Here is a 54,881-nt window from a genome sequence, read left to right as displayed (position 1 = left end):
AAGTAATTAGGCCTTTGTCGCCCCTCGGAAATACTATGACTACAAAATTAAATACAGATCTTCGCCCTATCGCTCAAGGTTTATATGACCCTAGTAATGAGCATGACGCTTGCGGCGTAGGATTCGTTGCACATATTAAAGGTAAGAAATCTCATGAGATCGTTTCTCAGGGTTTACAGATTCTTGAGAATCTAGATCACCGGGGAGCGGTAGGTGCCGATCCTCTAATGGGTGATGGTGCCGGTATCTTGATTCAGATTCCAGATACTTTGTATCGCGAAGAAATGGCAAAGCAAGGCGTGACCTTGCCACCCTTAGGTGAGTATGGCGTTGGCATGATTTTCTTGCCGAAAGAGCATGCTTCACGTTTAGCTTGCGAACAAGAATTAGAGCGCACTGTTCGTCTAGAAGGTCAGGTAGTCTTAGGTTGGAGAGATGTTCCGGTAGATGTGAAATTACCGATGTCACCAACAGTGCAAATGACCGAGCCATTTATCCGTCAAATTTTTATTGGCCGTGGCCGCGACATCATGACAACCGATGCGCTCGAGCGTAAGTTGTATGTGATTCGTAAAACAGCAAGTCATGCAATTCAAGATTTGCATTTGAAGCACGGTAAAGAATATTTCGTTGCATCAATGTCCGCTAGAACCATTGTTTACAAGGGTTTGCTGTTGGCGAATCAAGTCGGTGCTTATTACCAAGACTTGCAAGACAAGCGCACTGTATCCGCGCTTGCTTTAGTGCATCAACGTTTCTCTACTAATACTTTCCCTGCATGGGAATTAGCGCATCCGTATCGCATGATTGCGCACAATGGTGAGATCAACACTGTTAAAGGTAACGTCAATTGGGTCAATGCACGTGAGGGCGCGATTAGCTCCCCAGTGCTTGGCGATGATTTGCAAAAACTCTGGCCATTGATTTACCCAGGTCAGTCAGACACTGCGTGCTTTGATAACTGCTTGGAGTTGCTGGTGATGTCTGGCTACCCATTAGCTCAAGCCATGATGATGATGATTCCTGAGGCATGGGAACAGCATGCATTGATGGATGACAATCGTCGTGCCTTCTACGAATATCACGCGGCAATGATGGAGCCATGGGATGGACCTGCGGCGATGGCATTTACTGATGGTCGTCAAATTGGCGCAACCTTGGACCGCAATGGTTTGCGTCCAGCACGTTATTACGTAACCGACGATGACTTGGTCATCATGGGCTCTGAAGCAGGTGTGTTGCCGATTCCTGAAAGCAAGATCGTTCAAAAATGGCGTTTGCAGCCAGGCAAGATGTTTATGATCGACATGGAGCAAGGTCGCATCATTGATGACGTTGAACTGAAGAATGCCGTTTCTAAAGCCAAGCCATATAAGAGCTGGATCGATGCGGTTCGTGTGAAGTTAGATGAAGTCGATGCCAGCAAGGCAGACTTAATTGACGAGAAAACGACTATTCGTCCAGCAGCTAAATTATTAGACCGTCAACAGGCATTTGGTTATACGCAAGAAGACATTAAATTCTTGATGGCTCCAATGGCCATGAATGGTGAAGAAGCTATTGGTTCAATGGGTAATGACAGCCCATTGGCTGTTCTTTCCAATAAGGACAAGCCTCTCTATAACTACTTTAAGCAATTATTTGCACAGGTGACTAATCCTCCAATCGACTCTATTCGCGAGAATATGGTGATGTCTTTAGTTTCTTTTATTGGGCCCAAGCCTAATCTATTAGATACCAATAACATTAACCCGCCAATGCGTTTAGAAGTTAGTCAGCCAATTTTGGATTTTGATGACATCACCAAGATTCGCCACATTGGTCACTACACTAACGGCAAGTTCCGCTCTTACGAATTGGATATTTGCTATCCAGCGTCATGGGGCAAAGCTGGTATTGAAGCTCGCTTAGCTTCTTTGTGTGCTGAAGCTGCAGATGCCGTACGTTCTGGCTACAACATTTTGATCGTGAGCGATCGTCAGGTTGACGAGAAGCATGTCGCCATTCCGGCTTTGTTGGCAACTTCTGCTATCCATCAGCATTTGGTGCAAAAAGGTTTGCGCACCAGCGTTGGCTTAGTAGTTGAAACTGGCAGTGCACGTGAGACTCATCACTTTGCACTCTTGGCTGGTTATGGTGCAGAAGCCATTCATCCATACCTCGCTATGGAAACGTTGGCTGAAATGGCTAAAGGATTGTCTGGAGATTTATCTGCTGAAAAAGCAGTGAAGAACTTTGTAAAAGCTGTAGGCAAGGGTCTGCAAAAGGTCATGTCCAAAATGGGCATCTCCACTTACATGTCCTACACCGGTTCACAGATTTTTGAAGCGATTGGTTTAAATCACGACATCATTGATCAGTACTTCAAAGGCACCCCATCAAATGTGGGTGGTATCGGGGTATTTGAGGTGGCTGAAGAAGCTTTACGTATGCATACAGCTGCATTTGGTAACGATCCAGTTTTAACCAATATGCTTGATGCTGGTGGCGAATATGCTTTCCGTATTCGTGGCGAGAATCATATGTGGACCCCAGACACGATTGCTAAGTTGCAACACTCCACACGCATTGGTGCTGAGAAGGGCTATCAGACTTATAAAGAGTACGCCAACATCATCAATGATCAAACCAAGCGTCAAATGACTTTGCGTGGTTTGTTTGAATTCAAGCTCGATCCAGCAAAAGCGATTCCATTGGATGAAGTGGAATCTGCAAAAGAAATCGTTAAACGTTTTGCAACTGGCGCGATGTCTTTGGGCTCGATTTCTACAGAGGCCCATGCCACTTTAGCAATCGCCATGAACCGTATTGGCGGTAAGTCTAATACTGGTGAGGGTGGCGAAGATCCAAATCGTTATGTGAACGAGCTCAAGGGCATTCCAATTAAGAAGGGCGAGACTTTAGCTAGCATCTTGGGTAGCGATGTGGTTGAAGCCAATATTCCATTGTTGGATGGCGACTCATTGCGCTCCAAAATTAAGCAGGTTGCTTCTGGTCGTTTTGGTGTGACTACTGAGTATTTACGCTCTGCAGATCAGATTCAGATAAAAATGGCCCAAGGCGCTAAGCCTGGTGAAGGTGGTCAGTTGCCTGGTGGAAAAGTATCTGATTACATCGGTAAGTTACGTTTCTCTGTGCCGGGTGTTGGTTTGATTTCTCCTCCTCCGCACCATGATATTTATTCGATTGAGGATATTGCTCAATTGATTCATGACTTGAAGAATGTTAATCCAAAGGCTGACGTTTCTGTGAAGTTGGTATCTGAGGTCGGTGTTGGAACTATTGCTGCTGGTGTGGCAAAAGCTAAGGCAGACCACGTTGTGATCGCTGGTCATGATGGCGGTACTGGTGCATCTCCATTGTCTTCAATCAAGCACGCCGGCTCCCCATGGGAGCTCGGCTTGGCTGAAACCCAGCAAACATTGGTTCTCAATGGTTTGCGCAGCCGTATTCGTGTTCAGGCTGATGGTCAGATGAAAACAGGCCGTGACGTAGTGATTGGCGCTTTGTTAGGTGCAGACGAGTTTGGTTTTGCGACAGCGCCATTGGTGGTTGAGGGTTGCATCATGATGCGTAAGTGTCATTTGAATACCTGCCCAGTTGGTGTTGCAACTCAAGATCCGGAACTGCGTAAGAAATTCTCCGGCAAACCTGAGCATGTGGTGAATTTCTTCTTCTTTATCGCTGAAGAAGCTCGCGAGATCATGGCGCAACTTGGCATTCGTAAGTTTGATGACTTAATTGGTCGCGTTGATTTGTTGGATACCCGTAAAGGTATTGAAAACTGGAAAGTGCATGGCTTGGATTTCAGCAAGATATTTGCTGAACCACAAGTAGCAAGCGAAGTCCCACGTTACCAAGTGTTAACTCAAGATCATGGCCTAGCTAGTGCGCTTGACAATATCTTGATCGAGAAGAGTGAGCCTGCATTAGAGCGTGGCGAGAAGGTTTCCTTCATTGTTCCGGTGAAGAACGTGAACCGTACCGTTGGCGCAATGCTTTCAGGAGAGGTTGCCCAGCGTTATGGTCATGCAGGTTTACCGGATGACACGATTCATATTCAATTGAATGGCACGGCTGGTCAAAGCTTTGCAGCCTTTTTAGCGCGTGGCATCACATTGGATTTAGTGGGTGATGGCAATGACTACGTTGGTAAAGGTTTATCAGGGGGGCGTGTGATTGTTCGTGCTCCTCATGAGTTCCGTGGAGATACCGCTAAGAACATCATCGTTGGCAATACCGTTCTTTACGGCGCAATTGCAGGTGAAGCCTTCTTTAATGGTGTAGCTGGTGAGCGTTTCGCAGTCCGTAACTCTGGTGCTACAACAGTTGTTGAAGGCACTGGTGACCACGGTTGTGAGTACATGACTGGTGGAACGGTGGTTGTATTGGGCGCGACAGGCCGTAACTTTGCTGCAGGTATGAGTGGTGGCATTGCTTACGTTTACGACGAGGATGGATTGTTCGATAAGCGTTGCAATACCAGCATGGCAACGCTAGAAAAAGTGCTGCCTTCTGCTGAGCAAATTGCCAAGATGCCGAAGTCTGAATGGCATGCCCCTATCGATGTCAAAGATGGCGGTGAGCGTTTGACGGACGAGCAAATTTTGAAGGGCTTGATTGAACTTCATTTCCGTCACACTGGCTCTGAGCGAGCTAAGGCAATCTTGGCTGATTGGGAAAATACCCGCAGTCGCTTTGTGAAGGTTCTTCCAACTGAGTACAAGCGTGCTCTAGGTGAATTGTGGGAAAAGGCTCAGAACAAAACTGTTGCGGCATAAGCCACTTAATTAATAAAGACATTAAGAAAAGATACTAAGGATTCGATATGGGTAAGGTCACTGGATTTATGGAGTTTGAGCGCGTCGGCGAGACGTACGAAGCGCCGGTTAAACGCCTCCATCATTACAAAGAGTTTGTGGCGGCATTAACTGATGAAGAGGCGAAGATTCAAGGCGCACGTTGTATGGATTGCGGTATCCCGTTTTGTAATAACGGCTGCCCAGTTAATAACATCATTCCTGATTTCAATGACTTGGTATTTCATAATGATTGGAAGAACGCATTAGATGTTTTGCAATCAACCAATAACTTCCCAGAATTTACTGGCCGTATTTGCCCAGCGCCTTGCGAAGCTGCTTGTACTTTAGGGATCAATAGCACTGCGGTTGGTATCAAATCTATTGAGCACGCCATTATTGATAAAGGCTGGGAAAATGGTTGGGTTAAGCCGCAACCTTCTAAAACGAAGACTGGTAAAAAAATCGCAGTTGTTGGTGGTGGCCCAGCGGGTATGGCGGCTGCACAGCAATTGGCGCGCGTTGGTCACGACGTAACTGTATTTGAAAAGAATGATCGTGTTGGGGGCTTACTGCGTTACGGTATTCCTGATTTCAAGATGGAAAAGTGGTTGATTGATCGTCGTGTTGAGCAGATGCAAGCTGAAGGCGTTAAATTTGAGACCGGTGTTTTCGTTGGTAAAGAGGCGATTGGTGCCGAAGTAAAAAATTACTCCAATAAGACAGTTTCTCCAGAGCAGTTGATGAAAGACTTTGATGCGGTAGTGATCACCGGTGGTGCAGAGCAGCCACGTGATTTACCGGTTCCAGGTCGTGAGTTGGCTGGCGTGCACTATGCGTTGGAATTCCTGATTCCGCAAAATAAAGAAAATGCTGGCGATTTCAAAAATGAAATTCGTGCAACTGATAAGCACGTAGTGGTTATTGGCGGTGGTGACACGGGTTCAGATTGCGTTGGAACATCAAATCGTCACGGCGCAACCAAGATTACTCAGTTTGAATTGCTCCCTCAGCCTCCAGAAGTTGAGAACACCCCGTTAGTTTGGCCATATTGGCCAACAAAATTACGTACATCCTCTTCGCATGAAGAAGGTTGTGATCGTGACTGGTCTGTTGGAACCAAGCGTTTTGAGGGCAAAAACGGCAAAGTTGAGAAATTGATTGGTGTTCGTCTGGAGTGGAAAGACGGCAAGATGGCAGAAGTACCAAACTCAGAATTCGAAATTAAGGCAGATTTAGTGCTCTTGGCCATGGGTTTTGTATCTCCAGTTCAGCAGGTATTGAATGCGTTTGGCGTTGAGAAAGATGCTCGCGGCAATGCAAAAGCAACTGTTGATGGTCAAAATGCCTATCAAACGAACGTTCCCAAGGTATTTGCTGCTGGTGACATGCGTCGCGGACAGTCTTTGGTAGTTTGGGCAATTCGTGAGGGTCGTCAGTGCGCCCAAGCAGTAGACCAGTATTTAATGGGGTCATCTGTTTTACCCCGATAATATCGGGGATATGAACAGTGACCAGCCAAACTCTTTGGATGTAAACAAGCAAGCTGCAGGAGAAGTTGTCGTCTCTATTAAAGACGTCAACTTTTCCTATGCTCCAGGTGAGCGGCAGATTCTGTCTGGACTCAATATGGAGTTTCGACGTGGCCAGGTAGTGGCTGTCATGGGTGGTTCCGGCTGTGGCAAGACCACTATCCTTCGTTTGATCGGCGGGCAATTTAATGCTCAATCAGGTCAAGTTCTATTTGAAGGTCAAGACATTGGCAAGATGAATGGCGCCGAGTTGATGGCTGCCCGTCGTCGCATGGGAATGCTTTTTCAGTTCGGAGCATTGTTCACTGACCTGAGTGTTTTTGAAAACGTTGCCTTTCCTCTGCGCGAACATACAAATCTCAGTGAAGAGCTATTGCACTCCTTGGTGCTCATGAAATTGAATGCAGTTGGTTTGCGCGGCGCAAGAGACTTAATGCCTTCACAAATTTCTGGTGGTATGGCAAGGCGTGTTGCCCTCGCTAGAGCAATTGCTTTAGATCCACCCCTCATCATTTATGACGAGCCATTTGCTGGTCTGGATCCTATCTCTCTTGGCATTACAGCGCGCTTAATTCGTGATCTGAATAATGCCTTGGGAGCCACGAGTTTATTGGTGACGCACGATGTTGAAGAGACTTTTGCCATTGCTGATTACGTATATTTCATTGCGAATGGTCGCATTGGCGCAGAAGGCACCCCCGATGAGTTGAGTCGCTCAACCGATCCTTTTGTCAGACAATTTTTGGACGCAGCTCCTGATGGCCCTGTGCCTTTCCACTATCCAGGCATAAGCTTGGAAGAGGATTTTGGAGTGAGTGCCTCATGACCACTTTTCTGAACCTGTTTGGTGATCTTGGCTTCTTTGTACGTCGCAACTTAAGTAGTCTGGGTTTGGCTGCTCGTATGTTTGCGGCAGTGATCGCACGCTCTGGATTATTACTCAAAAGACCTCGTTTAGTGATTGATCAAATTTTATTTGTTGGTAATCATTCTTTTGTGATCATTGCAGTCTCAGGGTTATTTGTTGGATTCGTTTTAGGTTTGCAGGGTTACTACACCTTAAATCGTTATGGTTCGGAGCAAGCGCTTGGGCTATTGGTTGCCCTCTCTTTAACTCGTGAGTTGGGTCCTGTCATTACCGCTTTATTGTTTGCCGGTAGGGCTGGCACTTCCTTAACTGCGGAGATTGGCCTCATGAAGGCTGGTGAACAATTAACTGCCATGGAAATGATGGCAGTCGATCCCTTGGGCCGCGTGATTGCGCCACGGCTTTGGGCCGGCATTATTTCTATGCCAATCTTGGCAACGATTTTTACGACGGTCGGCGTTCTGGGGGGCTACCTAGTTGGCGTGCCTTTGATTGGGGTCGACTCAGGCGCCTTCTGGTCGCAGATGCAAGGCGGAGTTGATCTGTTTTCGGATATTGGCAATGGCTTAATTAAAAGCATGGTGTTTGGTGTAGCTGTCACCTTTATTGCCCTATATCAGGGCTATGAATCTAAGCCCACACCTGAAGGTGTTTCGCAAGCCACTACTCGTACGGTGGTTATCTCTTCTTTATCGGTTTTAGCATTGGATTTCTTGCTAACCGCGATGATGTTCTCAAATTAGAAAGAATAAACTGGGGCTCTTATGAGAAAAAGTGCAATTGATGTCTGGGTGGGAATTTTTGTTGGCATTGGTTTGCTGGCTGCTCTATTTCTTGCACTGAAGGTTGGCAATATGAATGCAGTGTCATTTGCGCCAACATACAAAATTTCTGCACGCTTTGACAATATCGGCGGCCTCAAGCCTCGTGCACCAGTGAAAAGTGCCGGTGTGGTGGTTGGCAGAATTGCCAATATTTCCTTCGATGACAAAACTTATCAAGCAACGGTGGTGATGACTATTGAAGACTCCTATAAGTTTCCGAAGGACTCTTCCGCCAAGATTTTGACATCCGGTTTATTGGGCGAGCAATACATTGGTCTTGAGGCGGGCGGGTCAGATGATATGTTGACCAATGGCGAAAAGATTGCGCAGACACAATCAGCTATTGTTTTAGAAAATTTGATTAGCCAGTTCCTTTACAACAAAGCAGCAGATAGCGGCCAAGAAAAGGGCGCAGCAAAATGATGTTGCTCTTTATGCGCAAAGCCAAGATGGCAATCTTGCTTGGTTTGATGGCCTCTTTAATTGGCTGCGCATCCATTCCTGCTGGCGTAGAGCGCTCTCCCCAGGATCCTTGGGAGCCATTCAATCGCTCAGTTTTTGAATTTAATGAAGGCTTGGATGCTTATCTACTCAAGCCGGTAGTTGCAGGCTATCGCTTTGTGCTACCCGAATTCGTGCGTGATGGAGTTTATAACTTCTTTAGTAATTACAACGACATCTACACCGCCCTATTTAACTTGTTACAGGGTAAGCCAGACTATGCCTTTAATGACTTCATGCGAGTAGTGGTAAATACAACTATGGGATTAGGCGGACTCTTGGATTTGGCTACTCCTGGAGGTCTTGAGAAGCACAAAGAAGATTGGGGTCAAACCTTAGGTGTTTGGGGCGTGCCCTCAGGCCCTTATGTAGTTCTTCCGTTCTTTGGCCCAAGTAATGTGCGCGATACTTTTGGCACGGTAGCCGACTTAGAGTCAGACTATCTATTTAAGTATGTGAAGGATGTGGGCCTGCGAAATAGCATTACTGGCTTACGTGTAGTGAACGCACGTAATACCTATTACGAGGCCGGTGATTTGTTGGATGGCGCTGCAATTGATAAGTACAGCTTCTTACGAGATGCTTATATACAAAGACGTGCCTATCAGATTAACGAGGGCAAAGACGACGAGGAGCCTAGGATGCCTCCTTACGAGAACGGATATCAGTAAGTCTGAGTAGCACAATCAAATCGCATTGATGTATAGATAACGAAATAGAACCTATGAAAATTCAAAAAATACTTACTCAATATTTAGTGACAAGCTTGCTTTTAGTTTCTGGTGCGCTTTTTGCACAAGCTCCTGATCAAACAACTCCCCCGGATGTCTTAATTAAGATGGTCGTTACTGACGTAATGACAACGGTCAAGTCTGATCCCGACATTCAAAAGGGCAATATCCCCAAGATCGTAGATTTAGTTGAGAAGAAAATTGTTCCGTATACCGACATGCGTCGCACTACAGAAATGGCGATGGGTCCTAACTGGAAAAAGGCAACGCCTGAGCAACAGGCTCAACTGACTTCCGAGTTTAAGAATCTGCTGATTCGCACTTACTCAGGCGCTTTGAGCCAGCTACGTGACCAAACTGTGCAATTCAAGGCTTTGCGTGCCGCGCCTGACGATAAAGAGGTGGTTGTTAAAACTGTAGTGCTTGGTCGTGGTGATCCAGTGCCTTTAGATTACCGCCTTGAGAAAACTGCCGGTGGTTGGAAGGTCTATGACATGAATATTATGGGCGTTTGGTTGGTTGAGGCTTACCGCAATCAGTTTTCTAACCAAATCAGTCAAAACGGCATTGAAGGCTTGGTGAAGTTTTTGCAAGATCGCAATAAGCAATTAGCCACAGCTAAACCAGCCAATTAATTGATAAGCATAGACATCATGCCCTTTCTTTTGCCAAAAAAAGTGACGCAAGAAAATGCATTGCAGTTGCAAAAAGAAGGCCTATTAAATAGTCCAAACTTACGCTCGATTGATTGCTCCGAATTGAAAGATTTTGATTCCACCGTACTCACCGTTTTATTGGCATGGCAAAAAAAGCTTATGGCTGATGGACAATCCATTTCAGTAGAGCATGCACCAGCAAAGCTCAAGGTTTTGGCAGGTGTTTATGGTGTTTCTACATTGCTGGGCTTGTAATGACGATGCATCCTGCAATTTCTATCCAAAATATATCCAAGCAATACGGAGCACTTCAGGCTTTAGATAATGTTTCATTGAGCATTGAGCCAGGGGAATTTTTCGGTTTATTGGGGCCCAATGGTGCCGGCAAAACTACCTTGATTTCTATATTGGCTGGCCTGGTGAGGCCCACTCATGGTCATGCAGCCATTATGGGCGCTGATGTTCAGAAGGGGTTTCGTGAGGCACGCCGGATGCTGGGAGTGGTTCCTCAAGAGCTGGTCTTTGATCCCTTCTTTACCGTTCGTGAAACTTTACGTTTTCAATCTGGTTATTTCGGGATTAAAAATAACGATGCGTGGATTGATGAGATTATGGCTAATCTTGATCTCACCTCCAAAGCGGATAGCAATATGCGCTCCTTGTCTGGCGGAATGAAGCGTCGAGTGCTTGTCGCACAGGCTTTAGTTCATAGGCCGCCTGTCATTATTTTGGATGAACCGACTGCTGGCGTGGATGTTGAGTTACGTCAATCCTTATGGCAATTTATTAGTCGGTTGAATCAAGATGGTCATACGATTGTTCTGACTACTCATTACCTGGAAGAGGCGGAAGCTTTGTGTCAGCGTATTGCCATGCTGAAACAAGGCAAGATTGTGGCTCTAGATACCACTGCCAATTTATTAAGTCGTTACGGATCTGTCAAAAAAGATGGTGAAGGTAAAACGGACTTAGAAGAAGTCTTCGTGAACATCATGTCGGGGAGTGCGCAATGAAACATGGCCTCAATCGACCTGCTCTAGAGTACGGCAGTGGTTTTCCTACCCTTTTGTTTAAAGAGGTAAAGCGCTTTTATAAAGTAGCTTTCCAGACGGTGGCAGCACCGGTACTTACAGCTGTGCTCTACCTGATGATCTTTGGCCATGTTCTTGAGGGCAGAGAGGTCTACGGACGTTTAAGTTACACAGCCTTTTTAATTCCTGGTCTTGTGATGATGAGTGTTTTGCAAAATGCTTTTGCAAATACTTCATCTTCTTTGATTCAATCTAAGGTCACTGGTAACTTAGTGTTTGTTTTGTTGGCTCCCCTAAGCCATTTTGAGTTTTACTCTGCTTATATTTTGGCTGCAGTATTTCGGGGAATTGTTGTGGGACTGGGCGTTCTATTAATTACCATCTGGTTCGCAACACCCACTTTGGAATACCCATTATGGATTTTGACGTTTGCTTTCTTGGGTGCGGCAATTTTGGGAAGTCTTGGCTTGATAGCGGGTATCTGGGCTGATAAATATGACCAGTTAGCCGCTTTTCAGAACTTCATCATCATGCCCGCAACGATGCTGTCAGGTGTCTTTTACTCCATTCATTCCTTACCGCCAGCGTGGCAAGCAGTGTCACATTTCAATCCGTTCTTTTACATGATTGATGGTTTCCGTTACGGCTTTTTTGGGGTTTCAGATAACTCCCCTTGGAGCAGCTTAGTAATTGTGTTCTGTTTTTTTGTGGTGGTGTCGGTCATTGCTTTACGCCTATTACAAAAGGGCTATAAGCTTCGTTATTAATTGTTGAAAACTCGAGTTTGATTAGGAAAAGAAATGCTACCCACCCCAGAACAGATTGAAGGCTATATCAAGCAAGGGCTAGCCTGCACCCATATTCAGGTTGAAGGTGATGGCCAGCACTTTTTTGCAACCATCGTGAGCCCTCAGTTTGAAGGTAAGCGTTTGGTGCAACGCCACCAATTGGTATATGGTGCAATGGGTGATCGCATGAAGGCGGAAGTCCATGCCTTATCAATCAAAGCATTTACACCTGAAGAATTTGCACAAAATTCAGCAGTATAAAAATTACATCATTACGTATTACAAATTAATAAATCAGTTTTTACTGGAATCGTTTCATGGATAAATTACGAATGGTTGGCGGCACTCCTCTCAATGGAGAGGTAGTCATTGCTGGCGCTAAAAATGCTGCATTGCCCATTCTGTGCGCTTGTCTATTGACTGATCAACCAGTTGTATTGCGCAATGTTCCTGATTTGCAAGATGTGCGTACTATGCTCAAGCTTTTGCAAGAGATTGGTGTAATGGTTGATTTCCCAAGTGCTGGTGATCGTAGTCACATGGTGTTGAATGCAGCGGTTATTAAAAGTTCAGAAGCGACTTATGAGATGGTGAAAACTATGCGCGCCTCCATCTTGGTACTTGGCCCACTTTTGGCCAGAATGCATAGCGCAAAGGTTTCATTGCCGGGTGGTTGCGCAATTGGCGCACGTCCCGTAGATCAGCACATCAAAGGCTTGAAGGCGATGGGCGCGAGTATCAAGATTAAGAGTGGCTACATTCAGGCTGAAACCAAGCCACAGTCAGATCGCCTAAAGGGCGCCTCCATCTTGACTGACATGATTACCGTAACCGGTACTGAGAATTTGTTAATGGCTGCCACTTTGGCATCGGGTACAACCATCTTAGAAAATGCTGCACGCGAGCCTGAGGTTGGTGACTTGGCGGAATTGCTTGTGAAGATGGGCGCGAAGATTTCAGGCATTGGTAGTGATCGGCTAGTGATTGAGGGAGCAGAAAAACTTCATGGTGCTGAGCATTCGGTTATTCCGGATCGTATTGAAGCGGGCACATTCTTATGTGCGGTTGCTGCCACTGGTGGGGAAATTACAGTCAAGCACTGCCGCCCAGACACTTTGGATGCTGTGATTGTTAAGTTAAAAGAGGTCGGCCTGGAAATGGAGATTGGCTCTGACTGGATTAAGGCTTCCATGCAGGGTCGTCCTAAAGCAGTCAACTTCCGTACTTCTGAATACCCCGCTTTCCCGACAGATATGCAAGCGCAACTGATGACGGTCAATGCAATTGCATCGGGCAACTCAACGATTACAGAAACGATTTTTGAAAATCGCTTTATGCATGTTCAAGAGCTCAATCGTTTGGGTGCGGACATTGCTATTGAAGGTAATACTGCTATTGCGCAGGGAGTAGAAAAGCTCTCCGGTGCGATTGTGATGGCTACGGATTTGCGGGCCTCAGCTAGTTTGGTGATTGCTGGATTAGCTGCCCAAGGCGAAACCCAGGTAGACCGGATTTACCACTTAGATCGTGGCTATGACCGCATGGAGCAGAAGTTAACCCTCTTAGGTGCCAATATTGAGCGCGTGAAGTAAGGCTGATGGATAATTAGTCCATGAAATTGACTTTAGCCCTCTCCAAAGGGCGCATCTTCGAAGAAACTGCAGAGATCTTGTCCAAGGTTGGCATAGTGCCGCTGGAGGATCCTGAGAAGTCACGCAAACTCATTATTGAGACATCTAATCCAGATGTTCGTCTCATTATTGTTCGTGCCTCAGATGTGCCTACTTATGTGCAATTTGGTGGTGCTGATTTTGGAGTTGCTGGTTTGGATGTATTGATGGAAAAAGGGAGTGATGGTTTGTACGTTCCTTACGACTTAGATATTGCCAAGTGCCGCATGTCTGTCGCGGTCCGCGAAGGTTTTGATTACGCTGCTGCTGTAAAGCAAGGTTCCCGCTTAAAAGTGGCCACGAAGTACGTCAATTGCGCGCGCGAACACTTTGCCAATAAAGGTGTGCACATTGATACGATTCAACTGTATGGCTCAATGGAGCTCGCACCTTTGGTGGGCTTGGCAGATGCGATTGTGGATCTAGTCTCTACTGGCAATACGCTCAAAGCGAATGGCTTAGTTGAAGTTGAGCCGATTGCCGATATTAGCGCGCGCCTAGTCGTCAATCAAGCTTCATACAAGCGCAAGCGAGCTCAGCTACAACCTATTTTTGAGCTACTGAAGTAATAGTAGCTAGAAGAGAAGTCTTCCCTCATGCCTTCAAACATTAACGTAAAACGCCTCAATAGCAAGGATGCAGGCTTCAGAGAAATTCTGTTGTCGAGCTTGTCCTTGCCGTCTGTTGATGATGAGGCGATAGATGCTGCAGTAGTGAAGATTTTGGCAACTGTTAAAGACAAGGGTGATGAAGCGGTTCTAGGCTTTACAAAACAGTTTGATCGCTTGAGTGTGGCCAGCGTTTCTGATTTAGAGATTCCTCGCAAAGATTTGGAGCTGGCTTATCAGTCTTTATCTGCTGAACAAAAAAATGCTCTCGATATTGCTGCCCAAAGAGTGCGCGCTTATCACGAGAAGCAAAAGATTGAAGCAGGTTGCCACTCTTGGGAGTACGAAGAGAAAGATGGAACACGTCTCGGTCAAAAAGTAACTCCATTAGATCGTGTTGGTATTTATGTGCCAGGCGGTAAGGCAGCTTATCCATCATCCGTGCTGATGAACGCTATTCCCGCAAAGGTGGCGGGTGTTGCCGAAGTGATTATGGTGGTGCCTACTCCTGATGGTGCGCGCAATCCTTTAGTTTTGGCGGCAGCTTATCTTGCTGGTGTAGATCGTGTCTTTACGATCGGTGGTGCTCAGGCAGTTGGCGCTTTAGCCTACGGCACTAAAACTATTCCGTCGGTTGATAAGATTGTTGGACCTGGCAATGCCTATGTGGCTGCAGCCAAGCGCAGAGTCTTTGGTACTGTTGGCATCGATATGATCGCTGGCCCATCAGAAATCTTGGTTCTTTGTGATGGATCTACTCCTCCGGATTGGGTTGCAATGGATCTGTTTTCTCAGGCTGAGCATGATGAGCAGGCTCAATCGATCCTGCTCTGTCCAGATGCTCAATATATTGAGCAAGTGCAAGCAAGCATCAACAAGCTCCTCCCAGAAATGCCAAGAGCAAAAGTGATTGAAGCTTCACTCACAAATCGCGCTTTGTTAATTCAGGTAAAAGATATGTCTGAGGCCTGTGAGATTGCTAATGCAATTGCCGCTGAGCACTTAGAGATTTGCGCTGCTGATCCACGTCAGTGGGCTGACCAAATTCGTCATGCGGGCGCCATCTTTATGGGTAACTACACCAGCGAATCCTTAGGCGATTACTGCGCCGGACCTAATCACGTTTTACCGACTGCACGCACGGCACGCTTTTCTTCACCATTGGGTGTGTATGACTTTATCAAGCGCTCGAGCATGATTGAAGTTAGTGAAGCTGGAGCTCAGACCTTAGGTGCTGTTGCTAGTACGCTAGCTCACGGTGAGGGCTTACAAGCCCATGCACGTGCAGCTGAAATGCGCCTGAATAAGTAAGCGCGCAATAAGCCTGCGCTTACTTCTTAAAAAATCTAACTCAGAATTTCTTTTAAAGCAGCGACAAGTTCATTGCTTTGTTCGTCTGTGCCAATCGTAATGCGCAAGAACTCTTCGATGCGTGGTGATTTGAAGTGACGCACGATGATGCCGCGATCCCGTAATGCTTGATATAGCTTGGCACCAGCATGTTTCGGATGGCGACTGAAAATAAAGTTTGCAGTCGAAGGCAGGGTTGCAAATCCCAATGCATCGAGTTGCTCAATTAACTTTGTACGAGTTTGAATCACTTTGGCTGAAGTTGCTTCCAGATGCGCTTGGTCCTCAATGGCTGCAACCGCACCAGCTTGAGCAAGGCGTCCCAAGGGGTAGGAGTTAAAACTATTTTTGACTCGTTCTAAGCCCTCAATTAATGCTGGATGACCAACCGCAAAGCCGACGCGCAGACCAGCTAGAGCACGTGATTTTGAAAGCGTGTGTACTACTAACAAATTTTCTGGACAGTTGGCGCCACGCAATAGCGGAATACAAGATTCAGTCCCGTAATCTACATAGGCTTCATCAATAACAACTACTGAATCTTTGTTGCGCAAGACTAGCGCTTCAATTTCTGAGCGAGGAATTGATCTACCCGTTGGGGCATTGGGGTTTGGGAAAATAATTCCGCCGTTAGGAGTTTGGTAATCAGCAGTTTTTATCTCAAAATTTTCGTTCAGGGGAACTATTTGGGCATTAATTCCAAAGAGCTTGCAGTAGACGGGATAGAAGCTATAGGTTATATCTGGAAAGTGCACTGGCTTATTTTGCTTGAGTAAACCAGCAAAGACGTGCGCCAACACTTCATCAGAGCCATTGCCTACAAAAACTTGATTTGCGTCTAAGTCATGTAATTTAGCGATAGCTTGTTTTAGGGCTGCGCCTTCCGGATCGGGATAGAGGCGTAAATCGGCAGTATTTTGACCTTCAATAGCAGCAAGCGCTTTGGGCGATGGGCCATAGGGGCTCTCATTGGTATTGAGTTTTACCAGCCGCTGCATTTGCGGTTGCTCCCCTGGAACATAAGGGGTTAGGGTTTGAACAACAGGGCTCCAAAAACGGCTCATGAGGGTTCTCAGGTCAAAAATCGGGATAAAAGTGCAGTGATATCGGTATTTAAATCTCTTCTAGGAATGATATTATGAGGCTTCAATCAACACTTCGCCTCGCGGCGCAATGAAGCATGCGGCAAGCCGACGTCACCCGAAACACTTCGGAAACCAAAATTCAGATTTCCATCAATTTAGATGGAACCGGTAAGGCTGAGCTAGCCTCCGGGGTTCCTTTTCTAGATCACATGCTCGATCAGATTGCCCGTCACGGCATGATTGACCTCAAAGTGGTTGCAAATGGCGACACCCATATTGATGACCACCACACTGTTGAGGATGTGGGAATCACGCTAGGGCAGGCCTTCGCCAAGGCAGTGGGTGATAAAGCGGGTATTACTCGTTACGGTCACTCCTATGTGCCGCTTGATGAGACCCTTTCTCGTGTAGTGATTGATTTTTCTGGCCGCCCAGGTTTGGAATTTAATGTTCCATTTACGCGTGCACGTGTAGGCGACTTTGATGTGGATCTCAGTATTGAGTTCTTCCGTGGTTTTGTGAACCACGCTGGAGTCACTTTGCACATCGATAATTTGCGCGGTATTAATGCGCATCATCAGATTGAAACTGTGTTCAAGGCTTTTGGTCGCGCTTTGCGTATGGCTTTAGAGCTTGATCCACGTGCTTCAGGCGCCATTCCTTCAACTAAAGGAAGTCTGTAATCTAGACTCCCCACGGTTGCTCAGAAGACAACAGTAGATAACAATAGACAGCAGGTAAATTTTGGCGCAAACCATTGCGATCGTCGACTATGGAATGGGTAATCTCCGTTCTGTATATCAAGCATTTCATCATGTTGCACCCGATGACAATGTATTGATTGCTCATCAGCCAGAAGAGATCCACTCTGCAGATCGCGTCGTTTTGCCCGGTCAAGGTGCTATGCCAGATTGCATGAAGCATCTAGAGGAATCCGGATTATTGGATGCCTTACTGGAGGCTTCTAAAAGTAAGCCGCTGTTAGGGGTCTGTGTCGGAGAACAAATGCTCTTTGATAGAAGTGCAGAGGTACGTGCCGCCGAGCAATGGACGCCTTGCTTGGGTTTGATTCCCGGGGAAGTGCGTCGTTTTGAGCTGGTTGGTCAAAAGCAGCCAGATGGCTCCTCATATAAAGTCCCTCATATGGGCTGGAACCAAGTGCGCCAAGACCGAAAACACCCGCTTTGGGATGGCATACCTGATTTAACGAGCTTCTATTTTGTGCATAGCTACTATGTTGTGCCGCAGCGTAATGAAGATACAGCTGGCTCTACTGAATATGGCGATTGGTTTACTTCTGCGGTGGCGCGAGATAATATTTTTGCAACTCAATTTCATCCAGAAAAAAGTGCAGAATACGGTTTAAAGCTTTATCAAAATTTTGTTTCTTGGCAACCTTAATACTCCTAACCATTCGCTATGCTGCTGATTCCCGCAATTGATCTTAAAGACGGCCACTGTGTTCGACTCGAACAGGGTGATATGGATAAAGCTACAGTGTTTTCAGAAGACCCTGGCGCAATGGCGGCGCATTGGATTAGCAAGGGTGCTCGACGCTTACATTTAGTAGATCTCAATGGCGCATTTGCTGGCAAGCTCAAAAATGAGTCTGCGATTAAATCGATTCTCAAAGCAGTTGGCAATGAAATTCCCGTGCAGCTCGGCGGTGGTATTCGTGATCTTGAAACGATTGAACGCTTATTGGATGATGGTATTAGCACTGTCATTATTGGAACAGCAGCCGTGAAGAATCCTGGCTTTGTTCAGGATGCCTGCACAGCATTTCCAGGTCATGTGATGGTTGGTTTGGATGCGCGTGATGGCAAAGTAGCTACTGATGGTTGGAGCAAGATTACCGGTCATGAGGTGATTGATCTTGCCAAAAAGTTTGAAGATTGGGGTGTAGAGGCAATTATCTATACCGATATTGGGCGGGATGGCATGCTCAAGGGCGTCAACATCGAAGCCACAATCAAGCTGGCGCAAGCCATTCGTATTCCGGTAATTGCCAGTGGCGGCCTCTGTAATAATCAAGATATTGAAGCGCTTTGTAAGGCTGAAGAAGATGGTGTCATGGGAGTGATTGCGGGGCGCTCAATCTACGCTGGCGATCTTGATCTTGCAGTCGCTCAAAAATATGCCGATGAATTAACCCTCAAGTACGCAAAGAAAATCATCTAGTGTTAACTAAGCGAATTATTCCTTGTTTGGATGTCACTGCAGGGCGCGTAGTTAAGGGTGTGAACTTTGTAGGCTTGCGTGATGCAGGCGATCCCGTGGAAATCGCTAAACGGTATGACACCCAAGGCGCCGACGAGCTGACATTCTTAGACATTACTGCAACATCTGATGGTCGCGATTTAATCTTACACATCATTGAAGATGTGGCATCACAGGTTTTTATTCCCTTGACTGTTGGTGGTGGTGTTCGTGCAGTTGCGGATGTTCGGCGCTTGCTAAATGCCGGCGCAGATAAAGTGAGCATGAATTCTTCTGCGGTAGCCAACCCTGATTTAGTTTCCGATGCTGCTGCTCATTACGGCTCCCAATGTATTGTGGTGGCGATTGATGCCAAGCAAACTGAAGCGGGCAATTGGGAAGTGTTTACCCATGGTGGTAGAACTGCGACCGGAATGGATGTAGTCACATGGGCTGCTGAAGTGGCTAAACGTGGTGCAGGCGAGATTCTTTTAACTAGCATGAACCGCGATGGCAGCAAGGATGGCTTTGACTTGGCTTTAACTGCTGCAGTAAGCGATGCAGTTTCTGTTCCTGTGATTGCTTCTGGTGGCGTTGGTAATTTGCAGCATTTGGTGGATGGCATTGCTAAGGGCCATGCAGATGCAGTATTGGCAGCTAGTATTTTTCATTATGGTGATTACACCGTTGGGCAGGCAAAAGAATATATGGCAGCTCAAGGAATCCCGGTTCGGATTTAGGTGGGGTTCTTAAGCGCTAATTGCCATATGCGCGATAAATGCTGAGCGGTTTTCACCAGCGGATTTGGCCTTAGCATCTAATCTTGCCAACACTCTTTTTGGTAAAGAGATATTTACTCTTTCGATATCGTCTGACAGTAATACCGGGTCAATCTCAGCAATTGCCCAGATATATCCTTTGAACTCTTTCTTCTTTTGAAGATCGGTAATAGAGCTGGGCTTTGGGATATCTTCGCCCGCGTCTAATGCAGTTTCAATCCAAAGTTCAATTGCTTCTTTGGCATTCTCAATAGCCTCATCAATTCCACTGTCAGCCGCAGAAAAGCAGCCTGGCATATCGGGAATAATCACACCCCAGGCTAAGTTATCTCCACCCGGTTCAATAGCAATTGGATATTTCATCATAGCCCTTCTGTAAACATACGAATTTTAATTTATACACACAGTACACACAAATGAGAGAAGTGTCCATGAAATAGTGGGGTCTTTTTGGCAGGCCCTAGAAACTCGTTATTTGCTTGGCGCAAAACAATTCTGTCAAAATTGGACAAATGTCAGATACGAATAAAAACTCACAAGACCAGGCCTTATTAGAGGCAGTGACTTGGAATGATCAGGGCCTAGTACCCGTTATTGCACAAGAAGTGGGTAGTGGCGATGTATTAATGATGGCCTGGATGAATCGCGATGCTCTTTTGGAAACCATCCGCTTGGGTGAGGCTGTCTACTGGACTCGTTCTAGACAAAAGCTGTGGCACAAAGGTGAAGAATCTGGCCACACTCAAAAGGTGAAAGAAATTTGCTTGGATTGTGATGGGGATACGATTTTGCTGATGGTTGAGCAAAAAGATGGGATTGCTTGTCATACGGGTGAGCATAGTTGCTTCTTTAGGCAATGGGATTCTGTAAGCTCAAGTTGGATCAAAGTCAGAAAAACCTGACCCAAGACATAATTTTGGGGCTTTATTTCCAGTTTGCTCTAGTTTAGAATGGTATATACTTTGATATATACCAAGGAGCTAGGATGATGGGTCTAACAGCAAAAATCTTTATGAATGGACGTAGCCAGGCCATACGCTTACCTGCGGCATTTCGTTTCGAGGAAAAAGAGGTTTTTATTCGGCGCGATGCTAATACTGGGGATTTAATTCTTTCCAGAAGACCTGAAAACTGGGATAGTTTTTTCTTGGCGCTTAATAATGCAGATGTGCCGACGGATTTTTTAAATCCCGAAGATCGTAATCAAGGTTCGCAAGATCGAGATCCTTTTGCTGGAGTCAATGAGTGATGAGATATATGCTCGATACCAATACCATCAGCAGCCTCATTAAGAAAAACCCAGTAGTAAGCAGAAAAATCGCCAGTGTTCCTATGGAAAGACTATGCTTGTCAGTTATATCTGAAGGTGAAATTCTTTATGGTTTGGCAAAAAAGCCAAATGCAAGGAGCTTACATTTGGCTGTACAAGAGTTTTTGAAGCGAGTGGATGTTTTGGTTTGGGATACTGATGTAGCGGAGCATTATGGGGTTTTAAGGGCCCAGTTAGAGAGTAGTGGAAATTTACTAGGCCCTCTTGACATGCAAATTGCAGCACATGCTTCTCAGCTCGGGGCAGTTTTAGTAACGAATGACCAAGCTTTTAAAAGGATTCAGAAGCTAAAGGTAGAGGATTGGACTGTATAGTCTGAAAAACTTATTTATGGACAAAATATTGAATTCAGACAAAAAAATCGAATCGGGTTTAACCCATTTAGCCGATGTAGTTGATCAACGTCGTGATGCATTTAAGGCGGGTCAAGCAGACCCCAAAATTTCATATACCGCTTTGCTCTTTTCAAAGGGTGATGACGGGATCTTGAAAAAAATTGGCGAAGAAGCGACTGAGGCTGTGATGGCGGCAAAAGATGCGCGCAATTCTAATTTGGCAGCTGACCAGCAAAAGCGCTTAGTTGGGGAAATGGCCGATTTGTGGTTTCACTGCTTGATTGCTTTGTCTCAATTTAATCTGCGCCCGGAAGATGTGATTACCGAACTTGATCGTCGCTTGGGAACGTCCGGTATCGAAGAGAAGGCTGCTAGAAAAGCTGCTGATAAAGAGTAAGTACGGATAAATACAAGAAAAAGTATGTCACACGACCCTAATTGCCTATTTTGTAAGATTACTCAAGGTTTAATACCTTCTCAGAAAGTCTATGAGGACGAGGAAATCTATGCTTTTAAAGATATCAACCCGACAGCACCCATCCATTTTCTAATCATTCCCAAAAAACATATACCCATGTTGGAGTCATCTGAAAGCATAGATACCCCTTTGCTGGGTAAAATGATGGAATTAGCACCGCGTCTTGCCAAAGAGCAAGGCTGTCGTCCCGGTAAGGATGGCGGCTTTAGGTTGATGGTGAACAATGGTGCGGATGGTGGGCAGGAGGTTTATCACTTGCACTTACATGTGATGGGCGGTCCCCGCCCCTGGAAAAAATAATCCAAGGAGATTAAAAATGGGTTCATTTAGCATTTGGCATTGGTTAATTGTTTTGGTGATCGTGATGTTGGTATTCGGTACCAAAAAATTGCGCAATATCGGCCAAGATTTGGGCGGCGCTGTAAAAGGCTTTAAAGATGGCATGAAATCTGCTGAAGAGCCTAAAGAGCAAATTCAACAAAGTTCTGCAACAGCAGACACGACTGTTGATGTTCACGCTAAAGACGTAAACAAATAACTAACTAATAACTGAAGCGCAATTGAAACTCATGCTGCAATTAAATAACTGCGTTAAATGATTGATCTCGGAGTTTCAAAACTTGCGCTGATTGCTGTAGTTGCTCTGGTGGTGGTTGGACCAGAGCGTCTGCCTAAAGTGGCTCGCATGGCTGGTAACCTGTTTGGACGTGCTCAGCGGTATATGGCTGACGTCAAGTCTGAAGTGAGCCGTCAGATGGAGGTGGAAGAATTTAAAAAGTTTCGAGAAGAAACTGCTGCCACTCTCAAGGAGGTTGAAAACAGTATTGGCTCTACGGTTCAAGAGGCTAGCGCTAACTTAAGCGATCAAGCGGATATTTTTGAAACGAGCTTTGATAAGCCGCCCTTAGATGAAAAAGAAGTGCTTCGCAAAACTAAGCGCCAAGGGCGCAATAGCTGGGGTGTGCGCCGTGCTGCAAGGCCCCTTTGGTTCAAGCGTTCCGCAGGCATTCGTACTCGAGTGCAGTCTGGCGCTGCCAGGATGAAGCGCTTTCATCACAGTGCCGGCAAATAAAAATAATAGTAAAAAGCAAAAGAATAAAAATACTTACGCATGACTGAAAACAATTCAACTCAAGACTCGGGATTACAAGAAACCTTTCTTTCCCACTTATTTGAATTACGTGATCGCGTAATTAAAGCAGCACTTGCAATTATTGTTGTCTTCGTATGTCTAGTCTATTGGGCGCCTGATATTTTCCATTTGTTTGCACAGCCTTTACTAAAGGCTTTGCCTGCCGGTGGCAAGATGATTGTGACGGACGTCACAGGTTCATTCTTTGTGCCGATGAAGGTCACCATGCTAGTCGCATTTATCATCGCTTTACCAGTGGTGATGTATCAACTTTGGGCTTTCATTGCGCCTGGTTTGTATTTGCATGAAAGAAAACTCATTTTGCCTTTGGTCGTGAGTAGCTACACCTTGTTCATTGCTGGTATGGCATTTGCTTACTTTTTAGTATTTCCAACGGTATTTAAGTTCATGGCAAGTTACAACGCACCTTTGGGTGCGGAGATGTCGACCGACATTGATAACTATTTAAGTTTTGCCATGACAACCTTCTTGGCATTTGGTATTACTTTTGAAGTGCCTGTGGTGGTGGTTGTCTTGGTGCGGATGGGTATGGTGCCACTAGCTAAGCTGAAGGAAATTCGCCCTTATGTGATTGTGGGTGCTTTTGTAATTTCAGCCGTGGTTACTCCCCCTGATGTACTGTCTCAATTATTGCTAGCCGTACCCATGACCTTGCTCTATGAATTGGGTTTATTAGTTGCTCGCTTTTACGTGCCAAGACCCTCCGATGAGGATGCCGCAACTGATCAATCGACTTCTGCGTCAGCTTGATTCTTAGAAAAAGTAGTTGTAAGCCAGTTGGTAACGCGATCAAAGCGATAGCGTCTTTGGCGTAAATTGCCCTCCAGATCCATCTCCGAACCAGCAAAGGCTTTGCCAGCCGCCAAAAGAGCGCGACGCTGTTGAATCGTTTCAATCTGAATCAATCTAGGCAGGATCTTTGGCAATTCCCAGCGAATATCTACCACTACGCAATGCTCATGTTGTAGTTGGCCTACTTCACATAGCAATAGCTCTGCTTTAGTGAAGTTGAATTGGTTGGCAATGATGATGCGATGGCAAAGTAATAGCCAATCTTCATCCACCTTATGTTCAGCATGGTGATTAATCGCCACTTCAGCACATTGAGCTAATTCGAGCCATTCATTATCTTTAGGGTTGGGGCAGCTCTCCAAAATCTTACTCAGTAATTCTTTTGCTTCTGGCACGCCTTGTTGATGGGCCTGCCATACCCAATAGGATGCTTGCAGTCCACGCACCTTCTCTTCATTCTTTTCACGCTTGCGCCACAGATTCGCGCCTTTGCGAAGTTGTGCCTGTGGATGACCCAGATCAGCAGCACGATCGATGCAGCGATCGCTCTCTGTGGCGTTGTAACCAGAGAATTGTGGGCGACGATAAATTTCACCGAGTGCATACCAAGCATCTCGATCACCATCTTTGGCAGCAAGCTCTAACCAATGAGCCGCTTTCTTTAGAGAGGCATTTGATTTGTTCTGTTCTGAATGGGCGCTTCCATCTAATTGCGCAAGACGCAAACCCAGAGTGAGTTTTGCAATAGTTAATCCAAGTTCTGCGGCTTGGCTTAAGGCATCTTCATTTTGTTCATCAAGCCAAACTTGCCATAGAGAGGACAGGGCTTCATTTTTTGGCTGAAGCTTAATCAGCAATTCTTTTGCATTGTTTGCAAAAAGAGATTCGCCATCTGCAAGCTCATGCAAATATTGCTTGGCGATCTTTTGCATGCCAGCAAAATCTAAAGAAGAAATTTTTTCCAGCGTCGCTGAATTCTTTTTTACCCAATCAAGCAACTGGGGTTGAACTTCTTGATTTGCAGGATTAATTAATAGATTAACAAGCTGCCATTTGGCGGCAAGATTCGAATCAGAAACATCCCTGGCTTCAGCTAACTGCCAAAAAGAGTCCCAGCCAAACCGAAAGGCAGGGGAGTTAAAGGTTTCAGCAAGCGGAATATTGGCAATCTGGCTTAAAAGATCAAAAATTTCAGTGTCACTTGAGCTTTTATTCTCAAGTGATTGATTCATAATAGAAAAATACGATTTTTCTAGCCAAATCAGAGCGTTAGCAGGTTGGATTGGGGTTTTGAAGGCCCCAGTAAGGTAGGCGGAGGCCAGCTTTTGTTGCGCGGAAACATCACCCAAACGGGCTGAACTGAGGATTTTTAGGAATTCGCGACTTGCCATATGACAATTTTGGCATCTAGAGCCCATAAAAGACAGAAAACAAAGGTCTTGTTGTCGAGATACAACGAAGAAAGCCAAAAAACTACCTTTTGACAAGCAAAAAGAGCTCCTAAATACCCTGACCTCCAGTCTGGTGAGGCAAAAGAAGCAAAATTCGTAGGTCCCAGTTTTATTTGGGCATTACTTTTAATTTTTGGAGATTTAAAGAATGAAAAAATCGCTATTAGCACTCGCAGCATTGTCAGCTATTGCTGGCGCTGCTCAAGCTCAGTCCAGCGTAACCGTTTACGGTATCTTGGACGTTGGTTACATTGGTTCTAACGCTAAAGAAGGTACTGTTACTTCTGCGGCTACTGGCACACAAACAAACAAGATTCAAAAGTCTGCTTTCGGTCAATCTGCTGAGCAAACTTCACGTTTGGGTTTCAAAGGTACTGAAGACTTAGGCGGCGGCGCTTCTGCTTTCTTTACTGTTGAACTCGGCTTGACACCAGCTAACTCCGAATTGTCTGGCGGTACAGCTGCTGACCCATACCAAAAGAATACAAACAACTCTGGTTCTGCTGTTGATAACCGTCAATCATTTGTTGGCTTGAAAAAGAATGGTATTGGTCAATTCGCATTCGGTCGTCAATACACAAACGTGTTTAACGAAGGTGCTGCTACATCTCCTGGTCAATACAACAACGTAGCAGGTGACGTTGTATACGCTGGCGGTTCATCTTCATTGTTTGCCTCAAGCGCTTCACAGCAAAGCGGCAACAACAATGGTGAAGGTTTCACAAACCGTGCTTCTAATGCATTGACATTGCAATCTGATAGTTTTGGTGGTTTCCAAGCTGCAGCAATGTATGCAATGAACAACCAAAACCAAACTCAAGTTGGTACAACTAATAATCCAAACACACCAACAGCAGCTAACGGTGGCAATACAAACTGGGGCGGTTGGGGCTTGAGCGCTAACTTCACATGGCAAAAGTTGTACATCGGCGCTGCTTATCAGTCATTTAAGACTAACTATGCAACTGGTGTATTCGCTGCTGCTCCAACTTCTGCAAATGCTAACCTTGGCTCTGTTGCTGTAACTACAGGTCAGCAAGTTGGTGGCGGTGTGATTTTCCCAGCTACACAAACTTCTGATAAACAGACTTTGGTTGGTGCAACTTATGACTTCGGTATCTTGAAGGCATACGCACAATGGGTTGGCCGTAAGATTCAAAACGACTTCAGCACTGATGCAGTTACATCTAACGCTGGTGAACAGTTCAACCGTAATGCTCAACAACTTGGTGTACGTAGCTACATCACTCCAACAGTTGAGTCATGGGCATCTGTAGGTAACGGTAAGATCAAGTCATCTTTCGGTGGCCAATCAGCAACATTCGTAGGCTGGCAGTTAGGTACTAACTACTACCTCAGCAAGCGTACAAACTTGTACGGTATCTATGGTCAAGTTCAGACTGGTAGCACTCCTAGCACTGGTGGTGTAGGTGCAGGTGGTAACCAGTACGCTTTAGGCTTGCGTCACACTTTCTAATTCACTGCTAGCGTAAGCTAGTTAAGAATTAGTTAGGTATCAAATTAACCCACTGTGGAAACACAGTGGGTTTTTTCTTTTTAGGCTGGATTAATCGTAGAATGGTGTGACATTCTTGGTTATATAGGACCTTTATATGAAAACTCATTTACTACGTTTTTCCTTGTTATTTGTTGGTTTTACTGCTGCGCAGACTCTTTATGCAGCCTCCCCAACCCTAGACAAAATCAAGTCCTCTGGTGCCATCACTATGGGTGTGCGCGAGTCTTCTATTCCGATGTCTTATACAACCGGTGATAGCCGCTTTGATGGTTACCACGTCGAGATCTGCCGCATGATTTTGAGTGACATTAAAGACAAGCTAAAGCTCGGTACATTACGTATTAACTACCAACCAGTCACTTCACAGAATCGCGTTCCCCTGATGCAAAATGGCACCATCGATATCGAATGTGGAACCACCACCAACAATGTGGCGCGCGCTAAGGATGTTGGTTTTGCCAATACTCTCTACGTTGAAGAGGTACGCATTGCAGTCAAGGCGAATTCCGGAATTAATTCCATCTCTCAGTTAGCTGGCAAAAAAGTAGCTACCACTACCGGCACAACCTCTGTCCAGCTATTGCGCAAACATGAAAAAGCCAATGGCATTAATTTCGATGAGGTATTTGGTAAGGATCATGCTGATAGCTTCTTATTGCTGGAGTCTGGCCGTGCCGATGCATTCGTGATGGATGGATCTATCTTGGCTGGCAATATTGCCAATTCCAAGAATCCAAAGGATTACAAAATTGTTGGTGAGGTATTAAGTACTGAACCGATTGCAATCATGGTTCCTAAAAATGATCCAGAATTTAAAGCCGCAGTGAATGAAGCTATTGCCAAGATTGTGAAGAATGGCAATATGCCTAAGCTCTGGAATAAGTGGTTCCTGTCTCCAATTCCGCCAAAGAATATTGTGGTGGGTCTTGAGTTATCCCCTGCAACCAAAAATGCTTGGGCTAATCCGAATGACAAGCCTGCTGAAGACTATCAGAAGAAATAATGGCATTAGATTTAGGTGTCTTTTGTAAGAACACCTTAGATGGTGAGGTGGTTGAGCACTGCTTTTCTGCTGTCTTTGGCTTGGGTCAAAATGCTGACCCTAGTTATTTAGATTGGTTATTAAAAGCTTGGGGTTGGACCTTGGCAGTTGCCGGCTTGGGCCTGACGATTGCTTTGGTTCTAGGCGCTGTCATGGGCACTCTGCGCACGCTTCCAGACAGCAGTAGATTGAGTAGATGGCTTGTTCGTCTTTCCACAGCTTGGGTTGAGCTTTTCAGAAATATTCCTATTCTGGTTCAGGTATTTCTCTGGTATCACGTCATCCCTGCGTTTGTATTGCCTTTAAAAGCTTTGCCTTCCTATTGGCTCGTCAGTATTGCCTTGGGCTTCTTTACTTCTGCTCGGATTGCGGAGCAGGTGAGGGCGGGTATTCAGGCGCTTCCTAGTGGGCAGAGAATGGCAGCCACTGCTTTAGGGCTTACCACTTCACAAAGTTATCGTTATGTGATTTTGCCGATGGCATTGCGCATTGTGATGCCGCCACTCACTTCAGAGAGCATGAATCTGATTAAGAATTCTTCAGTCGCTTTTGCGGTCTCCGTACCTGAGTTAACACTATTTGCAATGCAAGCTCAAGAAGAAACCTCACATGGGGTGGAAATTTATTTAGCAGTGACATTGTTATATGCTGCCTCAGCATTTGCAGTGAATCGTGTGATGGCATTTATTGAAAAAAGAACGCGCATTCCTGGATTTATTGCTGCCTCTCATGATGCGGTGGTGCACTAAATGCTCAGTCTCGATCTTAGCTTTTATAACTGGGAACTCTTCACTAATTACATTCTGAAGGGTTTACTGTTTAGCGTGCAATTGACCGTGATTGCGACAGTTGGGGGAATTGTTTTCGGTACATTCTTAGCCCTAATGCGCCTATCTGGTAGGTCTTCACTGGTTTACCCAGCCACCTTTTATGTCAACACTATGCGTTCCATTCCGCTGGTGATGGTGATCTTGTGGTTCTTCTTGTTAATTCCGATGTTGATAGGTCGCCCAATTGGCGCCGATCTATCAGCGACTATTACCTTTATTGCTTTTGAAGCCGCTTTCTTTTCAGAGATTGTGCGCGCAGGCATTCAGTCAGTACCAAAGGGGCAGGCCTACGCTGCAGAAGCCCTGGGAATGACTTATGGGCAAAACATGCGCTTGATTATTCTGCCGCAAGCTTTCAGAAACATGATTCCAGTCTTTATGACGCAAACTATTATTTTGTTTCAAGATACTTCATTGGTATATGCCATTGGCGCTTATGACTTGCTCAAGGGTTTTGAAATTGCTGGTAAAAATTATGGACGTCCTATTGAGACTTATATCTTGGCTGCGTTTACGTATTTCATTATTTGCTTTTCGCTTTCTAAAGTGGTGCGCAAGATTCACGCCAAAGTCGCCATCATTCGTTAACTATTAATTGTGAACAGATAAAACCCAGATGATTGAACTTCGCAATGTCTCTAAGTGGTACGACTCCTTTCAGGTGCTGACGGATTGCAGTACATCTATACGCAAAGGTGAGGTTGTCGTTATTTGCGGACCATCTGGTTCAGGTAAGTCCACCTTGATAAAAACAATTAATGCTTTAGAGCCTTTTCAGCAAGGTGAAATCAGTGTTGATGGCGTGCGATTGCATGACCCTAAAACAAATCTACCGCAATTACGCGCTAGGGTGGGAATGGTATTTCAGCACTTCGAACTTTTCCCGCATTTGAGTGTGACTGAGAATTTAACGCTAGCCCAAATGAAGGTTTTGGGACGTTCCGCTGATGAGGCCAATAAACATGGACTGAAGTATCTAGAACGAGTGGGATTGCTGGCACAAAAAGATAAATTTCCGGGCCAGTTATCAGGCGGTCAACAGCAGCGGGTTGCCATTGCTAGGGCTTTAAGTATGGATCCCATCGTGATGTTATTTGACGAGCCTACTTCTGCTTTAGATCCAGAAATGGTGGGTGAAGTGTTAGATGTGATGGTCAAACTTGCTAATGAAGGTATGACCATGTGTTGTGTCACACATGAAATGGGCTTTGCCAGAAAAGTAAGTCATCGGGTGATCTTTATGGATCAAGGGCGCATTGTTGAAGACTGTAGTAAAGCCGAATTCTTTGACCGCCCAGAAGCTCGCTCACCAAGGGCAAAAGAGTTCCTATCAAAAATATTGGCTAACTAATCAGTTAATTAGCTTGTTGCTTGGGCTTAGGCCGCGTTCCGGTTTGAGCTGTTAATTCCATCTCTTTGCCTTTGCGCAGAATAGTAAGATTGGCATCATTGCCAGGACTAATTTGAGCAATTTGATTGAGCAGGCTACGCACATCATTGATGGGCTTTCCATTGACTGCAGTCAGCACATCTCCAGGCTTCACTCCTCCACGCGCCGCTGGACCACCCTCTAGAACACCAGATAGCAAGACACCCTGAGTATTGCCAGGTAATCCCAGAGACTCTGAGAGCTCTTTAGTGAGGTTTTGTGGCTCAACCCCTATCCAACCCCTGGTGACACTCCCATTAGCCAAAATGGATTCCATAATTTGCTTGGCTAGGTTAATGGGGATGGCAAATCCGATACCCATAGAGCCGCCATTATTGGAGTAGATGGCCGTGTTAATTCCGATGAGATTGCCGCGTGTATCAATTAGCGCGCCCCCTGAATTTCCGGGATTAATTGCCGCGTCTGTTTGGATAAAGTTTTCAAAAGTATTGATGCCTACATGGTCACGCCCTAAGGCAGAAACAATTCCAGAGGTCACTGTTTGGCCAACACCAAATGGATTGCCGATTGCGAGAACAACATCACCAACATGCACGGATTCAAATTTGCCCAGGGTGATTGGGGTTGGCAGTTGTTTGGCTTCAATCTTTAAAACAGCAATATCAGTTTCTGGATCGCTTCCAATGATTTGCGCTTTAAACTTGCGTCCATCAGAAAGCGCAACATCAATGTCATCTGCATCGCTAATAACGTGATGATTGGTCAAGATATAGCCTTCTGGGCTTACTAAAACACCAGATCCCAAGCTGGAGCTCGGTTCCTCTTCCGGAGGTTGATCTCCAAAAAAGAATTTAAACAAGGGATCTCCAGAGTTCGGAGCGGCACCCTTGCGAGTCTTAGGCTTAGCCGAGGTTTTGCTACTAAAGATATTTACGACCGCAGGCATTGAGCGCTTCACAGCTTCGTGATACGAGCCGGGGCTGAGTTGCCCGTCATAGCTGCTTTCTTTTAGTGAAACGGTGTCCACTAAAGATCCCACCCTCGACTCTGAAAGCCAATCTGGCTTCAAGGTGGCAACAATAAACAATGCCGCCAACATCACAGTGACGGCTTGTGCAAATAAGAGCCAATATTTTTGAAGAGAGGAATTCATAGAGGGTATTTTATTTTCGGGTCCGTTGAATCAGAAAATCTTCTAATGCTTTGATGGGCTCTGGATCATTAAATAACAGCGCTTTAGATTTCGCAATCTTATTTCTATAAGAGTTCAGTAGTTTTGGACTCTGAATTAACTCTACTACTAAATGAATATAGTCGCCTACTGATTGACAAGCTAAGTCATCAAGACCAATGCGATGGAGGATTGCACTAGCAAGTCGACCGCGCATTCTGGCGCCCTCCTTAGTGACCACCGGTAGATTACATGCAATTGCTTGCAGGGCCGTATTAAATCCTGAAAACCCGATGGTGTCTAAATACAAGTCTGCTTTCTGCATAAGCCCATGAAACTCTTCCTTCTTCAGAAAAGGAATGAAGCGCAGAAATTGATTGGCATCGAGCTGAGCATTTGCAAAAGCAAGCTGTAAACGTTCTTTCAGAATTGCAGTGAGGTTTGCTTCAAAGTTAAAGAAGATGAATTGGCATTGACCAAGACTCTTTGCAATTTCAACAAACACAAAGTCATGGCTTGGCGTGTATTTTGAAGGCGATCCAGCGCATAACAGGATTGGCAGAGACGGATCAATACCAAGATTCTCTAAATTGGGGCTAAGAGCTACTACGTCTTGATTCTCAACATACGTTCCCAGGTTTGGAAGCTGGATTAATTCTTCGCTGTAAAGATTATTGGCATCATCTGGCTCGAGCAGCTTAGCTGTTAGGTAGACATCAATCGTAGGGATACCAGTTGTCTCAGGATGCCCCCAACTGACTGCCTGCAGTGGCGCCAATCGTAAGCAGGCTAGCGCCTTGCCGATGGTATCCATGCCAATCTCCGGATACAGAATGACATCTAGATTTTGATTGGCGATGATCTGGGCGGCAGTCAGAACATCAGTCCCGCAGTTGCTGTAATTGCTTGCCTTAAATTTAGCCAGCTCGGTTTCTTCATCTTCTACACCGTTGGTATTGAAGATATACAGCTCAAATTGCTCTGGATTCAGGTAATTTACCCATCCCTTGGTAATGGCGTGCCAGACAGGATGGCTGCAAATAAAGCTACTAATAATGCCAACGCGTATCTTGGGGTTAGCTTGAATGGAAGCGCTTTGCTTTGTATCCAATCGATCCTGTAAAGAGCGAGCTAAGCTAGCGCAAATTTCCCCAAATTGTAAAAGTAGGGGTTTGTTGTCTTCATCTTGATAAGCCAGATAAAACGGGTGGCGGGTAATTAACCTCTGGAGGAGTGCAGAGTCGATTTTTTGCTGAGGCATTGCACTTGCAAATTCTAGTTGCTGAGTAAATGCACGCCTAGCATTACGCAACTCCTCTTCGCTTTTTGCGACCTTGGGTATCTGCGCGATAGTTAAAGCAATGTGAGTTTCTATGTCAGCTGGATGCAGCTCTAGTGATTTTGCGTAGTAGGTTTTTGCCAAATCACTATCGCCGGTATCGTAGTAAATCTCGCCCAGTAGGTAAAAAGTTTTAGCGTTATTAGGATTAATCTTCAGTGCGTGTTGATAGCAGTCAATAGCCGCTTCATATTGCTTACATTTTTTTAGGCCGTTACCAAAGTTCAGGCATGCGTCAAGATAGCCGGGATTAATTTGTAGTGCGCTTTCAAAGCACGCAAAGGCATCATCGTAGCGATCTATTTGAGTGAACGCATTGCCAAGATTGTTGTAGGCAATTGCAAAGTGAGGATTGGCTTGAATTGCATTCTCTAATGTAACGATTGCTTGATCAGTCTTACCCATTTCAAGTAAGAGAACGCCTTGATTACTCAAGGCTTCAGCGTAGTTTGGCCGCAAGGCTAGGGCGCTCTTATAAGCCTTATATGCCTCATCATTTTTGCCTAAACCCTTTAATGCGTTACCGCGATTATTGTGGGTTTCTGGAATATTTGAGTCACATTGAATTGCTAAATTAAAAAATTGCAGCGCTTCTGCATACTCAAGAAGTGCGTTATGTATTAAACCTAAATTACTCAGTGTTTGTGCGGAACCGGGAGCAAGTTGATTTGCTCGGTTTAAAAATTCTAGTGCGCTTGAATAATGTTGCTTTTGATATGAGCGGATGCCTAAAAGATTGAGAACATCGGCATTGTTTTTATTCAGCTGATGCGCTTGCAAAAAAAGTTTATCCGCTTCCTCTAACTTTCCTTGTTGGAGCAATGCCAAGCCATTTTGAAAAATGAGTTGAGATTGCTCCCGTATTTCTTGTTGTGAACGATTGGACAAATTATTTCTTTAGACTGTCACGAATTTCGCGAAGCAACACTACGTCTTCTGGAGCTGGTGGTGGAGGAGGCGCATCCATGAGGCGAACCTTGTTGACTACTTTGACCATCTGAAAGATGACAAACGCTAAAAGGATGAAATTGATGGAAATAGTGATGAAATTGCCATAGGCAAAGATGGGCACCCCGGCCTTTTTAAGGGCATCAAAGGTTCTGGGTATACCCTCTGGAACATGGCCTAAGACGATAAATAGGTTGGTAAAGTCGATATGACCCCCTAAAAGGGTGGAAATAACAGGCATTACGATGTCATTTACCAGGGAATCCACGATTTTCCCAAAGGCACCGCCAATAATGACACCCACCGCCAAGTCGATCACATTGCCCTTTACGGCAAAGTCCCGAAACTCCTTTAAAACGCTCATAAATGCCCTCCTTTTAATTTAGATCCTGATTAACCCGAGATTAACCCCATAACTTTCTTGCTTACCCCACTTTTTACTTTAAAATCCTACCTTTAAGCAATTTCCACCCATAAATACCCTTTCTAGGAATTTTGTAAATGAGTGACAAGCCCTGTATGGACAAGGATCGCCGTAACTGGTTGATCGCCACATCGGCGGTTGGTGGCGTAGGTGCAGCCGCAGCCCTTTACCCTTTTGTAGACAGTTTTGAGCCTTCTGAGCGCGCAAAAGCCGCTGGAGCTGCTGTTGAAATCGATATCTCTGGCATGCAGCCAGATGAAATGAGAATGGTGGAGTGGCGCGGTAAGCCGGTTTGGGTAGTTCGACGTACCCCTGAACAAGTTGCTGAGTTATCAAAGATTGACAGTGAATTGGCTGATCCGAATTCATTGCGTGACCCATCCCAATTCACGCCTCCTTATGCTCAGAATCAGTGGCGCTCTATCAAGCCTGAGTATCTGGTAGTGGTTGGTATTTGCACCCATTTGGGATGCTCTCCTAATGCTAAGTTTGAGGCTGGTCCTCAGCCATCCCTACCAAACACTTGGCCAGGCGGCTTCCTTTGCCCATGCCATGGTTCCACATTTGATATGGCAGGCCGTGTATTTAAGAACAAACCAGCCCCAGATAACCTTGAAGTGCCGCCACACATGTATTTGAGCGACACCAAGATTTTGGTTGGTGAAGATAAGAAGGCCTAAGGAGAGATAAATGGCATTCCACGAAAAAGAAGTTCCAGCAGACGCTTCTGCAGCCCAAAAGCTAATGGCTTGGGTTGACTCACGCCTACCTGTAACAGAAGCATTTAAGCGTCATATGAGCGAGTACTACGCTCCAAAAAATCTAAATTTCTTCTATATTTTTGGTGCATTAGCAATCGTAGTGTTGGTAAATCAGATACTTACCGGTATTTTCTTGACCATGAACTACAAGCCTGATGCTGCGAAGGCTTTTGAGTCAGTTGAATACATCATGCGTGAAGTTCCATGGGGTTGGGTGATTCGCTATATGCACTCCACTGGCGCCTCTATGTTCTTTGTGGTGGTTTATATGCATATGTTCCGTGGTTTGATCTACGGTTCTTATCGCAAACCACGTGAGCTCATTTGGATCTTCGGTTGCGCAATTTTCTTGTGTTTGATGGGTGAAGCATTCTTCGGTTACTTGCTCCCATGGGGTCAAATGTCCTATTGGGGCGCTCAAGTGATTGTGAACTTGTTCTCTGCAATTCCATTCATTGGCCCAGATCTATCTTTATGGCTTCGTGGCGACTATGTTGTGGGCGATGCAACCCTCAATCGCTTCTTTGCATTCCATGTGATTGCAATTCCATTGGTATTGGTTGGCTTGGTTGCAGCCCATATTTTGGCTCTGCATGAAGTGGGTTCAAACAATCCAGATGGCGTTGAAATTAAAGAGAACTTAGATGCGAATGGCCATCCAGTTGATGGCATCCCATTCCATCCTTATTACAGCGTGCATGATGTAATGTATTTGGGTGGATTCTTGATGGTGTTTGCATGTATCGTGTTCTTTGCACCAGAGATGGGCGGTTACTTCCTCGAGGCAAATAACTTCGTTCCGGCGAACCCATTTCAAACACCTCCGCACATTGCTCCGGTTTGGTATTTCACGCCTTTCTACTCAATGTTGCGTGCAACTACAACGAACTTCTTGCTGCCTTTATGGATCTTCTTGGCAGTCATTCTCGGAATGTTTGCTCTGAAGAGTAAAAATCTCAAGGTGAAGGGCGCATGCGCTGCAATCGCTCTCGTGTTGGCAGCTGGCTTCTACTTATTTGATGCTAAGTTCTGGGGTGTTGTGATCATGGGCGGTTCTGTTGTGATCATGTTCTTCTTGCCTTGGCTTGATCACTCACCTGTGAAATCTATCCGCTATCGCCCAGATTTCCATAAGTATATTTATGGTGTATTTGTGGTGAGTTTTGTGATCTTGGGTTACTTAGGTATTCAGCCACCATCACCAGTGTTTGAAAAGATTTCTCAGGTATGCACTATTTATTATCTGGGCTTCTTCTTAGGAATGCCGTTCTGGAGCACGCTTGGTAAATTTAAGCCAGTTCCAACACGCGTTACTTTTAAGTCCCATTAATTCACGCCTGAGATACTGGCAAAGAGAACTTAGGAATTAGTATGAAACAAATTCTGCAAACTTTGATGGGCGTCTGCCAAGCAACAGTATTGGTTGCGGCCCTGAGCTTTGGCGTGAATGCCAATGCAAATGAGGGTGGCTTTCCTTTGGATCAAGCCCCCAACCGCGTTAGTAACAATGCCTCATTGCAAAACGGTGCAAAGTTATTTGTGAACTACTGCTTGAACTGCCATGCAGCCGCAAGCATGCGTTACAACCGGTTGCGCGATATTGGTTTGACCGATCAACAAATCAAAGATAACCTCATTTTGACTGATGCCAAAGTGGGTGACTTGATGACCATCTCGATGACACCAAAAGAAGCTAAAGCTTGGTTTGGTAAGACACCACCTGACTTATCAGTTGAGGCGCGTGCTCGTGGAGCGGACTGGCTTTACACCTACTTCCGCACTTTCTACAAAGACGACACGACACAAACTGGTTGGAATAATTTGGTCTATCCTAAAGTCGGTATGCCACACGTTCTCTGGCAGTTGCAAGGCGAGCGTGCTGCCAAGTTTGAAGAGCACAAAGACCCACATGACCCAAGCAGAACAGAAGAAGTCTTTGTTGGCTTTGAGCAGTTAACTCCCGGCAAAATGAGCACACAAGAGTATGACGACAATATCGCCGACTTAGTCGCTTTCATGTCATGGATGGCTGAGCCAGTTCAGTTGGAGCGTAAGCGTCTTGGTGTAGTAGTGCTCTTGTTCTTGGCAATCTTTACCCTGTTGGCTTGGCGTTTGAATAAAGCCTATTGGAAAGATATTCACTAATTGAATTTGATGGGTCCTGAAGCTAGGGTCTATTGGTGAAAAGATTTAACGCTGTTGTGCGTTTGTTGTATTGAAGTAGAAATTTAAGGAAATAAATTTATGATGGTGTTGTACTCGGGTACTAACTGCCCATTCTCGCAACGCTGCCGTTTGGTGCTTTTTGAAAAAGGCATGGATTTTGAAATCCGCGATGTCGACTTGTTTAATAAGCCTGAAGATATTTCGGTAATGAACCCTTACGGCCAAGTACCTATCTTGGTTGAGCGTGATTTAATTTTGTACGAGTCAAACATCATCAATGAATATATTGATGAGCGTTTTCCTCACCCACAATTAATGCCACCTGATCCAGTTGCACGCGCACGTGCACGCCTCTTCCTCTTCAATTTTGAGAAAGAATTGTTTGTGCACGTAGCTGCTCTGGAAAATGAAAAAGGTAAAGCAGCTGAAAAGACTCACGAAAAAGCGCGTTTAGCGATTCGTGATCGTTTGACTCAGCTGGCACCAATTTTTGTTAAAAACAAATACATGTTGGGCGATGAGTTCTCTATGCTGGACGTAGCTATTGCGCCATTGTTATGGCGTCTTGAGCATTACGGCATCGATCTTTCTCGCAATGCAGCGGCTTTGCTGAAATACGCTGAGCGTATTTTTAGCAGACCTGCGTACATCGAGGCTTTGACTCCTTCCGAGAAGGTAATGCGCCGCTAAGCATTTTTAGCGGTACATGACTCGTCGGCATGTCTGACATTCCAAGTAATAAACCATATCTAATCCGTGCCCTACATCAGTGGTGCACGGATTTTGGTTTTACGCCCTTCATAGCGGTTTTTGTGGACGCTAGGGTAGAGGTACCGATGGAGTTTGTGAAGAACGATGAGATCGTCCTGAATCTTTCCCTGGAGGCATGCCATCAACTGGCGATAGAAAACGATTGGATAAGCTTCCAGGCAAGATTTGGCGGTATTCCAAGAAAGATCATGGTCCCGGTCAGCCATGTTCTAGCAATCTATGCCAGGGAAAATGGGCAGGGAATGTCTTTCCCATTTGATCCAGCTCAGGCCCGTGATCTTCATATTGCGGATTTTGAAGATCAAGCCCCTGAAAAGCCTAAAACTACAAGACCATCCTTGAAGATTGTGAAATAGGATAAAATATATCCCGTTGCCCCTTTAGCTCATCTGGTAGAGCAACTGATTTGTAATCAGTAGGTGGTCTGTTCGAGTCGGACAAGGGGCACCAATAAACATAAGGCTCACTGCTTAATTGCTAGTGAGCCTTTTTTATTGTTTGTCGACAAAGTGTCAACGCAAACTTATAAGTTAACCAATGGGTTCAGTAATTTCACGGCCTCAAGGTGCGTTGGTGCAAGATGGGCATAGCGCATGGTCATTTGAAGACTTTGATGGCCAAGTATTTTTTGTAAAGTTAAGATATTTCCGCCGCCCTGCATGAAGCTGCTGGCGAAGGTGTGACGCAAGACGTGAGTTAATTGGCCATCTGGCAAAACGATCCCAGCTCTTTCAATCCCGGATTTAAATGCTCCCATTGAAGATCCAAAATATCGACCATTCTCTTTGACTTCATGGCTTTGAATCTCTTCTTGCAATTCACTTGAGATGGGAATGGCTCTCATTTTTTTATTCTTAGTATTAATAAATTCGATGACCCCTTTCTTAATATTTGAGGGACGTAGATTTTCTCCTTCAGACCATCTGGAGCCGGTGGAGAGGCAGATTTTCCCGATTAAATACACATCACTATTTCTTTCAGCAGACTGAAGCTCCGAAAGTAATTTCCTTAGTTCATTGGCCTCGAGATATCCAAGTTCCTTATCGGCAATTTTGAATTGCCTGATTGCGCTTACTGGATTAGCTTTCTTCCATAAGTTCAGGCGAATGAGTTCATTAAATACAGCGCGCAAGTAAGAATGTTCACGGTTGAATGAGTTTAGGCTAAGTCCTCCCTCAATTCGCTCACTTCGGTACTTGGTAAACATTTGGGGTGTCAATTGATCCGCTATGGGGTCTTTTAATGCCGCGACCATATTCATTAGTCTGGCATACGTGTCTTTTGCGTTACTTAAAATTTTGCCGTGAGCGTCGTACCAAATTTTGACAATCTCTGAAAGTTTTCTAATGTCCCTTTTTTCTGGTGTCCAACCTTTATTTTTAATTACCGAATTTCGTGTGAATGCTTCCCAGTTCTTAGCTTCAGCTAAATTGGTAAAAATCTTCCTAAAGCGCTTCCCACCACGGCCATCAGGCTGAATATCTACTTGCCATCCACCTTCAGTCTTCTTAATCATTCATGAAGGCAGCACCTTCAACTACAAAAGCAATTTTTTCTTCTTGGCGGGCAATTAGATCCAAACTCAGATCATCATTGGGACTCAGGTTCGCCTTTACGAAATCTTCATAAGAACTTTCATCCTTGGGATCAAAATATCTTTTAAATAAAAGATAGTTAATTTCAGAGGTTGACCAGAGTTCCGGCTCTTTTTTCAGGATATTACTCAGTACAAGCCCTTTTAGGTTTAGTAATTTTTTGCTTTCGCGGGCATTCATTCCATCTGACATTAATCGAAAAAGAGCTGGATTTATATTTTGGCCGCCAAATAAGCTGCGGGCAACAATTTCAACTTCTGCATTAGTCCAGTCAACAGGCTCTTTGCATACTATCTCCTCCAGGGCATCTTCCTTTCGAAATTCCTCAGTCGGGCTCAGGTGCTCCATCGTCTCATCGGGTGTTGCGCCAGTAGCGATCCAAAATGCATAGCTTGGAATAAACCTACAGGTAAATTCAATCATTTCAGATGTTGCTCTTTGATGGCCGTAGTAGACGTGTTTCCAAGAGCTAGCTTTAATACCGCTAGTTTGCTCGAGCTCCAAAAAGAAGATGGTCGACTTAGATTTAATTTCTTCTCTCAGCGCCTTAAATAACCGTTCTTCGATTGCCATAATTTTTCTTAAATTTGATGAGATTCAATTATCTCATAATATTTCTATTATAGAAAATAATAATTAATTAGAAATTAGTTGACTAATGTGTTTATATACAGTATTTTTCTATATATGAAAAATAACGACATAGAGAACTTATTTATTGTTACTGCTGAAAAGTATGCTGAACTTGTAGGTTTGCCTATAGGTGTTGTACGAGGTCAATTAGATCGGCGTCAGCTACCTGTCTACAAGGTTGGCAAAAGACGCTTCATTAATTTGATTCTGTTGAGGTTGGACGTTGCGGGCGGACCCAAATAAGGAAATATGTGCACTATTACAAACTGAATATTGGTGATTGGGGTCTTGCAACAGGGCATTTAAGGGTTGATGAAGAGGGTATTTGCCTGAGGTTGATAAATTACTTTATTAGTAATGAGGGCCCAATTCCAGCCAATACGACCCAAGTCTTTAGAAAATTGCGCTTAACGGACGTGGCAGAGCTAGCCACAGCAATCTTGGAGGAATTTTTTGTTAGAAATGAAAATGGCGATTGGTCCCATCCATCTTCAGTCGAGTTAATACGCGAATACCAGGATAAAGCCGATACGAGTAGAGAAAATGGAAAAAAGGAGGTCGGCCAAGAACACCTAAACCGTCTGAAGTGCATCAAACCCAGAATAACCCAGCAGGTTATCAATCTGAACCCACCGGTAACCCAGGCATAACCTTAACCACTAACCAAGAACTATTAACCACTAACCATCAACCAATAACCAATAACAATAAACAAACGGAAATAACCGATACATTGTTTTTAGATGTGGAAAAAGTATTGCCAAGGCGGCAGGGCGTTACAGCAGACTCTATGAAGCTAGCGTGGAATCAAGCTATTAGCGCTGGAAATAGCCCAGAGCAGATGCTAGCTGGCGCTAAACGTTATGCGAATTTTGTTCAGATATTGCGGACGGAGGATAAGTACATACTCTCTCCTGGCGGATTTTTTGGCCCAGATCAAAAGTATCTCTTGGAATGGGGAACTAATAAAACGCTACCACTTGGCACTGATGAGCAAATAGAGCACGCATACCGTATCGAGCTCGGTGCAGATCCAAGCAAATCATCCTGTCGCTCACATCGGGAAATGAGGGTGCTTATAGAAGATCGTCGAGAAAAAAATAAAAGGGAAATAAGAATTCATTAAGACTTCAAATCATCCGGCCCATCAATAAAGTCTAGACACTCTTGAGTTACTTGCTGTTTTGCCAGACGTTTGAGTTGAAGGTAGAGGGGTGCTTCAATAATCTAGAGGCGGCTTCTTGGCCTATTGCAGTCATTCAAAAGGGAGAATTTTAGGTTTCAACTGTCTCAGTCCGGCCAATAACGGCCTGTCGAAACTTTATGGTCTACTCTTAAATAACAAATTTAATGATTCGGAATATTGAGTGGAATCAATTGCTTTTTCATCCATGAATACGCTTTGTACAGTAAAGCCTGGTATTACCAAACCAAATAGAGCTACGGATAACTGTTCAGTATTTTTATCCCCTTTCAGTTTGCCTTTTTTCATCAAGAGAATAATTTTTTGCTCTAAAGCGCCGCGTATTCTTTCAAAGTAAGTCTGCATAGTTTGCCGAATATCTAGGTCGACCATTGCTAATGACCAGACATGAAAGGCCATACCCTTACCTGGACCTTTGGTAATTTCTTCGGCAAAACTGACTAACTCTTCAATGATCTCTAATAAGCTCAAATCACGCGCATCGGATTCTTTGAGAATGGTCTCGATACGATCACTGAATCGACCTAGGTTCTGCTCAGTAATAAGTTGAACAATTTCTTCTTTGGCTTTGAAGTGGTGATACAAGTTTCCACGGGAACAGTCTGCGGCCAATTGAATATCTTTCATGGAGGTGCCAGCAAAGCCTTGTTTGGCAAAGCAGGCCCGAGCCGCCATCAAAATCTTCTCTCTGCCTTTGATAAGGTCTTCTTTTGTGGCATTTAGTAGACGCTTTTTAAGCGTGGTGCCTTGACCTGTTCTAGCAACAGGAGAGTTTGATTTATGTAGGGGTTTGGATACTTTTTGCTTACTTGCCATAGTCACTTTCTTTCAAAACCGACCGCTTGATTCAAATTTATTGCTTGTTTTTGAATTCTATATTAATTATAAAATCAGTTATCCCTTGGGCTAATGCCCAAATCCAAATAGATTAGGGGCGGTTCAATGATGAGGCATGTACTTCAGTTGCAAAATTTGATGGGAAGCATCATAGTGCTTTTGGCAACATTTTTTTTAAGTGCTTGCAGCAATTACAAGCCATCCACCTCATTGGCCGAAAAAATAGAAGCCCTGCCTACCCCTCTTGTAGCAAGTGGTAGATGGATGACTGATCAACAGGGGAGGGTAGTAATCTTTCGAGGTATAAATTTAGTTAACAAAAACTCACCTTACACATATTTAAGCTCGGGCATTACTGAGGAAGATGCCAGAATCATTCGCGCCGCGGGTATGAATATTGTTCGACTTGGAATTATTTGGGGCGCTATTGAGCCGATACCCGGACAATATAACGACGTATATCTCAAAGATATCTCCAGCACGATTACGATGCTAAGGTCTTACGGTATCAATACCTTGCTAAACATGCATCAAGATCAGTACTCAACGTCTTGCAATGGTGTTGGAGCTCCGGATTGGGCAACCATTATCAATCTTGCAAAATTTCCTAAAGGCTGTAATCCAAATAAATTGCCATTCCCAGATGGAGAGTTGACGGATCCTAGCGTGTTTGATGCCTGGGATGGATTTTGGCAAAACAAAAGTTCTGCATCAACCGGCTTGGTTGGCTTGCAGGATCGCTATGCCGAAACATGGGCTTACGTAGCTAAATCTATTGGCAGCACACCGGGAATAATTGGATATGAAATCATGAATGAGCCTTATCCAGGGACTGTATGTAAAGCAAAAATGTTAGGTGATGAATGTGCCCTCTTTGACCAAGGGGTTTACTCAAAATTCATTGAAAAAGTAAGTAGCAAAATCCGAAATGTTGACTCAAAAACATTGATATTTTTTGAGCCTAGTGTATTTTTTGATTTTGGTACAGCCACTCACGTCACACCACCTAACGTTCCAAATGTAGGCTTCTCTTTTCATCCCTATCTTACGATGAGCCATGTATTGGCAAATGCATTTGTTTACCACAACAAGTTTCCAAACTTACCATTGCTAGCTACTGAATGGGGTGCCTTTACTGGCGACAAACCATTGACTGAAAATATGGTACCCGCTGAAATTACTGCTGGCTCTATGCGCTTGGATAAAGCCATGATGCCAGCAATCTATTGGACTTATGCCAATCCAGCTCCATCAAGCTTTTTGCCGGGTGCCTTTAGACAGGGTTTGGTATGGGATTTAAACAAACCACGAACTACGCCAAACTTGATGGTTGATCGATTAAATGCGCTTACATGGCCCTATCCTCAGGCGGTTGCAGGAACGCCTCTTGAGTGGTCATTTCATCCTGAGCGTCAACTATTTCAGTTGAGCTACTCTACAAATAGTCCATCCGGTCAGCGGCTTGATATCAATGCACGCACTGAAATTATGCTTCCCTCTGAAAGATTTAAAAATGGCTATGAGATATTCGTTGAGGGCGCAAAAGTTGTGTCGACGCGAAATGCCAATCTATTAGTTTTATTAAATCAGAGTGATGCTAAAACTGTGAAAATTTTAGTTAAGGGACTATGAAAACAAGCATTATCTGACAAGCAATTGACTTTAAAACTAAATTTTTAGGAACTAGAAAGGTTTTGATCAGGAATTCGTTATGAAAAAAATAGCCTTAATAATAGTTGCTTTGAGTTTTTGTAGTAGCACTTCTGCTCAAAACGGCATGGCGGGAATAATTGACCCCACATTTAATCCGTTTATGCCACCGCCAGTGGTGCCTGGATATCAAGCATGTATGAGTATGTTTGGTGACTATTTGAATTGTATGCCTAACTGGGAAAACCATGGGCAACCACAGTGTGTTGCGATAAATCGTGAATATTTTGAAACATTGAATTGTCCAAGCGTGTTTAGGTGGCAAGCAAGGGTTAACGCTAATGCATTTGCGGGCAATCCGCCCGCTCCGATATTTGAATCACGTATGAAAAATCGATTACGTTAAAGTAAATATTTCGATTGTTCTGATGACGTTATTATGTTTTTCAAGCGATTAAGGAAGGCGGTAATCAGGTCCCTTGCTCCGTAAATTCTATAACGAATCAAACATACTATTGCAGTCCATCCCAACTTGAAGCGGGGTTAAGGGCGATGCAGCAGAGAACATTGATTGAGCATCAAAATTACCTGACCATAAGAAAGCTTATGAATAGTATCAAATATCTTCGCTATCACTGGTTTGACTTAGCCATCATCTTGGTAATAGCTTTAGGTATTGGTTTATTTGTTGCTGAACCATCTGGTATGGAATTGCTTTTGTGGATTAGTCTGGGGTCGCTATTTCTGCACCAGTTTGAAGAGTGGCGATATCCAGGTTACTTTCCTGGAATGGTAAATAAAGCAATGTTTAAAAGCGATATGCCTGATCGCTATCCTCTGAATGCAAATAGTGGAATGTTGGTCAATGTGGTTCTTGGTTGGGGAGGGTATTTTCTAGCAGCTTTATTTTGGAAGCAGGCGATTTGGTTGGCTATCGCCACTATATTGGTTTCTGTTGGAAACATATTTGCTCACACCATTATCTTCAATATTAAAGGTAAGACCTTATACAATCCTGGGCTGATTACATCTTGGATATTATTTGTACCCATTGTTTATTTTTTCTTTTATTTGGTTATTACAGAAAATCTTGCAAGTCGATTGGATTGGGCTCTAGGGATTTGCTTTGGGTTAATTCTTAATTATTTCGGTGTATATAAGATGATTATTTGGTTGGCCGATAAAGATACGCCATATGTTTTCTCAAGGCGATTTTTAATTCCAACCGAAAGGCAATTGCCGCATGAGTGAAAAAGTATCGGGATTTGTTTTTCCTGGTTTATTTTTTATGGCATGGGGATTGGCTATCTCTGGTTCGATTCCTCCTGGTATGAGTGAGGCTAACCAGTTTGCACAATACGCGATTAATTGGCTCTTATATTTTTGCGGGTTTGCTTTTTTATCTGCCTCAGTGATGCACTCTATTTTTGCTAAAAAGATGGCTAAGACTATTGGGTGGGTAACAAACGGATTTCAGTACGAAATTGCAGCTGTCTCATTAGGGCTTGGCGTCTCTTGTTTTTATTCACTTTATTGGGGCAGGACTGCCCAGATCTCCATTTCCATTCCAGTGGTTACGTTTCTATTTTTTGCTGGTATAAATCATCTCAAGGAAATCATAATTAATAGAAATTTTGCTCCAAATAACACGCTAATTCTTATTTGGGATTTTGGTGTGTCAGCATCTCTCACTGTATTGCTACTTTTACCTATTTAATACCTAAGCCCTTATGACTTTACCGCTCAAACGAATTTTTGCTGCTACATTTGCCGCTCTAACAGTTGGAGGCTGCACCACTCCTGTTACGCCAGACTTTACAGAGATGTCAGCAAATTATGCTGGTATCTTGGAGCAATATCAGCTCAATAGTATTTTGATCAATATTGTTCGAGCTTCAAATGAGAGGCCGTTAAGCTTTTTGGATATTCCAAGCATCAACGGTTCTGGGAGCGTTACAACATCTCCTTCTATCAGCGGATCAATGAATGGCTTTATTGGTGGGTTGGCTGGTGGTCCTGCTGGAATTGCATCAATTAGCCCAAGCCTGAATTTATCTTTTGGTAACAGTTTTAACTTTTCACAATCCTCTTTAGATAACGCAACATTCTTGCGTGGGTTTTTATCGCAAATCCCCATTGAAACAGCCAAGTTCTTTATCTCTGATAACTTGCCCAGAGAGGTAATGTTTAGTTTAATTATTAGCTCGATTCAAATTAAGAAGGCAGATGGTACTTCAGTGAAGTACATGAATAACCCTTTACTTCCTGAATATCCTGCATTTCAGGCGGAACTGTATCGCTTGCTTAGTTATGGGTTAACAGTAGACCAGGTCCAAGAAGAGCCAAATAAACTTAGCCAGCCTCCGTTAGGCGGTATGCCGAACTATCCGCAACCTAATCCATATGCTACCTATCCGAGTATGGGTGGGTATGGTGGTGTGGGTGGGTATGGTGGAGGAGGGATGTATGGGCAAACACAGCCTCACACACAATATAAGGTTTGTGTTGACGAAAACAAGTTTGCTAACTTTGTTAAAGAAGAATTTAGCCCTGAAATATTTTGCAAATCAAGTTCAGCTGTCAGCAAGAAAAAAAGCTCGAAGGCTGAATTAATTTTGACCGTTAGATCAACCAATAGTGTTTTTGAGTTTCTTGGTCAGGTAGTGGCCGCTCAAAATCAACCTAAGCCATATATGGTTACTTTGCCACCCTCTGAATCAACTTATGCGCGAAAAGTTGGCCAAGAGAACCAATATGCATTGCTTGTAGTCCGTAAGAATGATTCAAGCAGTAAAAGTTTTGCTAGCGTGAAAAATCTTGATGGTAATACTTACAGCATACCTTCCGAAGGTAATGGATATTCTCCTATGGTTATTAAGATCATCTCGTCATTGCTGAGCCTGAATAAGATACCTGGCAGTATTCCGACCTCCCCAGGAATTTTATTAAGATAAATCATTAAAAAGAGCGCAAATAAAAAAATTTAGCTACCTAGTTTTTACATTATCAATACTCCCATTTTCTGCATTTGCATTAGATGGCTGTCCAGGTAATATGCTTCCTTTGGAAGGTCGCTGCCAGGAAGTCGCGGGAATAAATAATCCAGCAATCAATCAACTGAATTTCCCTCAAAATGCCTCTACTAGGGCCCCCGAATCAATTCGATCAAATCCCAACAATCCTTTAATCATAGACAACAATGGCATGCCTTATTCTATTGTTGCAAACACTATTCAGGGTCCATGGGTGGTTCGCTCTAATGTGCAAATCACCGCCCAATCTGTTTCAGAGTGGCCTTATGTGGAGCAGCCTGTCGATATAGTAATTAATGGTGCTCTTCCTCCAGGCCAGCCGACCACTGCACCTGGTATTACATGTAATGTATCTCGGCAGTCTTTATCTTCCGTACGGATACAATGCATTGCTGATAAGCAGTGGTATTACAGTTCATGCATGATGTCTGGCCTTGCAAGTAGCCAGGGCGGTAGTGTGAATCCTGTAGAGTATTGTCAGTCTTGGGCGACGCAAAAGATCAGCTATTAATTGAATGCAGCACTTATTTGCGGATAAAGAGCGTCCATCATGGCCCGCTATGGGTCGGTAGTTGCCTGGGGGTTTGAAGCATATGGATGACCGCTTATAAAACAATAGCAGTCATTCCAGCCTGTGACGCAAGATTTTTTAATCCCGCATTTTAATATCGCATCCGTTAGGTTAAGGAAGGTAGTAACAACTTTTTTCTAAAATACCAATCAATCTCTTCACCAGTGACAAGCGTATCAGCTACATGAATTTTTGCTCCAAAATTTCTTACTGAGATTTTTTAGGTTAATACCAAGGCAATTGGCAACCCCAAATTCAGTTACATGCGAATTCAAATATGTTTCTTGTATGAGTTCACGATTTCACAAAGTTATTTCAATTTGTTAGCAGTGTTCAAATATTAGTTTTATAGACAGACATTACGCACGTCGTCTTCGCCGCCTTGGAAATCTCCCGTAAAGCGTCAACCTCAACAGCTAAACACTTCTCCTGTCGTAATACAGCGTAGTACGTCCGATAAAGTTTTACTCAATTTCGTAATACATTCGTAATACGACTATTTATTCTTCAATTAAATCAATGGCCTAGTATGTATTACTTCGTATTACGTAAAAACTGAAAAATGTATGTTTTATCTCTCAAATCGCACATATTGCGCAGCCTTACATATTGATTGGTAGGCAACACATTTATCAACTTTAAGGAGCAAGTAATGGCGAAAACAAATATGAGTATTCGAATGGACGACTGGATTACCAAAGAATTAAGCGAGCTATCTAAAGTGCGAGGAATTGCTCCTAGCGCCCTAATTCGTGAATTTGTTATTTCGGGACTGGGCAAGCAAGATTCTATGGTTGAGCATTTTGATAGCGAGTCTGTGAGGGTAGATAAACAACTTAAGCTCATTACTGATACCGTGCTTGGTAGTTTGTATTACATGGTTGCCTACAGAAACCTAGATGCTGAATCAAACCCTTCCTCGGATAAAACTAAAGAAATTATTGATCTAGGAATGAAGATCTCTCAGGAGCTTTTAGAAATCCGAGCTTAACCGTGTTTATAAACTTAGAACATAGTAATCACAAAAAAATCTAAGTGGCCCCGAATTTTAATTTTCAATATTTTGAAAAGTGGGCTGTGATGATCAACCCAACACAGCCCGCCAAAAATCAAACCTCAGTCTGTTCGGCCATCTCCAAAGCATCATCCACTTCAATGCCTAGGTAACGAACCGTACTCTCTAACTTTGTATGCCCGAGGAGTAGCTGAATGGCTCGAAGATTTTTGGTTCTGCGATAAATCAAAGAAACCTTGGTGCGCCGCATCGTATGAGTTCCATAATTTGTGGATTCCAAGCCAATCGAGCTAACCCAGTTATGAACAATCCTGGCATATTGCCTGGTAGATAGGTGGGGGGACTCTTTAATTCGGCTGGAGAATAAATAATCTTCCAGGTGCAACCCGTCTGAATGTATCCATTGCTTAACTGCAGTCCTTGTTAATTCAGTAATTTCAAACTGAACTGGTCGATGGGTCTTTTACTGCAATATATTGGCTCTAGATGAAACATGGTCACCAGTCGCGATATCTCGAACTTTTAACTTAACCAGGTCACAAGCTCTTAACTTGCTGTCGATAGCTAAATTAAATAGAGCCAAATCTCGCTTGCTACCATTGAGTTGAAGTCGAACTCGAATGGCCCAAATATCTTTTAACTTAAGCGGTGCTTTCTGCCCTGTCAGTTTGCCTTTATTCCAGGGTTCTTTATGCGCATTTGCAATAAGCTGTTCCATGACATTCTCCTTGTGTGAAAGGGAATACCACTTTGCGCTGAATTAAAGGTGTCGGCAAGGACCGTAAAAATCCCGAAAGGAGTCAGTTGATTTAGTTGAACCCCGCTGGCAGATTCCGACCTAAAGCTGACACACAAAGAAACCCCGCCGTAGCGCGTCTTAACTAAAATCCTATAACCTTCCTCATTAAAAGGCCAGTGCAGACTAATATGCGGCCATCTAATCTAGGATCCAGCCAAGTAGCGGCCATACTCATCTCTAAATACCCTACCAATTACAAAGATTTCTTTGCCATCATAATGTTCGCGTATATCGAAGCAAGTGTGGGGTGCTTAACTGGTTTCTCCCTCTTCTTATATTGATAGCTGACACTCGATTTAGCATCAGGCACAATAAATCTCCTAGCCTCAGCACTACGAAACTACACAGCTGTTTGCATAACTTTTGAGTAGCTAAACCAGTGTAAAAAAGCCCTATTAATTAACCGCCCTGCAAGGGTCGTCATTTTCAGATAAATTAAAGAAAATTTATATCTGAGCAAACAAATAAACGATGCTTCCCGACATCCCTTTAAAGCGCCTTGACGGTCGCGAAGAAAACATTATGGACTATGCTGGCAAACTGCTGGTTGCAGTCAATGTGGCAAGCAAATGTGGATTCACCTCCCAATATCAAGAACTTCAATCTCTATATGAAGAGTTTCGTGGGAATGATTTTGAAATCCTAGCCTTTCCCTGCAATCAATTTGGCGGTCAGGAGCCAGGAAGCTCTGAACAGATCGGACAGTTTTGTAAAACAAACTATGGCGTCAGCTTTCCTATTTTTAAGAAAGTTGATGTGAACGGGTCTAACGCTCACCCTCTTTTTAACTATCTCAAAGCTGCTACTCCCGGGATACTGGGAACAGAAGCAATTAAGTGGAACTTTACTAAGTTTCTTATTGGTAGGGACGGCATCCCTGTAAATAGGTTTGCATCGGCCACTACACCGAAGAGCATGCGTACTGACATTCAAAAACTCCTCTAAAGCATGATAAGAAATAATTTATGAACGATGGCACCCCACTATCAGAAATAATTCGCAAAAGGATTAAAGTAAAGAAAGCTAGATTTCACGCAAATGACAATATTGCTGATTTCATTAAACCTGGTGAGCTAGATGGGCTTATCGACGAGGTTGCAGAAAAAATGCAATCCGTTTTAGAAAGTCTTGTTATCGACACTAAGAGTGACCATAACACTCAAAATACAAGTAGGCGGGTTGCCAAGATGTTTGTAAAGGAAGTATTTAATGGTCGTTACGTTGAGCAGCCAGCGCTAACCAAGTTTCCTAATGTCAGCCACTTAAATGAGTTGATGATAATTGGCCCAATTACCGTAAGAAGCGCCTGCTCTCATCACCTTTGCCCCATTATGGGTAGAGTTTGGATTGGCATTTTACCCAATAAAAACTCAGCTCTTATTGGGCTATCAAAATATTCACGACTTACCGAATGGGTAATGTGTCGACCTCAAATTCAGGAGGAAGCGGTAGTTGAGCTGGCCGATATGATTGAGAAGAAGGTCAAGCCGACGGGTGTTGCGATCGTGATGGATGCGGATCATTTCTGTATGCAGTGGCGTGGCGTTAAGGACCCAGACTCGAAGATGATCAATAGCGTGATGCGTGGCTCCTTCTTAAAGGACCCCAATTTGCGTCGAGAATTTTTATCATTGATTAAACCCAATTAATGAAATTACCCGAGAGCACCAAATGTCATCAACGGCCTGCATAGAATTAAAAGATCTCCGACTAAATACTCAAATTGGTACGTATGCTCCAGGGGATGCTATTCCTGATCAGCATTTACTTAATCTAACGCTTTGGATTAATCCAAAGCTCATCTTGATCTCAGAAGATTTCATGAATAGGGTGTTTGACTACGACCCACTTGTAATTGAAATTGATCGATTGGCCGCAGATGGGCATTATGAGACCCAAGAAAGATTAACCACCAGAATAGTTGAAGCATGTGCAAGCTATCTTGAGATTGAGTCTCTAGAAATTAGCCTTAGGAAAACACCGGCACTGAGGGGCTCAGGAGTATTAGGGATCAAGCTATTCGTTGATGAAAGCAGCCTAAGCAGCATGAGAACAGCACTGGCTTAGACCCTTAAGTCTCTTCCTCAAGAGCATCCACGAGATGGTCATACTTTAGAAAATTTTCACGGTGCCTTCTATAGTACAAAAGGCCTTCATTCAGACTGGCTACAGAAGCGCCCTGCTCGCGCATCTTATCCCAAAGATTCCAATCCTCTTGTGGGTGCACACCATCCACATACCTTCTTTTGTAGCCGACTTGCTGGCCTAAGGCCGTGCGATACATCATCGAGCCATGGTGCTTTCCACCTCGATCCCAGTAGAGATCTCCTTGGTGAGGTTTAGTCTCCCCAGGCACGCGATCATGAATTTCTTCCTTTAGCTCCCCAGTAACCACAATGTCATAAGTGACAATATCAGCATGGGCATTTGAAAGTAATTCAATCGCATCAGATCTCAGCCAATTATCAGCTCCAATGAACAGAACATATTCCGTGTCCACCCTCATCAGCACATCATGAAAGTTATCTACCGTACCTAAATTCTGAAGCCTCAAAATATACTCAATATCAGGATATAAATTAGGGAGGTGCCTGCAATCATCTGCCCCATCGTCGACAAATAGAATTCTAGAGGGAGCTTTAGTTTGAGATAGCAGGGACTCAATGCAATGCGCTGCAAGGTGTCCGTATCTGTAGGAAGCAATAACAACGGTGATCATATTGGAAGGCATTAAAGCACAAAAGTGCGCAAGACTAACATAAGCAGTAAATACCTTAATTTTAGTCAGGGCTAGCTCAGCACATAAACAAAAACCATCAAATTTAGTTGAAGTAGCATGAAAAAGCGTAGAGATTACATTACACATTTTTTGCCCAGAGTTACTCAAAGTAACGCTTAAATACTCAAATTTCACTTTTTATTTGAAAGGCGCTTTTTTGTAAGTTTTAAATCGAATATAGAGTCACTGACTAGGCAAAGTTTCGCAAAGGCTTATATGATGAAATTTTGTATTTCAATGAGCTTAATTTCGAACTATTATTAGTCTGAATTCATCTTCTCTACTAATTAATTATGAGTTATCAACTGGTTTGGTTTAAGCGTGACTTGCGCTGTGAGGACCATGCCGCTCTTGTCGAGGCTGCAAAGATAGGGCCAATTCGCTGCATTTACGTGCTTGAGCCAACGTTATGGATGCAGCCTGATGTTGCCCTCCAACATTTTGAGTTTATTCGGGAGTCCCTTCACGACCTCGATACCCAGCTTCGTTTACGCGGCGGCACTGTCGAAATCCATGTAGGTGAAGTTACTGAAGTACTAAATAACATCTGGGAAGCTAATCCTTTTCAGGGTTTGCATTCTCATCAGGAAACTGGCAATGGATTGACTTACTCCAGAGATCGAGACGTTAGTAAATGGTGTCAGTCTCGTGGCATTCATTGGGGTCAATATACCCAGTTTGGAGTTACTAGAGGACTAAAAAATCGTAATGAATGGCAAGCTAATTGGCAAAAACACATGGAAGCACCTTTATGTGAACTACCACCCATTCAATTTTGGAAAGCTCCGCTTTCTAGTGTGCCAGTGCCGAACCCTAGCGCTCATCATCTGACACCATCTACGATGCAGGCACCTGCGCACCTAGGACATAATCCACCGTTAAGACAACGCGGTGGAAGATCGGTTGCACTTAGAACCCTTAATAGTTTTTTGAAGCAGCGAAGTATGTGGTACCGAGGTGGGATTTCATCGCCTCTATCAGCCCCAGATGCATGCTCTCGACTATCTGTGTATCTAACTTATGGGTGTCTTAGCATCAGGGAAGTAGTGCAAGCAACAAATGAAGAGCTGCTTCAAATGTCTCCAGATGCCAGTAGAAGAAAGTCAGGTTTAACTGCTTTTATGAGTCGCTTGTATTGGCATTGTCATTTTATTCAAAAGTTGGAGAGCGAGCCTGAAATCGAGTGGCGAAATATGCACCGTGGATATGATGCGTTACGTGAGAATGAATTTAATGACGATTACTTCAATGCCTTGAAGGAAGGTAAGACGGGTTGGCCTATGGTGGATGCTTGCGTCATCATGCTGCGTGAAACAGGATGGCTCAATTTTAGAATGCGTGCGATGCTAGTCTCAGTTGCAGCCTACCCACTTTGGCTACACTGGAAACCAGTAGGAGATTGGTTAGCCACTCAATTTTTAGACTATGAGCCCGGAATCCATTGGAGTCAATTGCAAATGCAATCGGGTACAACCGGGATCAATGTAACTCGTGTTTATAACCCGATCAAGCAAGCACAAGATCATGATCAAAAGGGCTTTTTCGTTAGAAAATGGCTTCCCCATATGCGTCAAGTACCCGACACATGGCTTTTTGAGCCTTGGAATATGCCTCAAGAAGTACAAAGCAGCATTGGCATTGAGATTGGTAGAGACATTCCCCAGCCATTAGTAGATATTGCTGTTGCCACAAAGCTATCTAAAGATCGCTTGCATGCTAGACGCAACCTATCGGAGGTTCAGGCTGGGAAAAAATCAGTTGTCGATAAACATGCTTCTCGCGCAAGCAGGGACGTACGTAAAAAATCTACAGCTAAAACTACAGAGGCAAGCCCACAGCTGACCCTTGAGTTTTAGCTAATCTCGCCAAATCCACCGAACCCACCCCAAAGCGAAGAAAGTTCTTATTTCGGCGGCCTATGCATTGCGCAGATTTTATTGCCAGCAGGATCTCTGAGCCAAGCAATATATATAGTGCCGGCGACACCCTCTCGGTAGCCTGGATCACCTTCACAGGAAGTGCCACCATGAGCAACACCGATGGCATGGAATGCATCTACATCAGCAATTGATTTGGCACTAAAGCCGATTGTGCCGCCATTGGCATGAGTAGCTTCGTTACCATCAATAGGCTTAGTAATAGCAAAGACTCCGCCAGGACCGCGATAAAAGTATTTGTCATGACTAAAGCTCCCGGCTTTGATACCCAAAGCTCCTAAAGCGGCATCATAGAAGTCCCTTGAAACTTCTAAATCATTTGCGCCCAACATAATGTGACTAAACATGATTCTTCCTATTAAGTTATTTAATACAGTGATGCAACTCAAGACTCTATCGGCCCTTCAGATGGATTAATAGATGCACGCGTGAGCGTATTACGAATAAATTGTTTTTCGTAATGTCGATTACGCCTTGATTTCTTGGCTAATGAGCGTTGATCCCTGCGCTTGTCAGCAACAATATGACTTATTTGACTGAGATCATCTAAGTCTCGTATCTGACTTGGTGAATTTCGGAGAGGCATCGCTAACGGCTTTTGCTTTTGTAATATTGGTATTGAGCTTGGTATCAGCGTCAATTACATGAATTAACTCATATAAGTAGATTTTATGCTTGCCATGCCAGCTTTTTGAAGCCCGAATTGATACCTCAACTGTCGGAAAGACTAAAAAGAAGGTATTTAGGACTCTATTGAGGATAGGGGCGCTGATTCAGCGCATACTCACATCAACACCTAAAATGCCTAATGAACTTTTTTTATATAAGCGCCTTACTCCTGACCTTGGTCACCTCCTCGGCACAATCAGCAGAAATTTATGTTACCGATCCTGAGCACACCTTTGTTAGCTTTAGCTACAAGCATTTAGCTTACTCGATTCAAACCAGTCGTTTTGATAGGGTGAATGGAACCATTACACTCAATGATCAAATGGATGGCGGCACTATAGATGTTGCTATTGAGACTGGCTCAGTCAGTACAGGCTCCGATACTTTTAATAAGCTACTTAGATCCGAAAATTACTTTAATTCTGAAAAATTTCCTGTAGCCAAATTCACTTCTGATAAGGTTATATTTAACAATCAGGCTATTACATCGCTCTCAGGCGAGCTGACTATTAAAGGCATTACCAAGCCTATTAATATTGAAGTAAGCAACTTTGCTTGTAGTCGTAACTTTATTACTTTGAAATACATGTGTGGCGCTAACGCAAGCGCGAAGTTAAGTCGCTCAGAATTTAATCTGGGAAAATACGTACCATTTGTTGGAGATGAAATAAGCTTAAATATAGTAATTGAGGCATCAAAAGAATAGCCTTAGTGAATCGCTACCAATATCTTAGACACTTCCCAACCTCGCTTGGTACTGCTCTTCAAATCTTACCGGAGAAAGTCCATTGTTGTAACTATGGCGTCTAACCGGGTTGTAAAACATTTCGATGTAATCA

Annotated in this window: 63 protein-coding genes, 1 tRNA gene and 2 pseudogenes; 52 read left to right on the top strand and 14 right to left on the bottom strand. The window is 44.1% G+C overall.

Annotated elements, in window-relative coordinates; translation table 11 throughout:
* Positions 1-35 precede the first annotated feature (35 nt).
* The 14 genes and pseudogenes from ICN34_RS02615 to hisD all read left to right on the top strand — a co-directional run bounded on the left by ICN34_RS02615 (position 36) and on the right by hisD (position 15,319).
* On the top strand, positions 36-4,781 hold the full coding sequence (locus tag ICN34_RS02615; RefSeq protein ID WP_216120685.1) for a glutamate synthase-related protein: 4,746 nt from the start codon (positions 36-38) through the stop codon (positions 4,779-4,781).
* 47 nt (positions 4,782-4,828) lie between these two features.
* On the top strand, positions 4,829-6,292 hold the full coding sequence (locus ICN34_RS02610) for a glutamate synthase subunit beta (protein WP_216120683.1): 1,464 nt from the start codon (positions 4,829-4,831) through the stop codon (positions 6,290-6,292).
* A 10-nt stretch (positions 6,293-6,302) separates the two neighbouring features.
* Positions 6,303-7,157, top strand: a complete 855-nt coding sequence (locus tag ICN34_RS02605; RefSeq protein ID WP_216120681.1) for an ABC transporter ATP-binding protein — start codon at positions 6,303-6,305, stop codon at positions 7,155-7,157.
* A complete protein-coding gene (gene mlaE, locus ICN34_RS02600; protein ID WP_072582088.1) occupies positions 7,154-7,942 on the top strand; it encodes a lipid asymmetry maintenance ABC transporter permease subunit MlaE in 789 nt (262 codons plus the stop codon). Before ICN34_RS02605 ends, mlaE begins: the two co-directional genes overlap by 4 nt.
* Positions 7,943-7,963: 21 nt before the next feature.
* Entirely contained in the window at positions 7,964-8,446 is a 483-nt protein-coding gene (gene mlaD / locus ICN34_RS02595) for an outer membrane lipid asymmetry maintenance protein MlaD (RefSeq protein WP_072582089.1), read from the top strand.
* Positions 8,443-9,195, top strand: coding sequence for a VacJ family lipoprotein (locus ICN34_RS02590; protein ID WP_072582090.1), 753 nt, complete (start codon positions 8,443-8,445; stop codon positions 9,193-9,195). Before mlaD ends, ICN34_RS02590 begins: the two co-directional genes overlap by 4 nt.
* Before the next feature lie 53 nt (positions 9,196-9,248).
* Entirely contained in the window at positions 9,249-9,890 is a 642-nt protein-coding gene (locus ICN34_RS02585) for a phospholipid-binding protein MlaC (RefSeq protein WP_072582091.1), read from the top strand.
* A gap of 18 nt (positions 9,891-9,908) precedes the next feature.
* Positions 9,909-10,166 carry a lipid asymmetry maintenance protein MlaB gene (locus tag ICN34_RS02580; protein WP_072582092.1) on the top strand — a complete coding sequence of 86 codons (258 nt, stop codon included), beginning with the start codon at positions 9,909-9,911 and terminating at the stop codon, positions 10,164-10,166.
* Positions 10,167-10,171: 5 nt separating this feature from the next.
* Positions 10,172-10,855, top strand: a pseudogene (locus tag ICN34_RS02575) (ABC transporter ATP-binding protein); the annotation flags it as partial.
* A 65-nt stretch (positions 10,856-10,920) separates the two neighbouring features.
* Entirely contained in the window at positions 10,921-11,709 is a 789-nt protein-coding gene (locus tag ICN34_RS02570) for an ABC transporter permease (RefSeq protein ID WP_072582093.1), read from the top strand.
* A 33-nt stretch (positions 11,710-11,742) separates the two neighbouring features.
* Positions 11,743-11,991 (top strand): BolA family protein, encoded by a 249-nt coding sequence (locus ICN34_RS02565; RefSeq protein WP_072582094.1) that lies wholly within the window; start codon positions 11,743-11,745, stop codon positions 11,989-11,991.
* A 56-nt stretch (positions 11,992-12,047) separates the two neighbouring features.
* A complete protein-coding gene (gene murA, locus ICN34_RS02560) occupies positions 12,048-13,322 on the top strand; it encodes a UDP-N-acetylglucosamine 1-carboxyvinyltransferase (protein ID WP_072582095.1) in 1,275 nt (424 codons plus the stop codon).
* Between the two features lie 20 nt (positions 13,323-13,342).
* Positions 13,343-13,969 carry an ATP phosphoribosyltransferase gene (hisG, locus tag ICN34_RS02555; protein WP_072582096.1) on the top strand — a complete coding sequence of 209 codons (627 nt, stop codon included), beginning with the start codon at positions 13,343-13,345 and terminating at the stop codon, positions 13,967-13,969.
* 27 nt (positions 13,970-13,996) lie between these two features.
* Entirely contained in the window at positions 13,997-15,319 is a 1,323-nt protein-coding gene (hisD, locus tag ICN34_RS02550) for a histidinol dehydrogenase (protein ID WP_216120679.1), read from the top strand.
* Positions 15,320-15,354: 35 nt separating this feature from the next.
* Here hisD and hisC read toward each other — a convergent pair whose 3' ends face one another.
* On the bottom strand, positions 15,355-16,422 hold the full coding sequence (gene hisC / locus ICN34_RS02545) for a histidinol-phosphate transaminase (RefSeq protein WP_216120677.1): 1,068 nt from the start codon (positions 16,420-16,422) through the stop codon (positions 15,355-15,357).
* 116 nt (positions 16,423-16,538) lie between these two features.
* On the opposite strand from hisC, the gene hisB reads away from it, so the two are divergent.
* The 4 genes from hisB (at position 16,539) to hisF (ending at position 19,382) form a co-directional block, all read left to right on the top strand.
* Entirely contained in the window at positions 16,539-17,126 is a 588-nt protein-coding gene (hisB, locus tag ICN34_RS02540) for an imidazoleglycerol-phosphate dehydratase HisB (protein WP_072582099.1), read from the top strand.
* A 61-nt stretch (positions 17,127-17,187) separates the two neighbouring features.
* Positions 17,188-17,844: an imidazole glycerol phosphate synthase subunit HisH gene (gene hisH / locus ICN34_RS02535; RefSeq protein ID WP_072582100.1), complete on the top strand. Its 657-nt coding sequence runs from the start codon at positions 17,188-17,190 to the stop codon at positions 17,842-17,844.
* An 18-nt stretch (positions 17,845-17,862) separates the two neighbouring features.
* A complete protein-coding gene (gene hisA / locus ICN34_RS02530; RefSeq protein WP_216120675.1) occupies positions 17,863-18,624 on the top strand; it encodes a 1-(5-phosphoribosyl)-5-[(5-phosphoribosylamino)methylideneamino]imidazole-4-carboxamide isomerase in 762 nt (253 codons plus the stop codon).
* The gene (hisF, locus tag ICN34_RS02525; RefSeq protein ID WP_216120674.1) at positions 18,624-19,382 is read left to right on the top strand and encodes an imidazole glycerol phosphate synthase subunit HisF; all 759 of its coding nucleotides are present in this window, start codon (positions 18,624-18,626) and stop codon (positions 19,380-19,382) included. The genes hisA and hisF overlap by 1 nt, the downstream gene beginning before the upstream one ends.
* 9 nt (positions 19,383-19,391) lie before the next feature.
* Here hisF and ICN34_RS02520 read toward each other — a convergent pair whose 3' ends face one another.
* On the bottom strand, positions 19,392-19,784 hold the full coding sequence (locus tag ICN34_RS02520; protein ID WP_072582127.1) for a type II toxin-antitoxin system HicB family antitoxin: 393 nt from the start codon (positions 19,782-19,784) through the stop codon (positions 19,392-19,394).
* 149 nt (positions 19,785-19,933) lie between these two features.
* Here ICN34_RS02520 and hisI point away from each other — a divergent pair, with 149 nt between their 5' ends.
* The 8 genes from hisI (at position 19,934) to tatC (ending at position 23,467) form a co-directional block, all read left to right on the top strand.
* On the top strand, positions 19,934-20,323 hold the full coding sequence (gene hisI, locus ICN34_RS02515) for a phosphoribosyl-AMP cyclohydrolase (protein WP_216120672.1): 390 nt from the start codon (positions 19,934-19,936) through the stop codon (positions 20,321-20,323).
* A gap of 83 nt (positions 20,324-20,406) precedes the next feature.
* Positions 20,407-20,670: an antitoxin gene (locus ICN34_RS02510; protein ID WP_072582104.1), complete on the top strand. Its 264-nt coding sequence runs from the start codon at positions 20,407-20,409 to the stop codon at positions 20,668-20,670.
* A gap of 8 nt (positions 20,671-20,678) precedes the next feature.
* Positions 20,679-21,065, top strand: a complete 387-nt coding sequence (locus ICN34_RS02505) for a type II toxin-antitoxin system VapC family toxin (RefSeq protein WP_255538555.1) — start codon at positions 20,679-20,681, stop codon at positions 21,063-21,065.
* 16 nt (positions 21,066-21,081) lie between these two features.
* Positions 21,082-21,483 carry a phosphoribosyl-ATP diphosphatase gene (locus ICN34_RS02500; protein WP_072582106.1) on the top strand — a complete coding sequence of 134 codons (402 nt, stop codon included), beginning with the start codon at positions 21,082-21,084 and terminating at the stop codon, positions 21,481-21,483.
* 24 nt (positions 21,484-21,507) lie between these two features.
* Positions 21,508-21,864, top strand: coding sequence for a histidine triad nucleotide-binding protein (locus ICN34_RS02495; RefSeq protein ID WP_216120668.1), 357 nt, complete (start codon positions 21,508-21,510; stop codon positions 21,862-21,864).
* Positions 21,865-21,880: 16 nt separating this feature from the next.
* A complete protein-coding gene (tatA, locus tag ICN34_RS02490) occupies positions 21,881-22,102 on the top strand; it encodes a Sec-independent protein translocase subunit TatA (RefSeq protein WP_072582108.1) in 222 nt (73 codons plus the stop codon).
* 57 nt (positions 22,103-22,159) lie between these two features.
* Positions 22,160-22,636 carry a Sec-independent protein translocase protein TatB gene (tatB, locus tag ICN34_RS02485; RefSeq protein WP_072582109.1) on the top strand — a complete coding sequence of 159 codons (477 nt, stop codon included), beginning with the start codon at positions 22,160-22,162 and terminating at the stop codon, positions 22,634-22,636.
* A gap of 39 nt (positions 22,637-22,675) precedes the next feature.
* The gene (gene tatC, locus ICN34_RS02480) at positions 22,676-23,467 is read left to right on the top strand and encodes a twin-arginine translocase subunit TatC (protein WP_072582110.1); all 792 of its coding nucleotides are present in this window, start codon (positions 22,676-22,678) and stop codon (positions 23,465-23,467) included.
* Here tatC and ICN34_RS02475 read toward each other — a convergent pair.
* Complete coding sequence (locus tag ICN34_RS02475; protein WP_216120666.1) at positions 23,443-24,900, bottom strand: tetratricopeptide repeat protein; 1,458 nt, start codon at positions 24,898-24,900, stop codon at positions 23,443-23,445. The genes tatC and ICN34_RS02475 overlap by 25 nt on opposite strands.
* Before the next feature lie 208 nt (positions 24,901-25,108).
* Here ICN34_RS02475 and ICN34_RS02470 point away from each other — a divergent pair, with 208 nt between their 5' ends.
* The 5 genes from ICN34_RS02470 (at position 25,109) to ICN34_RS02450 (ending at position 29,702) form a co-directional block, all read left to right on the top strand.
* Positions 25,109-26,437, top strand: a complete 1,329-nt coding sequence (locus tag ICN34_RS02470) for a porin (RefSeq protein WP_216120664.1) — start codon at positions 25,109-25,111, stop codon at positions 26,435-26,437.
* 136 nt (positions 26,438-26,573) lie between these two features.
* Positions 26,574-27,482 (top strand): amino acid ABC transporter substrate-binding protein, encoded by a 909-nt coding sequence (locus ICN34_RS02465; protein ID WP_216120662.1) that lies wholly within the window; start codon positions 26,574-26,576, stop codon positions 27,480-27,482.
* Positions 27,482-28,270 carry an amino acid ABC transporter permease gene (locus tag ICN34_RS02460; protein WP_072584006.1) on the top strand — a complete coding sequence of 263 codons (789 nt, stop codon included), beginning with the start codon at positions 27,482-27,484 and terminating at the stop codon, positions 28,268-28,270. Before ICN34_RS02465 ends, ICN34_RS02460 begins: the two co-directional genes overlap by 1 nt.
* On the top strand, positions 28,271-28,939 hold the full coding sequence (locus tag ICN34_RS02455) for an amino acid ABC transporter permease (protein WP_072584007.1): 669 nt from the start codon (positions 28,271-28,273) through the stop codon (positions 28,937-28,939). It begins immediately after the preceding gene.
* A 28-nt stretch (positions 28,940-28,967) separates the two neighbouring features.
* Positions 28,968-29,702: an amino acid ABC transporter ATP-binding protein gene (locus ICN34_RS02450; protein ID WP_072584008.1), complete on the top strand. Its 735-nt coding sequence runs from the start codon at positions 28,968-28,970 to the stop codon at positions 29,700-29,702.
* A gap of 4 nt (positions 29,703-29,706) precedes the next feature.
* On the opposite strand, the gene ICN34_RS02445 is transcribed toward ICN34_RS02450, so the two are convergent.
* The 3 genes from ICN34_RS02445 to mscL are packed head-to-tail and all read right to left on the bottom strand — an operon-like array spanning position 29,707 to position 33,563.
* Positions 29,707-30,894: a Do family serine endopeptidase gene (locus tag ICN34_RS02445; RefSeq protein ID WP_072584009.1), complete on the bottom strand. Its 1,188-nt coding sequence runs from the start codon at positions 30,892-30,894 to the stop codon at positions 29,707-29,709.
* Positions 30,895-30,904: 10 nt separating this feature from the next.
* Entirely contained in the window at positions 30,905-33,139 is a 2,235-nt protein-coding gene (locus ICN34_RS02440; RefSeq protein WP_216120660.1) for a tetratricopeptide repeat protein, read from the bottom strand.
* Position 33,140: 1 nt separating this feature from the next.
* Positions 33,141-33,563: a large conductance mechanosensitive channel protein MscL gene (mscL, locus tag ICN34_RS02435; protein ID WP_072584011.1), complete on the bottom strand. Its 423-nt coding sequence runs from the start codon at positions 33,561-33,563 to the stop codon at positions 33,141-33,143.
* Positions 33,564-33,700: 137 nt separating this feature from the next.
* Here mscL and petA point away from each other — a divergent pair, with 137 nt between their 5' ends.
* The 6 genes from petA (at position 33,701) to ICN34_RS02405 (ending at position 37,771) form a co-directional block, all read left to right on the top strand.
* On the top strand, positions 33,701-34,303 hold the full coding sequence (gene petA / locus ICN34_RS02430; protein WP_072584012.1) for a ubiquinol-cytochrome c reductase iron-sulfur subunit: 603 nt from the start codon (positions 33,701-33,703) through the stop codon (positions 34,301-34,303).
* 10 nt (positions 34,304-34,313) lie between these two features.
* Positions 34,314-35,714 (top strand): cytochrome bc complex cytochrome b subunit, encoded by a 1,401-nt coding sequence (locus ICN34_RS02425; RefSeq protein ID WP_072584013.1) that lies wholly within the window; start codon positions 34,314-34,316, stop codon positions 35,712-35,714.
* Between the two features lie 41 nt (positions 35,715-35,755).
* Entirely contained in the window at positions 35,756-36,529 is a 774-nt protein-coding gene (locus ICN34_RS02420) for a cytochrome c1 (RefSeq protein ID WP_072584014.1), read from the top strand.
* Positions 36,530-36,628: 99 nt separating this feature from the next.
* Complete coding sequence (locus ICN34_RS02415) at positions 36,629-37,240, top strand: glutathione S-transferase N-terminal domain-containing protein (protein ID WP_028819209.1); 612 nt, start codon at positions 36,629-36,631, stop codon at positions 37,238-37,240.
* A 29-nt stretch (positions 37,241-37,269) separates the two neighbouring features.
* Complete coding sequence (locus tag ICN34_RS02410; protein WP_083564305.1) at positions 37,270-37,677, top strand: ClpXP protease specificity-enhancing factor; 408 nt, start codon at positions 37,270-37,272, stop codon at positions 37,675-37,677.
* An 18-nt stretch (positions 37,678-37,695) separates the two neighbouring features.
* Positions 37,696-37,771: transfer RNA gene (locus ICN34_RS02405), tRNA-Thr, on the top strand.
* A gap of 73 nt (positions 37,772-37,844) precedes the next feature.
* Here the strand turns inward: ICN34_RS02405 and ICN34_RS02400 are convergent.
* Both ICN34_RS02400 and ICN34_RS02395 read right to left on the bottom strand, forming a co-directional pair.
* Positions 37,845-38,837: a tyrosine-type recombinase/integrase gene (locus ICN34_RS02400; RefSeq protein WP_216120658.1), complete on the bottom strand. Its 993-nt coding sequence runs from the start codon at positions 38,835-38,837 to the stop codon at positions 37,845-37,847.
* On the bottom strand, positions 38,830-39,489 hold the full coding sequence (locus tag ICN34_RS02395) for a hypothetical protein (RefSeq protein WP_216120657.1): 660 nt from the start codon (positions 39,487-39,489) through the stop codon (positions 38,830-38,832). The genes ICN34_RS02400 and ICN34_RS02395 overlap by 8 nt, the downstream gene beginning before the upstream one ends.
* A 114-nt stretch (positions 39,490-39,603) precedes the next feature.
* Here ICN34_RS02395 and ICN34_RS02390 point away from each other — a divergent pair, with 114 nt between their 5' ends.
* From ICN34_RS02390 to ICN34_RS02380, 3 genes are all read left to right on the top strand, one after another.
* Positions 39,604-39,792 (top strand): hypothetical protein, encoded by a 189-nt coding sequence (locus tag ICN34_RS02390; protein WP_216120655.1) that lies wholly within the window; start codon positions 39,604-39,606, stop codon positions 39,790-39,792.
* Positions 39,793-39,800: 8 nt separating this feature from the next.
* Positions 39,801-40,199, top strand: a complete 399-nt coding sequence (locus ICN34_RS02385; protein ID WP_216120653.1) for a DUF1376 domain-containing protein — start codon at positions 39,801-39,803, stop codon at positions 40,197-40,199.
* A 95-nt stretch (positions 40,200-40,294) separates the two neighbouring features.
* Positions 40,295-40,675, top strand: coding sequence for a hypothetical protein (locus ICN34_RS02380; RefSeq protein ID WP_216120651.1), 381 nt, complete (start codon positions 40,295-40,297; stop codon positions 40,673-40,675).
* A 195-nt stretch (positions 40,676-40,870) separates the two neighbouring features.
* On the opposite strand, the gene ICN34_RS02375 is transcribed toward ICN34_RS02380, so the two are convergent.
* Positions 40,871-41,569: a TetR/AcrR family transcriptional regulator gene (locus ICN34_RS02375; protein WP_216120649.1), complete on the bottom strand. Its 699-nt coding sequence runs from the start codon at positions 41,567-41,569 to the stop codon at positions 40,871-40,873.
* 126 nt (positions 41,570-41,695) lie between these two features.
* Here ICN34_RS02375 and ICN34_RS02370 point away from each other — a divergent pair, with 126 nt between their 5' ends.
* The 7 genes from ICN34_RS02370 (at position 41,696) to ICN34_RS02340 (ending at position 47,834) form a co-directional block, all read left to right on the top strand.
* Complete coding sequence (locus ICN34_RS02370; RefSeq protein WP_370623951.1) at positions 41,696-43,222, top strand: cellulase family glycosylhydrolase; 1,527 nt, start codon at positions 41,696-41,698, stop codon at positions 43,220-43,222.
* 79 nt (positions 43,223-43,301) lie between these two features.
* Positions 43,302-43,646: a hypothetical protein gene (locus ICN34_RS02365; RefSeq protein ID WP_216120646.1), complete on the top strand. Its 345-nt coding sequence runs from the start codon at positions 43,302-43,304 to the stop codon at positions 43,644-43,646.
* A gap of 146 nt (positions 43,647-43,792) precedes the next feature.
* A complete protein-coding gene (locus tag ICN34_RS02360) occupies positions 43,793-44,491 on the top strand; it encodes an HXXEE domain-containing protein (RefSeq protein WP_216120644.1) in 699 nt (232 codons plus the stop codon).
* Positions 44,484-44,957, top strand: coding sequence for a DUF6790 family protein (locus ICN34_RS02355; RefSeq protein ID WP_216120642.1), 474 nt, complete (start codon positions 44,484-44,486; stop codon positions 44,955-44,957). The genes ICN34_RS02360 and ICN34_RS02355 overlap by 8 nt, the downstream gene beginning before the upstream one ends.
* Positions 44,958-44,970: 13 nt before the next feature.
* Positions 44,971-46,194 (top strand): hypothetical protein, encoded by a 1,224-nt coding sequence (locus ICN34_RS02350; RefSeq protein ID WP_216120641.1) that lies wholly within the window; start codon positions 44,971-44,973, stop codon positions 46,192-46,194.
* A gap of 250 nt (positions 46,195-46,444) precedes the next feature.
* Positions 46,445-46,783: a hypothetical protein gene (locus tag ICN34_RS02345; protein ID WP_216120639.1), complete on the top strand. Its 339-nt coding sequence runs from the start codon at positions 46,445-46,447 to the stop codon at positions 46,781-46,783.
* 712 nt (positions 46,784-47,495) lie between these two features.
* Entirely contained in the window at positions 47,496-47,834 is a 339-nt protein-coding gene (locus ICN34_RS02340) for a hypothetical protein (RefSeq protein ID WP_216120637.1), read from the top strand.
* Positions 47,835-47,952: 118 nt separating this feature from the next.
* On the opposite strand, the pseudogene ICN34_RS02335 reads toward ICN34_RS02340, so the two are convergent.
* A pseudogene (locus ICN34_RS02335) lies at positions 47,953-48,576 on the bottom strand (tyrosine-type recombinase/integrase).
* A 552-nt stretch (positions 48,577-49,128) separates the two neighbouring features.
* Here ICN34_RS02335 and ICN34_RS02330 point away from each other — a divergent pair.
* Genes ICN34_RS02330 through ICN34_RS02320 form a run of 3 tightly spaced genes read left to right on the top strand, consistent with a single transcriptional unit; the run spans position 49,129 to position 50,724 of the window.
* The gene (locus ICN34_RS02330; protein WP_088527757.1) at positions 49,129-49,602 is read left to right on the top strand and encodes a glutathione peroxidase; all 474 of its coding nucleotides are present in this window, start codon (positions 49,129-49,131) and stop codon (positions 49,600-49,602) included.
* Between the two features lie 20 nt (positions 49,603-49,622).
* On the top strand, positions 49,623-50,306 hold the full coding sequence (gene folE / locus ICN34_RS02325; protein WP_072584048.1) for a GTP cyclohydrolase I: 684 nt from the start codon (positions 49,623-49,625) through the stop codon (positions 50,304-50,306).
* 22 nt (positions 50,307-50,328) lie between these two features.
* Positions 50,329-50,724 carry a dihydroneopterin aldolase gene (locus ICN34_RS02320; protein ID WP_072584047.1) on the top strand — a complete coding sequence of 132 codons (396 nt, stop codon included), beginning with the start codon at positions 50,329-50,331 and terminating at the stop codon, positions 50,722-50,724.
* A 4-nt stretch (positions 50,725-50,728) separates the two neighbouring features.
* Here the strand turns inward: ICN34_RS02320 and ICN34_RS02315 are convergent, their stop codons facing one another.
* Positions 50,729-51,523: a glycosyltransferase gene (locus ICN34_RS02315; RefSeq protein WP_072584046.1), complete on the bottom strand. Its 795-nt coding sequence runs from the start codon at positions 51,521-51,523 to the stop codon at positions 50,729-50,731.
* 206 nt (positions 51,524-51,729) lie between these two features.
* On the opposite strand from ICN34_RS02315, the gene ICN34_RS02310 reads away from it, so the two are divergent.
* Entirely contained in the window at positions 51,730-53,292 is a 1,563-nt protein-coding gene (locus ICN34_RS02310) for a cryptochrome/deoxyribodipyrimidine photo-lyase family protein (RefSeq protein ID WP_216120635.1), read from the top strand.
* Positions 53,293-53,339: 47 nt separating this feature from the next.
* Here the strand turns inward: ICN34_RS02310 and ICN34_RS02305 are convergent, their stop codons facing one another.
* Positions 53,340-53,720: a VOC family protein gene (locus ICN34_RS02305; RefSeq protein ID WP_216120633.1), complete on the bottom strand. Its 381-nt coding sequence runs from the start codon at positions 53,718-53,720 to the stop codon at positions 53,340-53,342.
* 38 nt (positions 53,721-53,758) lie between these two features.
* Positions 53,759-53,959, bottom strand: coding sequence for a hypothetical protein (locus tag ICN34_RS02300; RefSeq protein WP_216120631.1), 201 nt, complete (start codon positions 53,957-53,959; stop codon positions 53,759-53,761).
* 222 nt (positions 53,960-54,181) lie between these two features.
* On the opposite strand from ICN34_RS02300, the gene ICN34_RS02295 reads away from it, so the two are divergent.
* Positions 54,182-54,748: a YceI family protein gene (locus tag ICN34_RS02295; RefSeq protein ID WP_216120629.1), complete on the top strand. Its 567-nt coding sequence runs from the start codon at positions 54,182-54,184 to the stop codon at positions 54,746-54,748.
* Positions 54,749-54,772: 24 nt separating this feature from the next.
* On the opposite strand, the gene ICN34_RS11590 is transcribed toward ICN34_RS02295, so the two are convergent.
* Positions 54,773-54,881: IS3 family transposase (locus ICN34_RS11590; RefSeq protein ID WP_323483827.1), on the bottom strand; the 109-nt coding region annotated here is incomplete at its 5' end.

The organism is Polynucleobacter sp. Tro8-14-1 (assembly GCF_018881655.1).
Lineage (GTDB): Bacteria > Pseudomonadota > Gammaproteobacteria > Burkholderiales > Burkholderiaceae > Polynucleobacter.
This window is presented reverse-complemented; position numbering and strand designations above follow the sequence as displayed.

Coding starts and splice junctions, on each gene's coding strand:
- ICN34_RS02310 (WP_216120635.1), top strand. CDS start 51,730: ATGAGTTATCAACTGGTTTGGTTTAAGCGTGACTTGCGCTGTGAGGAC.
- ICN34_RS02415 (WP_028819209.1), top strand. CDS start 36,629: ATGATGGTGTTGTACTCGGGTACTAACTGCCCATTCTCGCAACGCTGC.
- ICN34_RS02615 (WP_216120685.1), top strand. CDS start 36: ATGACTACAAAATTAAATACAGATCTTCGCCCTATCGCTCAAGGTTTA.
- ICN34_RS02350 (WP_216120641.1), top strand. CDS start 44,971: ATGACTTTACCGCTCAAACGAATTTTTGCTGCTACATTTGCCGCTCTA.
- ICN34_RS02305 (WP_216120633.1), bottom strand. CDS start 53,720: ATGTTTAGTCACATTATGTTGGGCGCAAATGATTTAGAAGTTTCAAGG.
- ICN34_RS02585 (WP_072582091.1), top strand. CDS start 9,249: ATGAAAATTCAAAAAATACTTACTCAATATTTAGTGACAAGCTTGCTT.
- ICN34_RS02520 (WP_072582127.1), bottom strand. CDS start 19,784: ATGAAATATCCAATTGCTATTGAACCGGGTGGAGATAACTTAGCCTGG.
- ICN34_RS02365 (WP_216120646.1), top strand. CDS start 43,302: ATGAAAAAAATAGCCTTAATAATAGTTGCTTTGAGTTTTTGTAGTAGC.
- ICN34_RS02370 (WP_370623951.1), top strand. CDS start 41,696: ATGATGAGGCATGTACTTCAGTTGCAAAATTTGATGGGAAGCATCATA.
- ICN34_RS02375 (WP_216120649.1), bottom strand. CDS start 41,569: ATGGCAAGTAAGCAAAAAGTATCCAAACCCCTACATAAATCAAACTCT.
- ICN34_RS02455 (WP_072584007.1), top strand. CDS start 28,271: ATGCTCAGTCTCGATCTTAGCTTTTATAACTGGGAACTCTTCACTAAT.
- ICN34_RS02390 (WP_216120655.1), top strand. CDS start 39,604: ATGAAAAATAACGACATAGAGAACTTATTTATTGTTACTGCTGAAAAG.
- ICN34_RS02410 (WP_083564305.1), top strand. CDS start 37,270: ATGTCTGACATTCCAAGTAATAAACCATATCTAATCCGTGCCCTACAT.
- ICN34_RS02460 (WP_072584006.1), top strand. CDS start 27,482: ATGGCATTAGATTTAGGTGTCTTTTGTAAGAACACCTTAGATGGTGAG.
- ICN34_RS02590 (WP_072582090.1), top strand. CDS start 8,443: ATGATGTTGCTCTTTATGCGCAAAGCCAAGATGGCAATCTTGCTTGGT.
- folE (WP_072584048.1), top strand. CDS start 49,623: ATGAACGATGGCACCCCACTATCAGAAATAATTCGCAAAAGGATTAAA.
- ICN34_RS02330 (WP_088527757.1), top strand. CDS start 49,129: ATGCTTCCCGACATCCCTTTAAAGCGCCTTGACGGTCGCGAAGAAAAC.
- hisG (WP_072582096.1), top strand. CDS start 13,343: ATGAAATTGACTTTAGCCCTCTCCAAAGGGCGCATCTTCGAAGAAACT.
- ICN34_RS02340 (WP_216120637.1), top strand. CDS start 47,496: ATGGCGAAAACAAATATGAGTATTCGAATGGACGACTGGATTACCAAA.
- ICN34_RS02500 (WP_072582106.1), top strand. CDS start 21,082: ATGGACAAAATATTGAATTCAGACAAAAAAATCGAATCGGGTTTAACC.
- ICN34_RS02605 (WP_216120681.1), top strand. CDS start 6,303: ATGAACAGTGACCAGCCAAACTCTTTGGATGTAAACAAGCAAGCTGCA.
- ICN34_RS02580 (WP_072582092.1), top strand. CDS start 9,909: ATGCCCTTTCTTTTGCCAAAAAAAGTGACGCAAGAAAATGCATTGCAG.
- ICN34_RS02320 (WP_072584047.1), top strand. CDS start 50,329: ATGTCATCAACGGCCTGCATAGAATTAAAAGATCTCCGACTAAATACT.
- ICN34_RS02425 (WP_072584013.1), top strand. CDS start 34,314: ATGGCATTCCACGAAAAAGAAGTTCCAGCAGACGCTTCTGCAGCCCAA.
- tatC (WP_072582110.1), top strand. CDS start 22,676: ATGACTGAAAACAATTCAACTCAAGACTCGGGATTACAAGAAACCTTT.
- petA (WP_072584012.1), top strand. CDS start 33,701: ATGAGTGACAAGCCCTGTATGGACAAGGATCGCCGTAACTGGTTGATC.
- murA (WP_072582095.1), top strand. CDS start 12,048: ATGGATAAATTACGAATGGTTGGCGGCACTCCTCTCAATGGAGAGGTA.
- ICN34_RS02505 (WP_255538555.1), top strand. CDS start 20,679: ATGCTCGATACCAATACCATCAGCAGCCTCATTAAGAAAAACCCAGTA.
- hisA (WP_216120675.1), top strand. CDS start 17,863: ATGCTGCTGATTCCCGCAATTGATCTTAAAGACGGCCACTGTGTTCGA.
- ICN34_RS02475 (WP_216120666.1), bottom strand. CDS start 24,900: ATGGCAAGTCGCGAATTCCTAAAAATCCTCAGTTCAGCCCGTTTGGGT.
- ICN34_RS02450 (WP_072584008.1), top strand. CDS start 28,968: ATGATTGAACTTCGCAATGTCTCTAAGTGGTACGACTCCTTTCAGGTG.
- tatB (WP_072582109.1), top strand. CDS start 22,160: ATGATTGATCTCGGAGTTTCAAAACTTGCGCTGATTGCTGTAGTTGCT.
- mlaD (WP_072582089.1), top strand. CDS start 7,964: ATGAGAAAAAGTGCAATTGATGTCTGGGTGGGAATTTTTGTTGGCATT.
- ICN34_RS02420 (WP_072584014.1), top strand. CDS start 35,756: ATGAAACAAATTCTGCAAACTTTGATGGGCGTCTGCCAAGCAACAGTA.
- ICN34_RS02510 (WP_072582104.1), top strand. CDS start 20,407: ATGATGGGTCTAACAGCAAAAATCTTTATGAATGGACGTAGCCAGGCC.
- ICN34_RS02400 (WP_216120658.1), bottom strand. CDS start 38,837: ATGATTAAGAAGACTGAAGGTGGATGGCAAGTAGATATTCAGCCTGAT.
- mscL (WP_072584011.1), bottom strand. CDS start 33,563: ATGAGCGTTTTAAAGGAGTTTCGGGACTTTGCCGTAAAGGGCAATGTG.
- ICN34_RS02315 (WP_072584046.1), bottom strand. CDS start 51,523: ATGTGTAATGTAATCTCTACGCTTTTTCATGCTACTTCAACTAAATTT.
- ICN34_RS02565 (WP_072582094.1), top strand. CDS start 11,743: ATGCTACCCACCCCAGAACAGATTGAAGGCTATATCAAGCAAGGGCTA.
- ICN34_RS02570 (WP_072582093.1), top strand. CDS start 10,921: ATGAAACATGGCCTCAATCGACCTGCTCTAGAGTACGGCAGTGGTTTT.
- ICN34_RS02445 (WP_072584009.1), bottom strand. CDS start 30,894: ATGAATTCCTCTCTTCAAAAATATTGGCTCTTATTTGCACAAGCCGTC.
- ICN34_RS02295 (WP_216120629.1), top strand. CDS start 54,182: ATGAACTTTTTTTATATAAGCGCCTTACTCCTGACCTTGGTCACCTCC.
- tatA (WP_072582108.1), top strand. CDS start 21,881: ATGGGTTCATTTAGCATTTGGCATTGGTTAATTGTTTTGGTGATCGTG.
- ICN34_RS02465 (WP_216120662.1), top strand. CDS start 26,574: ATGAAAACTCATTTACTACGTTTTTCCTTGTTATTTGTTGGTTTTACT.
- ICN34_RS02360 (WP_216120644.1), top strand. CDS start 43,793: ATGCAGCAGAGAACATTGATTGAGCATCAAAATTACCTGACCATAAGA.
- ICN34_RS02470 (WP_216120664.1), top strand. CDS start 25,109: ATGAAAAAATCGCTATTAGCACTCGCAGCATTGTCAGCTATTGCTGGC.
- ICN34_RS02610 (WP_216120683.1), top strand. CDS start 4,829: ATGGGTAAGGTCACTGGATTTATGGAGTTTGAGCGCGTCGGCGAGACG.
- hisC (WP_216120677.1), bottom strand. CDS start 16,422: ATGAGCCGTTTTTGGAGCCCTGTTGTTCAAACCCTAACCCCTTATGTT.
- mlaE (WP_072582088.1), top strand. CDS start 7,154: ATGACCACTTTTCTGAACCTGTTTGGTGATCTTGGCTTCTTTGTACGT.
- ICN34_RS02395 (WP_216120657.1), bottom strand. CDS start 39,489: ATGGCAATCGAAGAACGGTTATTTAAGGCGCTGAGAGAAGAAATTAAA.
- ICN34_RS02495 (WP_216120668.1), top strand. CDS start 21,508: ATGTCACACGACCCTAATTGCCTATTTTGTAAGATTACTCAAGGTTTA.
- hisB (WP_072582099.1), top strand. CDS start 16,539: ATGCGGCAAGCCGACGTCACCCGAAACACTTCGGAAACCAAAATTCAG.
- hisI (WP_216120672.1), top strand. CDS start 19,934: ATGTCAGATACGAATAAAAACTCACAAGACCAGGCCTTATTAGAGGCA.
- hisD (WP_216120679.1), top strand. CDS start 13,997: ATGCCTTCAAACATTAACGTAAAACGCCTCAATAGCAAGGATGCAGGC.
- ICN34_RS02300 (WP_216120631.1), bottom strand. CDS start 53,959: ATGCCTCTCCGAAATTCACCAAGTCAGATACGAGACTTAGATGATCTC.
- ICN34_RS02345 (WP_216120639.1), top strand. CDS start 46,445: ATGCCTTATTCTATTGTTGCAAACACTATTCAGGGTCCATGGGTGGTT.
- ICN34_RS02355 (WP_216120642.1), top strand. CDS start 44,484: ATGAGTGAAAAAGTATCGGGATTTGTTTTTCCTGGTTTATTTTTTATG.